Annotated in this window: 71 protein-coding genes and 3 pseudogenes (1 of these 74 cut by a window edge); 4 read left to right on the top strand and 70 right to left on the bottom strand. The window is 38.7% G+C overall.

Annotated features, from left to right (window positions below):
* The 40 genes and pseudogenes from HT719_RS04490 to HT719_RS04295 form a co-directional block, all read right to left on the bottom strand.
* A protein-coding gene (locus HT719_RS04490; protein WP_172928379.1) for a phage tail spike protein crosses the window boundary here: on the bottom strand, window positions 1–3,612 show its 5' portion. It extends 975 nt beyond the left edge of the window; only the first 3,612 of its 4,587 coding nucleotides appear in the window; it begins with the start codon at window positions 3,610–3,612; its stop codon lies off the left edge, out of view.
* Window positions 3,609–4,307: a phage tail protein gene (locus HT719_RS04485; RefSeq protein WP_172928378.1), complete on the bottom strand. Its 699-nt coding sequence runs from the start codon at window positions 4,305–4,307 to the stop codon at window positions 3,609–3,611. The genes HT719_RS04490 and HT719_RS04485 overlap by 4 nt, the downstream gene beginning before the upstream one ends.
* Window positions 4,307–8,482: a phage tail tape measure protein gene (locus tag HT719_RS04480; protein WP_172928377.1), complete on the bottom strand. Its 4,176-nt coding sequence runs from the start codon at window positions 8,480–8,482 to the stop codon at window positions 4,307–4,309. The genes HT719_RS04485 and HT719_RS04480 overlap by 1 nt, the downstream gene beginning before the upstream one ends.
* Before the next feature lie 55 nt (window positions 8,483–8,537).
* On the bottom strand, window positions 8,538–8,768 hold the full coding sequence (locus tag HT719_RS04475) for a hypothetical protein (RefSeq protein WP_138702237.1): 231 nt from the start codon (window positions 8,766–8,768) through the stop codon (window positions 8,538–8,540).
* 249 nt (window positions 8,769–9,017) lie between these two features.
* Window positions 9,018–9,311, bottom strand: coding sequence for a hypothetical protein (locus HT719_RS04470; RefSeq protein WP_001151571.1), 294 nt, complete (start codon window positions 9,309–9,311; stop codon window positions 9,018–9,020).
* 45 nt (window positions 9,312–9,356) lie between these two features.
* The gene (locus HT719_RS04465; RefSeq protein WP_000216339.1) at window positions 9,357–9,953 is read right to left on the bottom strand and encodes a major tail protein; all 597 of its coding nucleotides are present in this window, start codon (window positions 9,951–9,953) and stop codon (window positions 9,357–9,359) included.
* 16 nt (window positions 9,954–9,969) lie between these two features.
* Window positions 9,970–10,350 (bottom strand): hypothetical protein, encoded by a 381-nt coding sequence (locus HT719_RS04460; protein WP_000588569.1) that lies wholly within the window; start codon window positions 10,348–10,350, stop codon window positions 9,970–9,972.
* A complete protein-coding gene (locus HT719_RS04455) occupies window positions 10,350–10,748 on the bottom strand; it encodes a hypothetical protein (RefSeq protein ID WP_000094295.1) in 399 nt (132 codons plus the stop codon). The genes HT719_RS04460 and HT719_RS04455 overlap by 1 nt, the downstream gene beginning before the upstream one ends.
* Window positions 10,741–11,130: a hypothetical protein gene (locus tag HT719_RS04450; RefSeq protein ID WP_000830391.1), complete on the bottom strand. Its 390-nt coding sequence runs from the start codon at window positions 11,128–11,130 to the stop codon at window positions 10,741–10,743. The genes HT719_RS04455 and HT719_RS04450 overlap by 8 nt, the downstream gene beginning before the upstream one ends.
* Complete coding sequence (locus tag HT719_RS04445) at window positions 11,117–11,305, bottom strand: hypothetical protein (protein ID WP_000598693.1); 189 nt, start codon at window positions 11,303–11,305, stop codon at window positions 11,117–11,119. Before HT719_RS04445 ends, HT719_RS04450 begins: the two co-directional genes overlap by 14 nt.
* Window positions 11,298–11,588 (bottom strand): hypothetical protein, encoded by a 291-nt coding sequence (locus tag HT719_RS04440; protein ID WP_000401888.1) that lies wholly within the window; start codon window positions 11,586–11,588, stop codon window positions 11,298–11,300. Before HT719_RS04440 ends, HT719_RS04445 begins: the two co-directional genes overlap by 8 nt.
* Before the next feature lie 13 nt (window positions 11,589–11,601).
* Window positions 11,602–12,717, bottom strand: a pseudogene (locus HT719_RS04435) (phage major capsid protein).
* Window positions 12,718–12,735: 18 nt separating this feature from the next.
* Window positions 12,736–13,458, bottom strand: coding sequence for a head maturation protease, ClpP-related (locus tag HT719_RS04430; RefSeq protein WP_000152604.1), 723 nt, complete (start codon window positions 13,456–13,458; stop codon window positions 12,736–12,738).
* Window positions 13,439–14,587: a phage portal protein gene (locus HT719_RS04425; protein ID WP_000506468.1), complete on the bottom strand. Its 1,149-nt coding sequence runs from the start codon at window positions 14,585–14,587 to the stop codon at window positions 13,439–13,441. Before HT719_RS04425 ends, HT719_RS04430 begins: the two co-directional genes overlap by 20 nt.
* A 55-nt stretch (window positions 14,588–14,642) precedes the next feature.
* The gene (locus tag HT719_RS04420; RefSeq protein WP_166730729.1) at window positions 14,643–16,283 is read right to left on the bottom strand and encodes a terminase TerL endonuclease subunit; all 1,641 of its coding nucleotides are present in this window, start codon (window positions 16,281–16,283) and stop codon (window positions 14,643–14,645) included.
* Entirely contained in the window at window positions 16,280–16,618 is a 339-nt protein-coding gene (locus HT719_RS04415; protein ID WP_000393459.1) for a hypothetical protein, read from the bottom strand. The genes HT719_RS04420 and HT719_RS04415 overlap by 4 nt, the downstream gene beginning before the upstream one ends.
* Window positions 16,619–16,737: 119 nt before the next feature.
* Window positions 16,738–17,034, bottom strand: coding sequence for an HNH endonuclease (locus HT719_RS04410; protein ID WP_000573817.1), 297 nt, complete (start codon window positions 17,032–17,034; stop codon window positions 16,738–16,740).
* Window positions 17,035–17,247: 213 nt separating this feature from the next.
* The gene (locus HT719_RS04405) at window positions 17,248–17,790 is read right to left on the bottom strand and encodes a site-specific integrase (RefSeq protein ID WP_001028145.1); all 543 of its coding nucleotides are present in this window, start codon (window positions 17,788–17,790) and stop codon (window positions 17,248–17,250) included.
* A gap of 299 nt (window positions 17,791–18,089) precedes the next feature.
* Entirely contained in the window at window positions 18,090–18,518 is a 429-nt protein-coding gene (locus tag HT719_RS04400) for an ArpU family phage packaging/lysis transcriptional regulator (protein ID WP_023940104.1), read from the bottom strand.
* A 70-nt stretch (window positions 18,519–18,588) separates the two neighbouring features.
* Window positions 18,589–18,819, bottom strand: coding sequence for a helix-turn-helix transcriptional regulator (locus HT719_RS04395; protein WP_000653363.1), 231 nt, complete (start codon window positions 18,817–18,819; stop codon window positions 18,589–18,591).
* Window positions 18,809–18,988 carry a hypothetical protein gene (locus HT719_RS04390; protein WP_050207556.1) on the bottom strand — a complete coding sequence of 60 codons (180 nt, stop codon included), beginning with the start codon at window positions 18,986–18,988 and terminating at the stop codon, window positions 18,809–18,811. The genes HT719_RS04395 and HT719_RS04390 overlap by 11 nt, the downstream gene beginning before the upstream one ends.
* Window positions 18,989–19,095: 107 nt before the next feature.
* The gene (locus HT719_RS04385; RefSeq protein WP_172928376.1) at window positions 19,096–19,656 is read right to left on the bottom strand and encodes an Lrp/AsnC family transcriptional regulator; all 561 of its coding nucleotides are present in this window, start codon (window positions 19,654–19,656) and stop codon (window positions 19,096–19,098) included.
* A complete protein-coding gene (locus HT719_RS04380; RefSeq protein WP_172928375.1) occupies window positions 19,607–19,786 on the bottom strand; it encodes a hypothetical protein in 180 nt (59 codons plus the stop codon). Before HT719_RS04380 ends, HT719_RS04385 begins: the two co-directional genes overlap by 50 nt.
* Window positions 19,779–20,144 carry a YopX family protein gene (locus HT719_RS04375; RefSeq protein ID WP_230558124.1) on the bottom strand — a complete coding sequence of 122 codons (366 nt, stop codon included), beginning with the start codon at window positions 20,142–20,144 and terminating at the stop codon, window positions 19,779–19,781. Before HT719_RS04375 ends, HT719_RS04380 begins: the two co-directional genes overlap by 8 nt.
* A 38-nt stretch (window positions 20,145–20,182) precedes the next feature.
* Window positions 20,183–20,443 carry a DUF1372 family protein gene (locus HT719_RS04370; RefSeq protein WP_000819332.1) on the bottom strand — a complete coding sequence of 87 codons (261 nt, stop codon included), beginning with the start codon at window positions 20,441–20,443 and terminating at the stop codon, window positions 20,183–20,185.
* Window positions 20,440–20,916 (bottom strand): class I SAM-dependent methyltransferase, encoded by a 477-nt coding sequence (locus HT719_RS04365; RefSeq protein WP_000502463.1) that lies wholly within the window; start codon window positions 20,914–20,916, stop codon window positions 20,440–20,442. Before HT719_RS04365 ends, HT719_RS04370 begins: the two co-directional genes overlap by 4 nt.
* Complete coding sequence (locus tag HT719_RS04360; RefSeq protein WP_172928374.1) at window positions 20,916–21,203, bottom strand: hypothetical protein; 288 nt, start codon at window positions 21,201–21,203, stop codon at window positions 20,916–20,918. Before HT719_RS04360 ends, HT719_RS04365 begins: the two co-directional genes overlap by 1 nt.
* Window positions 21,203–21,688, bottom strand: coding sequence for a DUF1642 domain-containing protein (locus HT719_RS04355; protein WP_172928373.1), 486 nt, complete (start codon window positions 21,686–21,688; stop codon window positions 21,203–21,205). Before HT719_RS04355 ends, HT719_RS04360 begins: the two co-directional genes overlap by 1 nt.
* Window position 21,689: 1 nt before the next feature.
* On the bottom strand, window positions 21,690–22,007 hold the full coding sequence (locus HT719_RS04350) for a hypothetical protein (RefSeq protein ID WP_172928372.1): 318 nt from the start codon (window positions 22,005–22,007) through the stop codon (window positions 21,690–21,692).
* Window positions 21,979–22,311 (bottom strand): hypothetical protein, encoded by a 333-nt coding sequence (locus HT719_RS04345; protein WP_166731639.1) that lies wholly within the window; start codon window positions 22,309–22,311, stop codon window positions 21,979–21,981. Before HT719_RS04345 ends, HT719_RS04350 begins: the two co-directional genes overlap by 29 nt.
* The gene (locus HT719_RS04340) at window positions 22,301–22,492 is read right to left on the bottom strand and encodes a hypothetical protein (protein ID WP_001105094.1); all 192 of its coding nucleotides are present in this window, start codon (window positions 22,490–22,492) and stop codon (window positions 22,301–22,303) included. The genes HT719_RS04345 and HT719_RS04340 overlap by 11 nt, the downstream gene beginning before the upstream one ends.
* Complete coding sequence (locus HT719_RS04335; RefSeq protein ID WP_000233205.1) at window positions 22,479–22,646, bottom strand: hypothetical protein; 168 nt, start codon at window positions 22,644–22,646, stop codon at window positions 22,479–22,481. Before HT719_RS04335 ends, HT719_RS04340 begins: the two co-directional genes overlap by 14 nt.
* Window positions 22,647–22,661: 15 nt before the next feature.
* Entirely contained in the window at window positions 22,662–23,057 is a 396-nt protein-coding gene (ssb, locus tag HT719_RS04330; RefSeq protein WP_000609556.1) for a single-stranded DNA-binding protein, read from the bottom strand.
* A 314-nt stretch (window positions 23,058–23,371) separates the two neighbouring features.
* The gene (locus tag HT719_RS04325; RefSeq protein WP_138700461.1) at window positions 23,372–23,566 is read right to left on the bottom strand and encodes a hypothetical protein; all 195 of its coding nucleotides are present in this window, start codon (window positions 23,564–23,566) and stop codon (window positions 23,372–23,374) included.
* Window positions 23,567–23,580: 14 nt separating this feature from the next.
* Window positions 23,581–24,351: an ATP-binding protein gene (locus HT719_RS04320; protein ID WP_000228207.1), complete on the bottom strand. Its 771-nt coding sequence runs from the start codon at window positions 24,349–24,351 to the stop codon at window positions 23,581–23,583.
* On the bottom strand, window positions 24,345–24,503 hold the full coding sequence (locus HT719_RS04315; protein WP_172928370.1) for a hypothetical protein: 159 nt from the start codon (window positions 24,501–24,503) through the stop codon (window positions 24,345–24,347). The genes HT719_RS04320 and HT719_RS04315 overlap by 7 nt, the downstream gene beginning before the upstream one ends.
* On the bottom strand, window positions 24,491–25,303 hold the full coding sequence (locus HT719_RS04310; protein ID WP_001289775.1) for a phage replisome organizer N-terminal domain-containing protein: 813 nt from the start codon (window positions 25,301–25,303) through the stop codon (window positions 24,491–24,493). The genes HT719_RS04315 and HT719_RS04310 overlap by 13 nt, the downstream gene beginning before the upstream one ends.
* Window positions 25,296–25,592, bottom strand: a complete 297-nt coding sequence (locus HT719_RS04305; RefSeq protein ID WP_000391808.1) for a hypothetical protein — start codon at window positions 25,590–25,592, stop codon at window positions 25,296–25,298. Before HT719_RS04305 ends, HT719_RS04310 begins: the two co-directional genes overlap by 8 nt.
* A 15-nt stretch (window positions 25,593–25,607) precedes the next feature.
* Window positions 25,608–25,928, bottom strand: a complete 321-nt coding sequence (locus tag HT719_RS04300) for a hypothetical protein (protein WP_138700464.1) — start codon at window positions 25,926–25,928, stop codon at window positions 25,608–25,610.
* A gap of 10 nt (window positions 25,929–25,938) precedes the next feature.
* Window positions 25,939–26,229, bottom strand: a complete 291-nt coding sequence (locus HT719_RS04295) for a hypothetical protein (protein WP_023937079.1) — start codon at window positions 26,227–26,229, stop codon at window positions 25,939–25,941.
* A gap of 306 nt (window positions 26,230–26,535) precedes the next feature.
* Between HT719_RS04295 and HT719_RS04290 the strand changes: the two genes are divergently transcribed.
* Window positions 26,536–27,066, top strand: a complete 531-nt coding sequence (locus tag HT719_RS04290) for a hypothetical protein (RefSeq protein ID WP_001135683.1) — start codon at window positions 26,536–26,538, stop codon at window positions 27,064–27,066.
* A gap of 25 nt (window positions 27,067–27,091) precedes the next feature.
* Here HT719_RS04290 and HT719_RS04285 read toward each other — a convergent pair whose 3' ends face one another.
* The 5 genes from HT719_RS04285 to HT719_RS11885 all read right to left on the bottom strand — a co-directional run bounded on the left by HT719_RS04285 (window position 27,092) and on the right by HT719_RS11885 (window position 28,269).
* Complete coding sequence (locus HT719_RS04285) at window positions 27,092–27,232, bottom strand: hypothetical protein (RefSeq protein WP_000993373.1); 141 nt, start codon at window positions 27,230–27,232, stop codon at window positions 27,092–27,094.
* 11 nt (window positions 27,233–27,243) lie between these two features.
* A complete protein-coding gene (locus tag HT719_RS04280; protein WP_001057655.1) occupies window positions 27,244–27,441 on the bottom strand; it encodes a hypothetical protein in 198 nt (65 codons plus the stop codon).
* 11 nt (window positions 27,442–27,452) lie between these two features.
* Entirely contained in the window at window positions 27,453–27,638 is a 186-nt protein-coding gene (locus HT719_RS04275; RefSeq protein ID WP_000274131.1) for a helix-turn-helix transcriptional regulator, read from the bottom strand.
* Between the two features lie 108 nt (window positions 27,639–27,746).
* The gene (locus tag HT719_RS04270) at window positions 27,747–27,956 is read right to left on the bottom strand and encodes a helix-turn-helix transcriptional regulator (RefSeq protein WP_345790025.1); all 210 of its coding nucleotides are present in this window, start codon (window positions 27,954–27,956) and stop codon (window positions 27,747–27,749) included.
* 187 nt (window positions 27,957–28,143) lie between these two features.
* Window positions 28,144–28,269, bottom strand: coding sequence for a hypothetical protein (locus HT719_RS11885; protein ID WP_263850217.1), 126 nt, complete (start codon window positions 28,267–28,269; stop codon window positions 28,144–28,146).
* A gap of 163 nt (window positions 28,270–28,432) precedes the next feature.
* On the opposite strand from HT719_RS11885, the gene HT719_RS04265 reads away from it, so the two are divergent.
* From HT719_RS04265 to HT719_RS04255, 3 genes are all read left to right on the top strand, one after another.
* Window positions 28,433–29,257, top strand: coding sequence for a S24 family peptidase (locus HT719_RS04265; protein ID WP_172928368.1), 825 nt, complete (start codon window positions 28,433–28,435; stop codon window positions 29,255–29,257).
* Window positions 29,254–30,144, top strand: a complete 891-nt coding sequence (locus tag HT719_RS04260; RefSeq protein ID WP_172928366.1) for an Abi family protein — start codon at window positions 29,254–29,256, stop codon at window positions 30,142–30,144. Before HT719_RS04265 ends, HT719_RS04260 begins: the two co-directional genes overlap by 4 nt.
* Window positions 30,145–30,643: 499 nt before the next feature.
* A complete protein-coding gene (locus HT719_RS04255; RefSeq protein ID WP_172928364.1) occupies window positions 30,644–31,789 on the top strand; it encodes a site-specific integrase in 1,146 nt (381 codons plus the stop codon).
* Window positions 31,790–31,850: 61 nt separating this feature from the next.
* On the opposite strand, the gene HT719_RS04250 is transcribed toward HT719_RS04255, so the two are convergent.
* The 25 genes and pseudogenes from HT719_RS04250 to HT719_RS04130 form a co-directional block, all read right to left on the bottom strand.
* Window positions 31,851–32,318, bottom strand: coding sequence for a hypothetical protein (locus HT719_RS04250; RefSeq protein ID WP_240156548.1), 468 nt, complete (start codon window positions 32,316–32,318; stop codon window positions 31,851–31,853).
* A gap of 346 nt (window positions 32,319–32,664) precedes the next feature.
* Window positions 32,665–33,432 (bottom strand): annotated as a pseudogene (locus HT719_RS04245) (Fic family protein); the annotation flags it as partial.
* 42 nt (window positions 33,433–33,474) lie between these two features.
* Complete coding sequence (locus tag HT719_RS04240) at window positions 33,475–33,699, bottom strand: hypothetical protein (RefSeq protein ID WP_050262561.1); 225 nt, start codon at window positions 33,697–33,699, stop codon at window positions 33,475–33,477.
* A 52-nt stretch (window positions 33,700–33,751) separates the two neighbouring features.
* Window positions 33,752–34,558: a ParA family protein gene (locus HT719_RS04235; protein ID WP_050262562.1), complete on the bottom strand. Its 807-nt coding sequence runs from the start codon at window positions 34,556–34,558 to the stop codon at window positions 33,752–33,754.
* Window positions 34,559–34,647: 89 nt separating this feature from the next.
* Window positions 34,648–36,324, bottom strand: a pseudogene (locus HT719_RS04230) (relaxase/mobilization nuclease domain-containing protein).
* A complete protein-coding gene (mobC, locus tag HT719_RS04225) occupies window positions 36,315–36,683 on the bottom strand; it encodes a plasmid mobilization relaxosome protein MobC (protein WP_172928363.1) in 369 nt (122 codons plus the stop codon). The pseudogene HT719_RS04230 and the gene mobC overlap by 10 nt, the downstream one beginning before the upstream one ends.
* Window positions 36,684–36,904: 221 nt before the next feature.
* On the bottom strand, window positions 36,905–37,213 hold the full coding sequence (locus HT719_RS04220) for a hypothetical protein (RefSeq protein ID WP_050223043.1): 309 nt from the start codon (window positions 37,211–37,213) through the stop codon (window positions 36,905–36,907).
* A gap of 48 nt (window positions 37,214–37,261) precedes the next feature.
* On the bottom strand, window positions 37,262–41,428 hold the full coding sequence (locus HT719_RS04215; protein ID WP_172928361.1) for a PBECR4 domain-containing protein: 4,167 nt from the start codon (window positions 41,426–41,428) through the stop codon (window positions 37,262–37,264).
* A gap of 11 nt (window positions 41,429–41,439) precedes the next feature.
* Window positions 41,440–42,789 (bottom strand): hypothetical protein, encoded by a 1,350-nt coding sequence (locus HT719_RS04210; protein ID WP_138703168.1) that lies wholly within the window; start codon window positions 42,787–42,789, stop codon window positions 41,440–41,442.
* Window positions 42,786–43,013 (bottom strand): hypothetical protein, encoded by a 228-nt coding sequence (locus HT719_RS04205; protein ID WP_172928360.1) that lies wholly within the window; start codon window positions 43,011–43,013, stop codon window positions 42,786–42,788. Before HT719_RS04205 ends, HT719_RS04210 begins: the two co-directional genes overlap by 4 nt.
* A gap of 47 nt (window positions 43,014–43,060) precedes the next feature.
* Complete coding sequence (locus tag HT719_RS04200; RefSeq protein WP_138703166.1) at window positions 43,061–43,534, bottom strand: hypothetical protein; 474 nt, start codon at window positions 43,532–43,534, stop codon at window positions 43,061–43,063.
* A gap of 15 nt (window positions 43,535–43,549) precedes the next feature.
* Entirely contained in the window at window positions 43,550–43,957 is a 408-nt protein-coding gene (locus HT719_RS04195) for a hypothetical protein (RefSeq protein ID WP_138703165.1), read from the bottom strand.
* A gap of 77 nt (window positions 43,958–44,034) precedes the next feature.
* Window positions 44,035–44,280, bottom strand: coding sequence for a hypothetical protein (locus tag HT719_RS04190; RefSeq protein ID WP_172926298.1), 246 nt, complete (start codon window positions 44,278–44,280; stop codon window positions 44,035–44,037).
* Between the two features lie 17 nt (window positions 44,281–44,297).
* Entirely contained in the window at window positions 44,298–46,133 is a 1,836-nt protein-coding gene (locus HT719_RS04185; RefSeq protein ID WP_172928359.1) for a type IV secretory system conjugative DNA transfer family protein, read from the bottom strand.
* Window positions 46,130–46,678: a DUF3801 domain-containing protein gene (locus HT719_RS04180; RefSeq protein WP_172928358.1), complete on the bottom strand. Its 549-nt coding sequence runs from the start codon at window positions 46,676–46,678 to the stop codon at window positions 46,130–46,132. Before HT719_RS04180 ends, HT719_RS04185 begins: the two co-directional genes overlap by 4 nt.
* Before the next feature lies 1 nt (window position 46,679).
* Window positions 46,680–47,567: a hypothetical protein gene (locus HT719_RS04175; protein WP_172928357.1), complete on the bottom strand. Its 888-nt coding sequence runs from the start codon at window positions 47,565–47,567 to the stop codon at window positions 46,680–46,682.
* Entirely contained in the window at window positions 47,560–47,799 is a 240-nt protein-coding gene (locus HT719_RS04170; protein ID WP_172928356.1) for a hypothetical protein, read from the bottom strand. The genes HT719_RS04175 and HT719_RS04170 overlap by 8 nt, the downstream gene beginning before the upstream one ends.
* A 10-nt stretch (window positions 47,800–47,809) precedes the next feature.
* A complete protein-coding gene (locus HT719_RS04165) occupies window positions 47,810–48,490 on the bottom strand; it encodes a hypothetical protein (RefSeq protein ID WP_050223049.1) in 681 nt (226 codons plus the stop codon).
* A gap of 12 nt (window positions 48,491–48,502) precedes the next feature.
* Entirely contained in the window at window positions 48,503–51,229 is a 2,727-nt protein-coding gene (locus HT719_RS04160) for a phage tail tip lysozyme (protein ID WP_172928355.1), read from the bottom strand.
* 10 nt (window positions 51,230–51,239) lie between these two features.
* A complete protein-coding gene (locus tag HT719_RS04155) occupies window positions 51,240–53,603 on the bottom strand; it encodes a DUF87 domain-containing protein (protein ID WP_172928353.1) in 2,364 nt (787 codons plus the stop codon).
* Window positions 53,545–53,919, bottom strand: a complete 375-nt coding sequence (locus tag HT719_RS04150; protein ID WP_172928351.1) for a hypothetical protein — start codon at window positions 53,917–53,919, stop codon at window positions 53,545–53,547. The genes HT719_RS04155 and HT719_RS04150 overlap by 59 nt, the downstream gene beginning before the upstream one ends.
* Window positions 53,920–54,021: 102 nt before the next feature.
* Window positions 54,022–54,519, bottom strand: coding sequence for a hypothetical protein (locus tag HT719_RS04145; RefSeq protein ID WP_172928349.1), 498 nt, complete (start codon window positions 54,517–54,519; stop codon window positions 54,022–54,024).
* Between the two features lie 75 nt (window positions 54,520–54,594).
* Window positions 54,595–55,344 (bottom strand): conjugal transfer protein TrbL, encoded by a 750-nt coding sequence (locus tag HT719_RS04140; RefSeq protein WP_172928348.1) that lies wholly within the window; start codon window positions 55,342–55,344, stop codon window positions 54,595–54,597.
* Between the two features lie 9 nt (window positions 55,345–55,353).
* Window positions 55,354–55,581 carry a hypothetical protein gene (locus HT719_RS04135; protein WP_050971565.1) on the bottom strand — a complete coding sequence of 76 codons (228 nt, stop codon included), beginning with the start codon at window positions 55,579–55,581 and terminating at the stop codon, window positions 55,354–55,356.
* An 80-nt stretch (window positions 55,582–55,661) separates the two neighbouring features.
* Window positions 55,662–56,081, bottom strand: coding sequence for a hypothetical protein (locus HT719_RS04130; protein WP_172928347.1), 420 nt, complete (start codon window positions 56,079–56,081; stop codon window positions 55,662–55,664).
* Between the last annotated feature and the right edge of the window lie 86 nt (window positions 56,082–56,167).

Here is a 56,167-nt window from a genome sequence, read left to right as displayed (position 1 = left end):
GGTCTCGCCTGTTATATGGGTTAATTTCCCAGAAAGACGATTATGACCATTGGCTCCTAGATTGATACCCGAAATCAAATCACCTGCACTGTTGATGTTTTGAACCAACCAGGAGCCAGCTAGTTGAGTCATTTTTGTTTGCGTGGCTTCAAGCTTCTTATTCGCATCTGCGACTGCATCTTCTGGATGTGGTTGCCATGTTCTAGGTTTATAACCTTTGTACAAGTCAACTTCTGTAATATACAAATCAGCTGTTCCTGATGATGAGCCATTGTTCTCAAAACGAATGTAAGCATTATCCATTTCTCCGGAATTAAAAGTTACTGAGACATCTTCGCATCTAGAGGTAGATAGTTTCTTGCTGCTAACAACTTTCTTAAAGATTGTGAATCCATCGCTCTCGCCTGCTCTTCGTCCCAAAATATAAACATCATAGCTTGCTAGAGCACTGTTGTTAAATCCTCTAAAATTCAGTACATAGTCAGTATTTCGTTCAAGATTAAAACGGTGACTAGACAAAAAGTTTTTGTTTTTAGTTGCATTGCTTAAACGCATAAGGTCTTTCTGCCCGTTGTGATAAAAGCTATGCTTAACCAATCTTCCTAAATTTTGAGTTGAGCCCCATTTATTCGTATCATTTTTAAAATCACTATTCTTAATGAGGTTAGGGCCGCTTACACTATATTTCCCAACCTCAACCTGAAACAGTTGATTGGTCATAGCCATGCGAGCAACCTTATCCGCAATTCCATTTTCAGTATTGCCCAAAATCCGCTCGTAAAGTTCACTGGTTTCCTTAACACGCTGGAAGTCAGTAGTCTCTACCTTACCTGCCAGTTGATGGGATAGGTTCGCAATGTTCCTGGTCATATCCTGCTTATAAGTTGTTATTTGGCTTGAAATATCCCTAAATGTCCCGTCGGCAGATTGACGATAGCTAGCTATTTGGCTAGTTATTTCTCTATTCGCACTCGTTTTAACTCCTTCAATTCTCCGATGAATCCCCTCCACGTCTTCTTGATAGCTTGATTTCCCTACATAATCTCTGGATATCTGCTCACGAACTGCTCTTGCTTGTCTCGCGCTCTCCTCACGAGTATAGCGCTGTAAGCTTTCCTGTCTTTGACCATCTTGAGCAACATAGGCCTGAACAGCCGACAAATCCGTTCGCAATTCCTGCGCTGTTCGCTCAAAGCTAGCCTTAGCTTGTGTGATGAGACCATTGGTGTCTTCAAGCGCTGGACTCCAGTCTGTCGCTAGGGTACCTTTTTCAAGTTTAATCCTACGAATGAAAATAGTTCCTCCGTATCCTAAATCTGAATTGAATAGGATCATCTGTAGCTTGGATTCAGAGGGCGCATCCTCTTTAAAAAATACCGGACCTGTAAGCCTAAATCGCTGCCACTCCCTAGTCGCAGTGGACTTTGTTTGTCCCTCTATACCAAAGCCATTCCCACCATTATGCATCATGTGGAAAGGAAAAGAACCATCAACTTCATCGAGTTTACAATCAAACGAGAGAGTCCAAGTTGTCCCAATATCGGACTTTGAAAGATAGGGATCTAGATTATCAAACACAAAACCAAAACTAAAAGGAGACTGTTGAATTTTCTCGGAATCACGATAATAGTTCCGACCACCAACTTGCATATTTGAAAATTCTTCTCGCAATTTTCCAGCTTCAGCCACAACTAAGGTCTTATCTGCCTTGTCCTTGGTTGCGTTCAGGATTTCCTGACGGATAGAGCCAGCCTGCACCTCAAATTCAGCCTGACTCAACTTCTGATTTAGTTTGTTCTGCGTGTCTGTCTCAAGACTCTTCACAGATTGCCGGATATTCTCAGCAGTCACGTTGAGGGAGCTGATATCCGCTTTGGTTCTGAGACCTTCAGTCAAACGCCTCACTCCAGCATCAAGCGCATCAGCGCGCTGATTAAAACGAGAGGTCATTGTTGAAATACGAGTAGAGCTCTCTTCTTGTATACGGTCTATCTGACTCGTCAGAGTCTCTGCTGTTTGCCTGACTTCTGATTTGTTAGCTTTCCCTTCCATTCTGTTCGTCAGTGCAGTTAGCCTGCCTTTAGTCGTCTCTTCATATCTTGCCTGAGAGCTTCTGACTCCAGCCAAGTCATTCTTTATCTGACCGAGAGCTTGAACTTGTTTGGAAATGTCAGTTTTAAGTTGCCTTTGCTTGGAGCTTATATCATTGGTAACTGTCTGCTTTAGAAGATTCAAATCACCCGACAAAGCCGTCTGAGCACTCCTAGTCTGCGACTTAAACGCTTCAAGTCTAGCAACAGAATCCAGCCCAATCCGCTTGGCTTCCTGAGCAAGAGAGCTACTTGCGCCAGCTTGTCTCAAAGCTTCCTCAGCCTTGCGCCTTGATTCTCGTAAAGGTTCATCATGAAAGCTATTGAAACGCTGATTGATAGTGTCAGACACTTCTTGCTTGACTTCTTCTGCCTTAGCCTTGGCAAGTTCGATGGCATCCGTGATAGCTTTCTCACGCTTGTCAAACTCAGCGTCAAAAGCACGGTCAGCGTTGGCGATTTCCTTTTTCAAACGTTCTTCAAAAATCTGATGCAGATTTCGGCTTTCATTCAAAACGGCATCATTTACAATCCCACCGATCGCATTTGCAAGACTGGACTGGAAGGTCCCAAAACCTATTGATTTTAGGCGTTTTGCCATTGGCGAATAGGTATATTTGGTGATTTTCTTACGAACATCAAGACCGTACCACTCATGGTAGATACTGACCACATCAAACATCTGCACCGCAACATCACTCTGACCGACAACCGAGATTTCAAGGTTATCTTCTAACATGTCGCACATACTTGTCCGAAAATACTGCTTACCATATGCAATCAAGCTAGCCTCATCTGTCACGTCTTGGTCATTGACCTCCACGACATCTTCATAGATTTGGCTGTAGTTCCCAAGTAAGGGGCTGTCAATCACCACCATATAATCATGGTCAACCGCATTTTCTCCCTCGCCCTTAACAGTCGTTTTAAAGGTTATCCGAGTTTTTAAAGACTTCGTTGAGGTCTTGTGCTGGTAGCTGGACAAGTTTTTCTTGTACATAAAAAGCGATTCATTTTCAGAACCGCCATTTTTTAACAAGCGTAAGTTGTAACCGTTTCGCACCATATCTCCGCCCCACTGACCAAGGATAGAATGCTTGTCTTTGGCCAAGACCTCCATGGCATTCTTGTCCTTGATATTGAGCGTATGCCTATCATCAATATCAGAGAAGAAAGAAAAAGGATTGGCTCTGGTAATACTACCAGCAAAAGCACTCAACACCCTTGTCCCACTGACACGGTCAACCTCGATAGAGCTGACGATGTAGTTATTTAACAGGCTGATAACCTGATTGGCATAGACTTGAATATATCCTTGTTGCTTTTCAACCTCAAAAATATAAAAATCCTGCTCACCATGTAGGTCATCTGCAGTCAGAAAAGTTTCCTCTTTCAGCAATTCCCACTTGGGATCCGATGTAGGAAAACGAAAGGTCAGTTGATAGGTATTGTTCCCAAAATGGACAATTTCATCATTGTAGGCCTCGTTTAAAGGCCTATTTCCCTCTGTAAGATAAATCATAAAATATACCTCCAATTCGGCCGAACTGTGACCTTACGAACCGCACCAGTAAAGACCAGACCGTTACTACCGACTGCCAACTCAAAGAAGCCTCCACGTTTTCGTAGCGTATTTTGAACCGCGCCATCTGCATTGTAAATATTCTGTTTCTTATGCCTACAATCAATGGTCACTTTTCGTCTAACGGTCAAGTGCATGGTTGTCCGTCCGATAGTCAAAGAAATATCGCCATCCCCTTCAATCTCAATCACAGGCTCACTATAGACAGAGCCTGGATTGTTGATATTTCCACTTGCGGTAAAGATCAGAGGTTCAACAGATTTCTGATAACGGAATGGTTGCATACTCAGCTTAAGCTCTAGCTTCCAGGCATGCATCCCATGAGGGCTATAGGTTGCACCAATAAAATCCGCATAAAAGACAGAACCCAACTGGTAGCTAAACTCCAGCACATTGTCCTTAGGCTGAAATTTCTCCACGATAGTCGAAACATCCAGTAACTTAGGAATGTAGAACGAAAAAGTCCGTTCATAACTCTCATAGCCACCATCCAGCACCCGATAACTTCCGTTGGCTCCGTAGAGGTTAGCATCTTCAGCCACCCTAGGTTTAGCTGCCTCCACCTGACCAAAATCCGTCACCACGCAGTGAGGGATAGTTGATGTATTGAAACCATTGATAATCATGTAAAACATTACATTCCCTCCCTAGCATAAATCGCACCTTGACGTTGGTAGACGCTCATTGAAATTTTATCAGCGTCCAGGTAAGTATCTGACGGCTTTTCAAGGATAGCGGTAAGGATCTTCTCCATACTTGCTCTCAGAATCGCTATCTCAGACACGACTTTATCGCTGTCTTTACTATTTGTATCTCCTTTTGTTTGCACCACTATTTTAGCTTGTGCTTCTTCCATCTCACGAAGGAATTTAGCATCACTCGGAATGCCAACTCCTGCAGCATATTTAGGGACCCCCATCTCACGCATCAAGCGTTTGGTCTTATCCGCCCGCAAAACTTTAGCCCCTTTAGGAAGAGGAAGAAGAACATCCCTCCCCTCAGGAATGAAGCTCCTACCATCTGGAAGAGTAACCAATTCCTTGTAGGTACTATTGCGTTGGTCATTGACCATAGCAAGACCACCAGGGTGATAGTTGGTACCGTGGGCATGCCGACTAGCAAAAACATTGGTAAAGAAATCACCAGTTACCCTAGTAATCCAAGACCTAATGCCTGCAAGCACGCCAGAAGCATTATCTCGAGCGCTGATTGTAACCGTTTTGTCTTGAATGCTATTAACGACGCTTTTGACCTCGCTGACAGTACTGGAAGTGCTATTTTTAGCAAGGATATCTACTGGATTATGTTGCTTAATCGCATTAATAGCCGCACTCGTCTCATTTCTAACGCCTGCAGTCTGATCTTTCGCAAGTAAATCAATTGGTTTTTCCTGTTTCGGAGAGTTCACACTCGCTTTTGCACTAGCAACTGCTTCACTAGTATTGTCAATAGCATTTAATGACTTATTCTCTGGATTAGATAGATTCCAAGCCATGATTTTATCGATTGACAATTGCCCGTTGTTCAAAACATTTGTAGGATCTAGTTTCAAATCTTTTGTAAATGGAGTAGTTGCATTCCAAGTTGTTAGCGTGTCAGTCGAACGAGCAACAGCCTTTCTGAAATTCTCATCCGTAGCCAGCAACTCTTTCTGCTTAGGAGTCAAGGCATCATAGTTATAGAGCGCTTTGGAAGCTTCCTCAGCCTTATTCATCACATCTGTATTTTCCAAAAGCAGTTGCTTGACTTCAGCAGGCATACTGTTCCAGATTCTAAGATGGTTTTCACTATCAAAGATAGCTTGCAGTCCTGCTTGATTTTGGACAATCAACTGTTTTTCTTCCAGTGTCATGGTTGACCACTTACCAGACTCAACGAGAGCTTCAGCAATCGTTACCCGAGCATTTGAGTTGATATTCGCATTTTTAACAATAAATTGCAATTGCTCCCAACCCTCAGCAGATTTAGTCGCTTCCCCAATCACTTCTTTTACGTTTGATTTAATGACAAAATTGTTGTTTTCATCAATGTTTCCGACGAGCAAAGACCAAGCATCATTCGCTTCTCTCGTTTCCTTGCTCATATCACTAGTATACTTAGCAAGAATGCTATGGGAATCACCCATTTTTTGAGAAGCTTCTGCTGCCTTTTGACCGATTACTTCATAAGACAAACCATATTCTTCCAGAACCTTTTTAGCTTCTTCCCAGTAGTTCCAGCTTTGTCCAGTTCGAGCTTTTACCTTAGCGTCAAGGTTTTGCATAACCTGGTAATACTTAGTACCTAAGGCTTCCATGGTTTGCTGGTGGTTTGTTTCAAGTTCTTGAATTTTTTTATTGTAAGTTTCTTGATCGATACGTTTGGCATCTAAGAGTTGTTTCAATCCATCTTTTGAGGTTTTGTATAACTGATTTTCTTCATCCAGAGCCTTCTTCAAAACATCTCTTGTGTGCTTTAATTGCGTTTCATTTAAACTACCAATCTCTCCATTCAGAGCCTGAAGCGCAGCCTTTTGTTGTTCGCCAGATAATTCCATCATTTCGATTCTAGCTTTGATCATCTCTCTTTGGTTGTTTAAGACGATTTCTTTTTCTTCTTGAGAAAACTTGCTAGCGTCTCCATTATGACGTTTGTAGATTTCACTGACCTGATTAGCCATTGCATCGGTATTTGAAACAACTTGGTCATTTTTTACTTTCATTTTAGCGATTTCTTCATCGCTAAACCCCAACTTTTTAGCTAATTCTTCCATACGTTGATTAGCTTTTTCAGCACCTGCTGCTACCTCTTCATGAAGTTTTCGAAAAGCTTCAGAAACTTTTTCAGCATCGCCAGCGTGGGTTCCAAAGTTGGCTACTGCTGTACTGGTATCATCTACCTTACTTTGGAAATCTCTTAACTCTTTCCTTGCAGTATCACTCAACTGAGACCCAAATTCCTCCGCCTTAATGCGAGCCTCGTCTTTCTTATATCCTAGATAGACCAATCCTCCAGCTAGTAAAGCAGCACCACCCACCAGCAAACCAATAGGATTTGTCAAAGCCCCAATGGCTCCAGACAAGAGACTAGAACTAGATGCAGCAGCGCCAGCTCCTTCCGCTAAAACAGTGGCTTCGCTTCCTACCTTAGCAAGACCGAGACCACCTTGTAAAAGTCCTTTTAATTTACCAGCACGCTCTGTCAATTTAGCAAGACCGAGACCGCCCTTTAATAGTCCTTCTAATTTACCGGCATGTTTTATCAAAATACTAAGAGCCGTCGCCCCATTGCCAAGAAAGTTCAATAGAGGGTAGCCCAGAGCCAAAAAACCACCAATACCAACCGCCAAGCTCTGTACGGCTGGAGGAGCCTTACTTAGCCAGTCGATAAATTGGTTCACCTTATCAATCACAGGAGTTAGTAATGGTAATAATTTCTGACCAATGTTAATCTGTAAAACTTCCAAACTAGATTTAAAACGTTCCACACCATTTTTAGAAGACTTAGATAATTCATTTGCTAAATCCTTGGTATAAGTTGTCGCCCCCTTGGTTTCATTAGCAAGATTACGCAACGCATCTCCACCTTGGTCAACCAAGATATTCATCGCTGTCTGAGCTTCTGTACCAAAGGCTGTAGCAATCAAGGCCGATTTCTGAGCATCTGTCATCCCTTCCGTATTCTTTTTGATACGATCCAAAATATCAGGTAGCTTAATCGCGCCGCTACGAAATTCTTCTGCAGAAAAACCAAGCTTCTCCATTGCATTTGCATTTTGCTCTGATGGTTTCAGTAGCCTTGTTAAAGCTCCACGCAGAGCCGTACCAGCCTTTTCACCAGCAATACCATTGTTGGACAAAAGACCAACAGCAGCGGCAGTCTCTTCCAAGTTCATACCAACGTTTTTAGCAACGGGACCAACATACTCCATTGCAGCCCCCATATCAGCAAAACCAGCAGCCGTTTTATTGGCGACAAAGGTTAAGCTATTGGTTACTCGCTCTGTATCCTGAGTAGATAGCCCAAATTGTTGCAAAATATTCGTAGTGGCGTTCATAACCGTATTGAAGTCCTCACCAGATGCCTTTGCAGCGTCTAGGATAGCAGGCATGGCTTCGATTGTCTGATTGGCATCAAAACCTTTCTTGATAATTTCTTGCATCCCTTCATTGATAGATGCAGTAGAAATCCCATACTGCTTCGCCCAATTTTTTGAACTTTCCCCCAGCTTTTGTGTGGTACTATTCAGTTCATCCGCTGTTGGAATAGTATCTGCTAACAGAGATTTAGTTGTATTCATCTGACTCTCAAAGTCAATCGCCTTCTTAGTAGAAAGCGTAAAACCAGCTAATAAAGCAGCAGATACAGGCTTCATTGCATCGCCCATAGCCCGCAATTTTTCTCCACCTTTTGCAAATTTTTCACTCCAGGCATCCATCTTACCAGACCAACTATTTTCACGCCCCACATCTTGCAAAGCTTTTTCAACACCGCGTAGCTGACCTTCCATTACTGCCAACTTAGCATTCTCACGCTGAATATCAGCAGCAGCCTTGTCAAACTTAGCTGTCCCAGGATCAAGTTTGTCAAAACTTTTCTTCATCTCATCCAAAACTTTACGTTGTGAATCAATAGCTTGTCCCAAAGTCTTGTATTTCGCTTGAAGTAAGCTAGCGTTTTTTTCATTCCCCTTTAAAGTACTATCCAAAGAACGGACATTATTTTGAAAGTACTTTACAGCGTTTTTTGCACCAGTTAGAGTAGGACTGAACTTTGACACGTCCAACCCTAGCTCAATATACATCTGACCTAACGGCGTACCGCTTGCCATCTTGTTCTCCTTCCTAACTCCTCAGAGCAAAGAAAAAGCCCTCACGGACTTTTCATCATTCTTTATAAAAATCATCCATTGCCAGGCTCATAAAAGACCAGATAAACATACCAAGATATAGATAAGCATAGAGTGGCAAGGAAGCAAAGATAAAGGGTGATAGCAAGAGCATACCAAAGATATCTACAAAATTTGTACAAATACAATACAAGCCAAAAGCAAGATAAAGGATAAAAATGGTAAACCAAAACCAATATCTTCTACGTGCTTTTTCTTTTCGAGACATTTCTTCCACCTCCTCGCTTATACCTCTATTATATTCCTAAGCCTTTGATTTGTAAAGTCTTGACCTAGAGACTTTCTAAAAAATCTGCCAAGTCAAGCACTTCTTCTTGTTCACTCGTTTCCAGACTTCCCAAGACCCCCATCAAGTCCTCCCAACTCGTATCCATCACATCGCGAATGCTCATTCCATAAGGACCCTCTGTAACTTGCTTGACAAAACCATAAAAACGTTTGATCGCTTGCCCAGGTGCTAGCTCTTTTCCTTTGGGTCTACATCACCTACCAGATGAGCATAAATTGCTGTAAAAATAGAAATCACTTTCGCAAAATCTGTGTATTCTAGTAATTGTTCTACTGTCACATCATCAAACAAACTAGCAATAAATCCCAACTGCTTATCAAGCTTCTCTACCTCAGATAAATCACTTGTCAAGGATTCGTTCATGACCAAATAGTCACGATAATCACGAGTTGTGATTTCTTTGCTCTTTTTTAGGACATCTTCTCCCTTGTCATTTTTAATTGTAAATTGAACCTTAGCCATATACTTTCCTTTCTAAAAAAGTAAAAGAGAGCTTTCGCCCTCCTTCTACCCCGCAGCGGTTATGTTTAGTTGACCTTTCAATTTCTTCAACTTTTCAGCATCTGAACCATAAACAATAGCACCATAACGCCCCTTAGTTGCAACGTCTGAACTAGCTGTCGCAGTGAAATTCACACTAGTAGTAGCTAACTCATTCGCCTTATCCTTGAGCGTTTCAAAATCAATAGCATCCATAGAAAGCTGACCTTTATAAAAACCATAGTAAACAGGTTCCCCATCAGCAGTATTACTTTCAATGAGAATGGAAACATTCTTGGCAACTGTGTCTGCACCGAAGTAATAGATACCATCATCATCGCCATACCCCAAAGCATTCGTATATAAAGCTAATGGGACATCAAGCAAGCCCATCTCTACCTTAACATCACCGACTCCTCGATTGGAGACGTGATAAGCCACATTACTACCATAAGTCTTTACAGGGTCACTAGATAATCCAGTTACTCTAGCGGTCTGTGTAGCCCCTTCATTATCTTTACCTTCTAGCGTGAAGAGGTTCTGTCCAACCGTTGGAGTCTGTCCATCATGCACACGAATGGTGACTGATTTAAGTCCGATAAGTGCAGTTCCTTTTACTGTCATTTCTTTTTCCTTCTTTCTAGTATTTCTCATATAGAGCGCTCATACCACGATAAGTCCGAACGTCTACATAGCGCTTAATATCAGGAATCCATTGTTCCAAACCACCTTCAGTCTGATAAAATCCCTGTTCTTCCATTATTTTTTCAATTCTTCCTTGGAGTTCTTTACACTCCACTCGATTAGTAGACTCTACATTGATTTGATAGAGAAAAGTCTTAGCCAAACTAGTATTACTACCGTGAGCCGTCTGCATTGGAGGCCCTACAGGGATAATGACAATACTGGTCTCGCCATCTCCCAAGCTCTCAGGACGCTCAAAAGACTTGATACTAATACCAGATAAAGACTCATCCTCTTCCAAAGCATCGTAGAGTTCAGTTAATTTGTCTTTAATCATTACAAAAACTCCTGTTTTAACTTCATGCCGACTTTAGACTTAAAGACCGGCTTACTCGCTTCAAAAAAGCGGCGCATGACTCCGAAACCACGAGGATGCCCATTCTTTGCATATCCAAATTCATTTAAGTGAATAATAGTCCAACGAGGACTTTTAAAACCTAATTTAACCATTGGAACTCCGCTGGATGTACCAGTCACATTCCCATGAACGACCGCACCAACCGTCTTCCCAGTGTCAGCGTACACCGCCATAGCCCGTTTGAAAGTTGGCTCAAACTCCTCAACCGTCTCCTTCAAGGCTCTGTTGACCTTTCTACGAACTACCGGCTCTCCTAGTCGAGCCTCAATATTCCTCAAAATATCATCAAATCCTTTTAGATTAGCTCCACTAGACATCACGACCACCTCCGATAAGGACAATCAAAAAATCCCGATTAGCAAAATCAGGACGGACATCAATGATTTGCCATTTCTTACCAACTAGACGGATATCCCCCACTTCGACAAAATGCCGATTTTCAGGCTGATAATCTGTCAGAGGGTCACGAATCTTCAAAGTCATCTTAGCTTTCATCGCTTTTCCAGTTGCAATCTCAACGTCTTTCATACTTGGAGAATAAGTTTGCCCCATCGTATAAAAAGCCTTCTCGTAACTCACATCACGACCATCAACCCCTTTTTTTATTTTAGAGGTATAGAAAGTCAGGGGAGTTCTCAGGTCTCCATTTTGAGACTCAGGCTTTTTGTAACGATAGCTTGGTCCCTCACTCCTCTTCATTTACACTCACTACTTCCTTAGAGCTACGACTTCTGGACGACTTTTCCAACTCGACATAGTCAGGTAAATGTTCCTTTAGCTCAGCAAATCGTTCTTCTGTCGCTTCAAACCTTTCTCCGACTTGCCTAAGGACTCCCTCCTTGAGGTCATAAAACTCTTTTAATACCTTAATCATCACTATCCTCCATTTCTATCTTATCTAACGATAATGCTAAAATATCCGCTTTGAAATTTTCGTAAAAAAATTCAACTTGGTCATTATAGACATAGCGAGCACGTTCTAAGATAAGTTCCCTTATTTGATGATCGTGTATATTCCCACTTCCTACCAAGCGGGTAATAACCATTTGAGAACTTTCTAACATCCGTGAGAGATTCGCATCTTCTCCGCTATGAAAAATTCTCATCCGCTCCTTAAAAGGATCAAGGAGGGAATGAAGTTTAGCTTCAATCTCCATCCTTCGTCACCTTTTATTTTCCAATATTCAGTGTCCACACAGCAGCAGTCTTTTCATCATGCGCTTTACCATAAGCAAATTGCTTAGCAGTGTAGAGATTCAAGTCTTCTAAAGCATAGGTTTCGGTAAATCGTCCAAATTCAATCCCCCCACCTACAAAGGCATCGTAGCGACCTTTGACAAATGTAGTCACCTTACCAGACGCTTGAGCAACCGACTCAACCAAGATGAGGTTATAAGGCATAGCTGTTACATATACACCCTGAGCATTGAGAGACGTATATTGCTTCTTCACATCCCAGGCATCTACAGGGTTCACTACCATAACCAAATTACCTTCTACTGCAACAGGAGTGGTATTGTCAGCTTTTGTAGAATGGTATTTATAAACCTCCGTCAACTCTTTTACCACGGTAGCAGAGTCTGCGAAAGTCAATGGTTTTTTCTGAGCTTGTTTCTCAGCATAAGTTACTTTTTCACTTTCTGCAGTCCCTGTAAGAGTACGAGACAACCCGATAGGCTTGTTGTCCCCATCACCATTTAAATAACCAGCTTCAAGAGCAGCTGCAAAGGCCTCTGTAATTTGAATGGATACGTAAGACTGTAGCCAAGCAGGACCAAACTTTTCAGAGTCTTTAGGGATTACAACAAAAGCAGTCAATTTAGACTGAATCGCTTCTTCTTCAGCAAATTCTTGTTTCAATTGTCCTTGAATTTCAGCATTGATTTTACCCCAAACCGCTTGACCTGTACGACTAGACTTGAGGAATTTCAAACGAATACCAGCATTACGCAAGCCGATGTGTTGAAGAAGTGGACGGGCTGCCACCATATCCTCAAAAATACGGTCAATTGTTTCCTGAGGGAACAATTTCTCAATTCCTTTGGGAGGAAGTTTCTCAATGTTGTTGAAAAATTCGCGAGCTTCAGCAGTCAACTGTGCATCGTATGGATTCATAGTTGCGATTTCTTTACGAGCAGCTTCTCGAGCATCATCTTGCAACTTATCTGTCAATGCCTCAATCATCTCGTTATAGAGCTTATTTTACTCCTCCATAGGAGCACCAGTTTCTACTGCATTCATAAAGTTCTGACGAGCAGTTGTAAATTCATTACCAAGTTTCATCATTGTTTTTTATTTCCTTTCTTAAAATGGGAAACGACCCAACCCCACAGGTTCAGCCGTCTTGTCTTCTTTTTTCTTATCTTCTGGGATAGGTAAACTGTTATTCAACCTATCACGAACCAAGTCCGCCAATAACTCCACATCTGGGGTCATCGCAGATCGGATTTTTTCGATAAAATCACGAGGAATCACAGGTGTCTGACTAGCTACCAAGACAGGAGCTTCCTGACTTTCAAACATGACCTTATCTGCGAAGCCATGATTAACAGCAGAACGAGCATCAAACCACGTTTCACCCTCCATTAGATCCAGTAAATCATCTAATGCCTTACCAGTCTTATCAATATAGGCATATGCGATGGACTTATTAAACCCTTCTAACACACCAGCCTCATGCAAGAGCGCCTTATGGTCACCACGTACACCAGCAGATACATTATGGATCATGATCTGCGCTGTAGGACTAATTTCCACCTGATCACCAGCCATAGCGATAACACTCGCAGCACTAGCAGCAATCCCCACGATTTTCACCGTCACATGCCCCTGATAAGCACGCAATGCTGTATAGATTTCACTACCAGCATACACATCACCACCACCAGAATTGATGTGCACCTCCACATCTTCTCCCGTCGTCGGCAATACAATATCCTTAGGAGCGGTTGCATCCATGTCTAGCCAATCATAAAACCAGCGGTCATCATTGGATACAATCGCTCCCTTAATCTGAATGATTGTCATCCTCATTTCCTCCTTTCTCTATTTCGTTTTCACCCTGATAGTTCTTAGTGATAAGGAAAGAATCCCCACCAGGAACAGCCTCAAGACCAAGTTCCAATCTCACCTCATTTCGAGTCATAGCCCCAGATGAGATGAGTTTATCTATGTTCTCAGCCAGAGCAAACTTATCCAGTCCCCCCTCACCAAAAATCACAAATTTTTTCTGATTAGCGTATCCAGCCGAACTCACCATAGCATGGTTTAGAGCGTCACCCACTTTTTTAACCAGCGATTCATAACAATAACTGTTAAACATCTTCTGGCTATTAGACAAATCAGCCATATCTCCATGCATCAAAGCCGTCGGCAAACCTAATATATCCGCAACCTCGTCATCAAATTGACGTCTCAGTTTCTTCAACTCTTCAACTGATAGATTTGTAGTTCCTACCGTATTGGTCAACTCCGAATACTCCACACCATCCATTGTCGGTACAATGGCAACCGTCTTAGACGTAAAGGACTTAAAAAGATTGTCCGCATATCTCTGCAGTTTCTTTCTCTTATCCTCATCAAAAGTTCCATTCGCTTTTGTAGCCAGAACCCCACGGATCTGATTATTTCTAGCTAAGGCTTCCACCAGACGAGTATGTAGTTTTTCATAATCAGAAAACAAGTCAGATACATATTCTTGCAAGCGATTGTTATTATACTGAAGAAAGATGACATCACTCATAGCAAACTTCCTCTGAAATGTATAATCCCCGACAGACACCATCTCAAAGGTGTCATCATACAGAGCATAACGCCTACGAGTAAAAGCATCAGCTACCAGTAACTGCTTATCATCAGACAAAACAATGAGTACTTCGTTTTTCGTCAATAAGCGATAAATGACCTTCTGCCAGAACTCCGAGGCCGACTCATTCTTATTGGGACGCACATTTAAAATATAATCCCAGTCTGACGTCACATGATGATTCTCCACCATATACCGAAATTCCGACTTAGCAAAGATACGAGCCACAAACTCCGCCGACTTATCAATCGCTAAACTCTTTAACTGCAAACACCCCAACATTCGTTCCAACTCTTCAAAATCAAAACCAACATCAGGCGCATCACGCTTAAATAAATTTAAGAACCCCATGCTTCCCCTCCTTCCTATCCAATTACCAACCTACCACCCAAAATTTATTCTTAGATTAAAACTCCCAATCCTCTAACATATCGAGGAATTCCCCAACGTTCGACTCATGTACAAGCTCACGTTTGTATAGAGCAGCAATCAAGGCATGGAAACCATCCGTCTTTCTTCTGACGGGCTCTTTCTTCAAGAAACGCTTATTGCCATCCTTGTCCTCTTTGACGTAGGTATTATCCGTATACCAAATCATAGAATTATCATTCTCAAAGATAAATCGTTCATTAGCAAATCCATCTTCGATGATTGGCGCAACCTTGGATTGAATCGCCCCAGGATTTCTCAAGAACTCATATTCAAAACCAGCCTCTTCCAAAAGAGGTTTTAACAAGTCCATTCTGAAACCATCTGCACATACAAGCTCAATCTGATAAAACTTACTCCATTCATTCAATTTTTCGACCAATAAACGAGGGTCAATACTAGGGCCGTCCACAATTGTAAATAAGCCTCTATCTGCCCATTCCTGAATAGGAGCTTTAAGTTTAAAAGCTTTCAAAAATGCTTTACGAGCAAATGAATGTTGCTTCCAGATAAACTCATCTCCGTTCTTAAACAACAAACCAACACTCGCAAAATCTCGAATGCTAGCATAGTCAAATCCTGCGACACAGGACTTACCCAACAAGTCAATACCAGGCGAACGTAAACAAGCAAGTAATCTTTCACGAGTCGTCACATCTTTCTCAAGGTCTGCTTCAGGAAGATTCATCCGTTTAGTCATGAACTCCTGACGACCAGACGGCTCCAGCTCAAGGTCATCATAGTCAGCCTTAGTTCTAGCAAGCAACCTCTTAGCGTAAGGCGTGCTTTCATCCAACATCGGATTTGCTTTCGGCCAATTCTTCATGTCATCCACCTCATCCGCACTATCAAGCTTGCAGATAAAAGGGAAGAGTCTGAAATCATCAACCTCTCCATTCAAGATTTGCATAGACTTCTCTATCAGCTTGTCATAGAACCCCTCGCGCACATACCCATTCGTACCGTTGTAGAAAGTCCTGACATGAGCAATCTTACCAAGACCAGACCTTTGAACCTTCACAGCCTTATCATTTTCAAATTGGTGAATCTCATCAAACTCAAGACAACCATCACGAGCAGAGTCCATAGTCTTCGGATTATTCGTCCGAAAAGAAAAGACCGAGTTGTTCGCTCGACCTGTGATAGACATTTTAGTCAGATAGAAATGGTTCTCAAGACCACGCCTTTGGATAGTCTCATAAACTTCCTCAAACGAAACCTTACCCTGTTTCTCAGAGTTAGCAGTGATAGTCACATCGTAATCTCTGATAGGGTAGATAGGGCTGATAAAAAACGATGACCTTGCTGACATAAAACCATTCTTACCACCCCCACGAGCAAGTGTGTATAGATACTCGTCAAAGTGTGGTTCCTCGTCTACCTTCCGAAAAAGAAAAATGAACGGTGTCAAGAAAAGTTGATACTTAGCCAGAGGGAAAAAATTCTTTTCCGCAAACCGAATGAACTTATCAATCAAGTCATTATCAAAATACAAATCATCACGAGGATAGATTTTCTCCTTGATGATTTTAAACAGCAACTTCCTTTCCTTGTTGACAACAACTTCTCCATTCTCGGCCATTTTGATGTAGTCATCAACCAGCGGATGAGAAATCATAACAGATCACTTCCAGACGTAGCTTTCTCGACAGGAGAATTTTCAACATCAAAATCAAACGACCGCTCAATAGCCAAAAGCTGATTACTGGTTGTGTTGATTTCCTTGATGAGAGAATTCGCTTTTTGGAATCTTTGTTGTCCATTGTGAACAGTGATGACCAGTCCGTCTTCATGAAGTTTAGCTTTCAGCTCATAAAGCAGCCGGACAAGATAAAGATAGCGATTGACTTTTTCATACTGAATCGCATCCTTTTTTCTAGGACTGAAATAGCCAATTTTAGAAAGTAGCTGATTTTCTAATTCTTTTATATTTTTTTCCGAGTATTCTTCCATTACCCCCCACCCCCTTTAATTTTTTGTTAAAAATTTGGACAGTCGAGTGCAGACCGCTTACTGGTTCCTTTGAAATTTCCTGATTTTTTTGACCGGGGGGGTGTTTAAGATTCGTTCACCTAACCCCACCATTCATCTTTTCGGAAATTTCTGTCATTCTTATCAAAACGATCATGCCTTTTATTATGACATGCTTTGCACAATGTTCGTAGGTTATCGATATCAAGCGCGAACTCTGGATAGAACTCTAGCTCCTTGATATGGTCAACTTCTAAATTAGTAGTCGTGACCTTGCCTTCATCCCTGCACCATACACATTCGTAATGATCTCGTTTAAGTGCTTGCCTTCTTATCGTTCTCCACTCGCTGGAATTGTAAAACTGGTTTCGTTCTTCTCGAGTTGAAACTTCAATCATTGTTTAATATTCTTTGTCCATTACATCTTTCGTCAATAATTATCTTAAAGATACTTATTTTAAATTGCTGTTACTCTATATTTTCTAGCGTTCAATTAGACATATCTTATATTCTGTCTAATTCAAACAGTCGCCAAAAAGCCTAACACAATAAGGATATACAGTAATCCACTAAATGAATTAGCGTTTGACTCGTTATGTCTAATTGGTTAACTACAATCCAAAATTTGACATCGCTTTGTCCTGTTGATCTTGACGAATACCTATATATCTTAAGGTAATAGCTGGTGATGAATGATTAAACAAACTCATCAACATTGCTATATCTTTTGTCTTTTTATAATAATGATATCCAAATGTCTTCCTCATTGAATGAGTTCCTATATTTTCAATACCACACTCAGATGCAGCAACTTTTAAAATCCAATCCACAGTCCTACGATCAAGTGGTTTATTTTTTCCGACTCTACTTTGAAATAAAAAATGATGATGAGGTTTATTTTGTATATACTCTCTAACCTCACGTTTGAGAGTTTTAGTCATTTTAATCTTTTTCTTCTTCCCAGTCTTTTGTTCTTTCAGTTTGATATACCAACCTTGAACATCCTTTACTCGAATTTTTAAAATGTCACCAACTCGCAAACCTGAATTGATACCAAAAAGAAATAAAATATAATTACGCTCATTCCATTCTCTCAGATAATCTTTCATAGCCTGTATATCATCTTTATCCCTGATTGGTTCTACAATATTCAAAACAAGTATCACCACCTTTCAAATAATCAAAAAAAGCCACTGGTCGTGGCATTGAATATGACAGTAGCTGGAATTGAACCAGCTGGTCTAGCAGTAAAACGCACGCTTGGTAAAAGTTTCAAGGAGACCCAAACAACCTGCTAACCTGTCCTTACTGTCTAAGAGGCCGAAACCTCTGTATTTTTAGGAGTCCTCATGACTGTTCGTTACCCAATCATTGGATAATACTATTTTAGCACCTTTTTTCGTTCCAATTCTCCCAAGATTTTCCCAGATTTTTCCCAAGATTTTCCCAGAAATCACTTGTAAACCAAAAGGTTGCTTGCTTGATAGGACTCCGCGAACTCTAGTAGAGCTTTGTTTAATATCCGATAATACTCACTAGATGAGTAGCCTAGTTCTGAGTAGATGCTGTAGTCTTCCCTCCTTTTCTTCCTGCAATATCGTTCGATTAGGATACGTGTATATTCCATATCGGAAAGATTGTTGATTGCTTTAGCGATTAGTTCTAAATCCTGCTGAGCTGATACTCTACGCAAGACCATGCTTTCTACCTGCTTACTTGTCTGACCACTTGATGATTTTGGTTCAAGCGAGTAGGATATTGTTATTTTGGGGGCGTATTCTTCTCCAGCAATCCGTCTCAGACGACTGTATTTTTTTAGGACTTTGATAGCTTCCTTTCTGGTTTTCTTTTCATCGATGATATCCAATAACTCTATTTGCACACGAACTCCTCCTCATGATATAATAGTTATGCGAAACCATACCATGAGGAGTCAGCTGTGCTGGCTTTTTTCATGCCCTACTCCCGAGAATAATATCAGCAGGAAAAGCAAAGTAAGTACAGATATCTTCTACATTATAAATATTCGGTACACTTTCCTCCTTCTCCCATTTAGCAATCAGGTAGCGACTATAGCCTAGTTTAGCTGCTAACTTTTCTTGTGACAACTTCCTTTCCTTACGTTTTTGCTTTAGCAAGAAAGCAAACCTACTTGCTTGTCTTGGATTTAATTTATCCTTCATCATCCACCTCAATCTTTATGACTGCCCTACCATTCGGATGGCGTTTTTGTGTAGATGCAAAAGTGTAATACTTCAACATCCTCTCGGCAATTCCTGTTTCTTTGCTGATTTCAGCAAGAGTGCCCATGGTAATGAAGGTGTCGCCATCATACAAAGCGTATTCACTCATGCTCCATCTCCTCAATCAGCCAATCAAGGTTCTTTCTGGCTTTCTTCAGGTCTTCCAGACCGTTTGCGCCTTGGTAGTGGCTTGGTTTGTTTATGTTGTCTGTCATGTTAAGTCCTCCTCATAAAAATCATATCATTCAAATTCCTCCAAGCGAGATTGTTACTTTGATTTCTAAACTCTCGCTTTTTGTAAGGAATCTGATGTTTATTCAAGCAGTAATATACCTGATTGTAATGTAGTCCTAATTTTTGTGCGATATCTTTTACAGCTATACCTTGATTGGCTAGCGAAACTACATCTTTGTGAAATATAGTCAAGTCTAAAATTTTTCGTTTCCCTAATTTTCGGATGCGGTCTCGAATGGCTTTCTCACTACGTCCTAAGATACGAGCCAAGGTCTTGTACGAAAAGCGTTGGTAGTATTTCAGGATATAGCTATCATCTGCGTCTGACCATTTGGGCTTAAATTGCAAGTTAGGATTGTATTTCTGAAGTTTGGCTAATTTTGACCGAACTGCGTTGTAACTTCTATCCAAAAACTTGCAAGCCTGTGTTAAATCATGCTCTTCTCTGGACAAGACGTACCACTCCAGATAATCAACCTCATCTTCTGTCCATCTACGTCCTGCCATAATGTTTATACGATCCATGTAAATAATAAGTGCCATCTTTACGCTTGTTTACGTAATACGTATATTGCCCATCTGGACTAGCGTAGGAAATCTGCTTCTCTCCTGCCCAGATACCATTGTCACGCATCATATGGCAATTCTCCATAATCCATTCTACGTCAGGCATCTAGTAACTCCTTGTTTTCGTAGATGTTGCCAACGACTCTATAAGAGTAACTTTCATCGCTAAGAATTTCATGAAAGGGCGCAATATCATCTACACTTATTGCTTCTATCATAAAGACAGCTTGCTCATTATCCCAAGTCAATTTTGCATTCCCAAGGACTTCTCCTTCATCTTGAATTTCAAGAACATCCCCCTCAAAGATTTCCTTGCCGTTCTTATCCTTGAGTCCTGTTGATTGCATGATACATTCATAATCATCAAAATGTAACCAATCTTTTTTCTCTTCAATCCAAATGATAGGACAAGTCCAGTTTTCATCACTTAGATCACAATTGCCTACCATGACTTTGTAATTCATTTCTTTTCGCAGTCTATCCCACGCTCTAAATTTTGGTATCATAACATCACCTCATCCCCAACTTTCACTTTCTCATACACGTCCTTCGTAACCACAAACACCCCGTAGTCACGAATCGTAAGCGTGTATAATTTGCCATGTCGTCCTTTCTCGACGACCTTACCAAATATCTCAGCGCCTGCGTTATCCGCCTTGTAGATAACCATCGGCTTTTTCTTTTCTAGTTCTGCAATCCTGTCCATCTGCCAGATGTTTAGTCCAGCAGATACCAGAATCCAGATAGCTATGAATCGTTTCAATCTGTGACCTCCTCAAATTTCATAAACGTCATCCAATGCGTAGTACCTCTTTGTTGTCCAAACAATGGTTTAAAAGGTACAGATTTAAGAACCTCTTTAACGTTGATTTGACAATCAGACCATTTAAAAACTAGAGTACCTCCAACTTTTAGAACTCTCATGCATTCTTCAAAACCCTTGGCTAAATCTTCCGGCCAGGTAACTTTATCCAGCTCGCCATATTGTGATCTCATAATTGAGTTTTGACCTGCCCATTTCAAATGTGGCGGATCGAATACTACTAGATTAAATGTTTCATCATCGAATGGCATATCACGAAAATCTCCGACAACGTCAGGGTTTACGTTTACCTTTTTCCCATGTATTTCAAATTTTTCTTGTCTGATGTCCATGAAAGTTGTATGACTCTCATTTTTATCAAACCAAAACATACGACTGCCACAACAAGCGTCTAGTATTCGTATATCTCCCATTATTCCACCTCCTCAAAATAACTATGAAATTTACTTAAATTGACAATAGCGACCTCTTCAACAAAATGCTTTTCAATGTCAAAGTCTGGGTCATTTTTACTAAACTCTTTCTTTATCGCTTTTTCGGCCAGCGAAGGTAAAGCGAATATGCTTGCTCCGTTTTTTAGGGTCAGCGCTTGACCGTGTTTATTTACTATTCGATAACCAACATCAAACGGTCTAATTTCCATTGGGATTTTTATGCGTTTACTTTGATTCTTCATTCCTTCTTCAAGCGTTTGTATCATCACTCCACCTCCTCAACTTCAACACCCTCACAATCGAACACCCAGCCGAAACCAGCTTCTTCAAGTTCTTTGCGGGTGAATTTATAATTTCCAGTAATTATATTTTGGTTAAAATAAAGAACCTTCCCTGATTGCGTTTTAGTCAAAGGTTGCCCATTATTCAGACTAACAAAATACCGCTTCTCTTTTTCGACCTCGTAGCCGTCAAGCCATGCACGAGCAACTAAATCAAATGGTCTTTCTTGCATAAACCATTTCCTAACTTCATCGTTCGTGAAATCAAATTCGAATAATTCTGCCACGTCTTTACAAGCTTTTCTAGCTTCCTCAATCCATTCAGCCACAAACTGCGGAACTTTGACTTTCTGCGGTTCGTCTAGTTGTTCCAAGTCTCTTAGAACGGTTTTTAGAATAGTTTTTCCGCTAACAATACCTACAACACATTCAACCGCTTCGTACTTCTTAATCAATGACTTAATATTCATCTTAGTTTCCTCCATAAATCAAATAAACTGCAATAACTACCTGAGCCATGCTTGGCGAATAGCCAATCCAATCATCAAACTCCTTAGATTTTGGCAACCAACCCTTAGTAGCTCCCAATTCATAGTCTGTAGGCTTTTCATCAGCAAAGATGCATTCCATCGCTCCCATAAACGTCATACCATCTTCTGCCATTTCCCAAAAATAGTCCGCCCGGTCTTTCACCGCTTGTGGTAAATCTTGCTTGGGAGGTTGCGGCTTCCCGTCTTCTACCGTCCAGTTGTATACTGCATTAACTTTTTTCTTTAAATCTTCCATCATCTTCCAACTCCTCATTATATTTTTCTACCAATTCATGCAACCACGACCAACGTTCGGTTTCTTCAACGATTTGGTCAACTTCCCTTTCTTGCAACCAAGCTGAGAAATTAACCACATTATCAATGTAGATTGTGTCGTAATCGCCCCAATCCCAAACAGTTAAATAAATTTCTGTTTCAGTTCCATTTTCATCTTCAACCGTTATTGAACCATTTTCAACCCACGCTGTACCAAAACACAATTCGCAAGTGCCAGTCTGTTCTTCTTGAAAATCTGAATGGTATTCTGTCACTTTATATTTCATCTTCCAACTCCTCCACTTTTTTCCTCAATTCTTTATTCTTTTTCTTCAACAAATCGCGCTCCAGCGCTCTAATCCGTCTCTTGCGTGCATCGCACGGTTTCGAATACTCGATTATCTTCTCTTCATTTTGCTCAATTGTACGTTTCAGTCCTTCGATTACTACCTGTTTATCGTAATTCATCGTCTAAAAATCTTTCAATAGCTTCTCTATAGGAGACTTCCGCCATACCGTCTAAGTCGTTCAGGGCTTCAATATAGTCTGGACGCCCTTGCCCATACTGCTTTTTCAAAAACTCAACAAAGAGATGAATTTCCTGATAGGTTACTCCAACCATATTTCTTACCTCCCACTAAAACGGAAAATCATCTTCCTCAAGGGCGTATCCTGGCATCTGTTCCTCAATATTCGAACGGTTAGCAGTATCATCACGCTTTTCAAGTCGCTCAAAACCATCTGCGACCACCTCAGTCAGATAGACCCTGCGCCCCTCCTGATTCTCGTAGTTCCTTGTCTGGATGCGACCCGTCACACCGACCAGATTACCCTTCTTGCACCATTCTGCGAATAGCTCCGCCTGCTTGCGCCACATCATACAGTTGATAAAGTCTGCCTCTCGCTCGCCGTTGGCTCCCTTGAAATTCCGATTGACCGCCAGAGTAAAGGTAGCAACCGCCACATTCGACGGTGTATGTTTTAATTCAGGGTCTTTCGTCAAGCGCCCCACTAACGTAACATTATTAATCATCTTTCTTTTCCTTTCCTGTCGCACATTCCACAACTGAGTAACCGATAAAAAAGCACAGAAAAGTTATTCCAAATTCTTTAATAAATTCAATCATTTTCTTCTCCTCCTGAAAAAAGTTGCTAAATAGTAACAATCCTTCGCACCATAGTCAAACCGTGTCGTCCGCTGACCAATGTGCTTCTGAAACCTTGGCTGAGTGATAGCCGAGAAAGCCCACTGATGGTCTTCCATCTGCTCAATGAGATCATCGACATTGTCAAACATCCCAAGGTAAAACTTGCAGTGCCCGTTGTAGACGAATTAAAGCTCTAACATCACTCCACCTCAACAGGGTAAAAGTTCCCAAAGGAACCCCTCAATGCCTTTCCTACCTGTAGGGCTGCCCCCCGAGAAACAAACTGCATGGCTTTCTTCTCCTCAGAATATGAAATGTCCAAGCCGGTCACTCCGATAACCACGGATTTCAGAAAGGGCTTATCCTCTCTTGTTCCATGTCTTAAAATAAACATCAGCCACCTCCATTCTAAAAATAGTGCTTCCGCTTGTTTGTCAAGTCGTTGAAAACCATCAAATGGTCTTTATCCACACCCTTCATCAGTCTGGACATAAAGGGTCTGCCATATCTTTTCTGAATATCAGCAGAAGTCAAATTGGTGGTAATGATTGTATTTGAACGCTTATTCAGGATATTGTAGAGGATAGTAAACGACCACTCACTATCCTTTTCCATGCCCAAATCATCCAAAACCAAGAACTTAGCACTGGCAATTTTATTGACCAGAAACTCTTCCTGACTAAAATCAGCTTTAATCTTCATCAACAAGTCCGTCACATTGATAAAAATCGCAATCTCTTTCGTGTACTCAGATAGAGCCTTAACCATCGCAAAGGCCAAATGGCTCTTACCAGTTCCAGCTTCTCCTTGTAACACGATGTTGTTCCTAGCCCCCTCAGACCACTCACGACAAATCCTCTTTGCAAAAGCTAGCTTTTCTGCTTCTTTTTCAGTGGGTGTCTCAAAGTTGTCCAAAGTCGCATTTTTCAAAACCTCATCATAAAGAGAAAACTTCTCAAGATAGTATTTCCTCTCTCGCTCATTCTCAGCGTCGGCCAGTTCATTCACTCTTGCTTGATTCTCCTCATGGATCCGCTCAGATTCACACATGCGGCATACAACACTCTCAGTCCGCAATATCTTTATCAAAGGAATGTTATGCTTTTCGCAAAACTCATCTTGTTGTTCTGTATTCCTGTGATAAGATAAGGCAATCTCCTCAAACACATTGTCTACCATGACAGACGACCTCCACATTTATGCCAGCTAGCCATTTCAGACAAGCAGGCAACCACTTGATGAATTGGTTGGTCTGCTAAAAGAGTTTTCTTCTCGTAGCTTAACGGATAATAGTCAATCTCGAATTGTTCAATTAGTTCTAGTACCCCCATTCGTCCTTGGCCTCCTGTTCTTCTTTCTTATCCTTGTTCTTCTTTTCCGATTGACGAACCTGTTCAACAGTGGTAACATTGTTCATCTGCCAATTTCTTAAAATCCCACCAATATATTTGATGTTCGGCTTTCCTGAGTTAATAGCAGTCTTCAATGCTTCTTTCACCAAATCCACATCATTCTCATTTAGGAGATGGTTGATTTCTTCAATTTCAAATCCAGATAAGAGCCTACGAAATTCAGATTGAAAAAGTTCTAAGATATTTTCTTGACCACCACTACTAGTAGTAGTAGTAGTTATTCTTTTCTTATTCTTATCTTTATCTAATCTATTCTTATTCTTATCTTTATCTTCTTCTAGTGCGTTACCGTCCGTTACTGTAACGTTACCTGTAACGTTACCAAGAGCAAGATTTTTCTGTTTTTTACGGTATTTGGCTACACGGTTGCGTGTCTGTTCCTTTATTTTCTCCATTCCGTCAACGTTTTGATGTTTTTCCCAATTTGGCAAGCTAATAATACCATCGATAATCTCAATCATCCCAAACTGTTCAAAAACTCCAATAGCCATTCTTACTGTATTCAATGGTCTACGAAAAATAGTAGCTAACATTTCATCTGTATAGTGAACCTTATCAGTCATCATCAACAAACCATTACTGTTATGTTTTCCAGCAAGTGTCAAAATCTTGAACCATATCACTAAGATGGCATCAGGATCAGGCAAGGCATCAATCAGGCAAATCTTTTCATCGTCAAAAATATCGGTTGTGATTTTTATCCACTTAATTTCAGACATACCTAGCACCCCACTTCCTACGGTTAGCGCGATACTTCATTCGCATATCCTCATAGATGTACCTGCCTTCCAGCTCCATTTTTTCAATCTTTAGCAGCTTATTTTTAAGCTCCACATCACGATAGTCCTTAGCTAGTTTTTTATAGTCTGTTAGGTATTCTTTGACTAGTAATAGATTTTTATAATCGTTTTCCCATGTCGTAATAAAATGTCTTGAAGTTGATTCCCTTCCTTCCAGTTCTTTAACAATCATAATCAGGTTATCCAGCGATTCAATCAATTCTTCCATTTCCTGCCCTCATCATTACAAAAGTCTGATTGCAGACTGTTTCGGCTCTGGCAAGGCTAGAGGCTCAGGGCGCAATCCTACAGGCGGTTCGTTGTCGTAGGTGAAACCCTTGAACTCTCTACGAATATTCTTACGAATTTCTTGCCATTTGTCCTCTCTACCACGTTCGTATGCATGATTACGCACTTGGATAATCATAGACGCAAATTCTTGCTCTTCTCGTCTTTCTTTTTCCTTACGCTCCTCTTGCAATTTGATGTGACGATAAGCCCCTGCAAATCCAATCAGCAAAGCTCCAACACCCATAAGCTGGTCTAAAATCGGTGGTTCAAACATTTTTATCTCCTTATGCTCTTAATTTTCGTACTTCTTTCTCTAATTCCAAAATTTCATAAACATCATTGACATCGTACATAATATCTTTTCCTTGCTTACGAAATCTTAACCCTTTACGTTCTAATTTCTTAATATAGGCATGAGTAAAGCCAAACTTCTTCATCAAAGCCTGTTGATTGATTGGCATACGATCATTCTCTAACTGCTCCTTGACCTGCTTTTCAGCAAAAGCCAGTAATTGATTGGTGAACAATTCAGCACTTTCGCCGTCCAATCGTAATTGTAACGTTATACCTTCCATTTTTTACATCCTCTCAACTATGCGGGCAAGCATTTTTGTGATATAATGATTTTGATTATTTTAGTAAGCGCCTGACTCCTGTTAGGTGCTTTTTTGCGTTCTTGTCAAACTGTATTACTTTCCAGCGCTCTGAGTTCTATCTCATGGCTGACTTGTCTAAATAGCTTCTCACACGCTATTTTAGCTTCTCTGTACGTTGTAGATTCACTGAGTAACTATTTTTAAATTCCTTATTTGCCATCTCTTCCTCTCCTTTCTATTTTTCTCTCCTTTTTGCTATAATAAAAGCAGAAAGGAAGTGATCTAATGCCACAAATCACCAATGATAATGTCCAGATTTGGACACTCTATATCACAGTAATAATTGCAGTTATCGGTTTTGTTTTTAATACCATTTCACTCTGGCAAACAAAGAAAGCTACAGAGGATATGGCAAAGCCTTATATTAATGTTTATGTAGATGTCTATGCAGTTAAAAATCAACAACGTACCTTTGTTTTTAAAAACTTTGGCCAAACTCCAGCATATATAGATAATATTCAGATAGATGGCGAATTGGATCCATTGAATTCTGTACACCGCTTCAACTCACTTATCGGAAATATGATTGCCCCAGGACAAAAATTTACATCATCAATAGACCCAGATTATAAAGGTCGAATTACACTGACAATTACTTACTCCGATAGCAAGAAACACAAATATATAGACAAGTTTGTACTTGATGCTACATTGGCATCTGCAATGTTCTACACTGTAAACGAGAGCAATAAAAGCGATTCTCCAGCTACAGCTATCAGACAATCGACCATGGCTCTATTACGCGATCTACGATAGAACCATCTCCGAGCGATTTTACAGTTCAAACATCACGTAAGAATTCAATTTTTATCTCAACAGTTTCATCGTCAAGTGTATTGGCGATGATTTTATTTTTTGCGTCAATCGCTTCGTTCAAGTCTTTACAAGTTAATTCATAAAATACATTTACATTTGCATTCATCTCTTCCCCTCCTACTCCAGCACCTTACTGCCGACTACCAACCGTTTAACGACAACGTCCATCTCCTTAAACTCGGCATTCTCTGCACAGTAGCGGACGCTCTCACTGATGATGTGACAAATAGATACGCCGTACTCGTTCGCCAGCTCCGTAGCGATCTCCCAGGCATCTCTGTCAATCCGTGTTACTTTTTGCGCTGCGTTGTTCATAGTATTTCCTCCTACAACATATCTTCTACCCTACACCCTAGCGCCTTGGCGATGACCACCGCCTGCGACAGCGTCACTGCCTTCAGGTCGTTCTCGATCCGTGACAAGGTCGTGTAGTCTATCAAGGTTCGCTTGGCAAGCTCACGCAAGCCCAGCTTTTGAGCCATTCTCAGCTCCCTCATTTTCGCTCCATACATTGACTTTTTCCTTTCTACTAATAGGTCTTTTCAAAACTGTTGGTACTTGTCAACAGTTTTGATAGAATTATTCTATCGATTTTTGAAAAAGTTTGACCTTTTTGACGTTTATTGCTTGTCTACGTTTCGTGGACAAAGAGGTGTAAATATATCGCCGATATCCTTGTTAAAGTAATCAGCGATAGTAAACATTTCATGAATATCAAATTTTCTATTATCAAGTTCCTTTTGACCGTAATTATTGGTAGAAATACCAAGAACACCTGCCAAATCTGATTGATTCAAACCCCTTTCTTTGCGTAATTGGATTAGCTTCATTTGCAAACCATAATCACCTCCTATTCATTTTAAAAAAACCATTTCCAGATGAAGTACACCCAGATAAAGCCAGTTAGCGTCCAGCAAACCACATTCCAAAATTTCTTCTTGTCTTTCATGACAAATCTTTCGAGATATGCTATACTAATAGTGAGCTTTGGGGCTTTCGCCCCGCTCACCCCACTTCTTACTTGAAGAAGTGTTTGATTAGTTCAACGCTCGCGGTAACAACCGTCGAGATAACTAGAGCCTTAGGACCGTCAAGCCATGGCTCTTTTTTTGTTGCCTTTTCAGGCTTTTTGCGTCTCCGCATATCTCTTTTCCTCCTGTATTTATTTGATTGATTACCTCAACCATGATTTAATTATACCACTTTTCGTGGACTTCGTCAACACTTTTTTTACAATTTTACAAAAAAAGTTACAAAAAGTGGACTTTTGTGATATAATCTTATGTAAGAAAAGGAGTGAAATACTATGAATAAAGAAGAACTAGCTCTCTACATCGGAAACAAAATTAAAGAATACAGGAAAATAAACAATTGGACACAAACAGACCTTGCTGAAAAAATAGGAATCGGAAAAACAACTATTGGGAATTACGAAAAAGGTTATCGTTCTCCCAAAAAAGATACTATGTTTGACATCGCTAACGTTTTTGGAGTATCTATTGACGATTTATTTCCGTCTATTCGTAAAGCAGACACCCCCACAGCGTCCCCAGATTCGCTCACACAGCAGATAAATGATAAGTTGGTACAATTAACCCCAGATAATAAAAAAATCGTGCTACGGACTTCTGAGGAGCTTCTGGAGAGACAAAAAGCAAACGGCGAGATGTACACAGAGCAAAATGAAGAAGAAACGAAGATAAACGAAGTGTCGGAAGTTCTCAGCTTGTACCAAGTTGAGGTTGTATCTGAGACGGCTGCAGCTTGTGGATTTAACTATGGATTCGGTTACGACGATACAGACAGAGAGACTATAGAGGTTGACGAGCAACCACCACGTCACGACATTGCGACTAAGGTCAGCGGAGACTCCATGCTGCCTGACTACCAAGACGGAGACATTCTCTATTTAGTAGACAAAGGACTGACCACCTACAACGGAGACCTAGCAGTTATCGCATACGGAGACCGTTCTTACTTTAAGAAGATCTATACCGAAAACGGACGCTTACGCCTCGTATCACTCAATGACAAGTACGAAGACATCATCCTAGACTTCCCACCAGCCGAAGACACGCACATCAAGATTTATGCAGTTATCGGGGTGTATAGAGGAGGTGCTACCTATTGAGTCGTCAACCAAAATGGAATAATAGAAAACTTATCAATCACCTAGCTTCTAAAGATGTTACCTTCAATAATATTTCTATAGGTCAAGCAATAACTTTCTTGGATAAGAATAACTACTACTACAAACTCGCTGCCTTTAGGAAAAACTTTAAAAAGAAAGATGGTAAATATGTGGATTTAGATTTCTCGTATTTACAGGATCTTGCATCTCTTGATATGAAAATCAGAGCTATACTTTTAAACATAGCAATCGATGTGGAACATTTTATTAAGGTTGAACTTTCTCGCCAAATAAACAATAATCCGCAAGAAGATGGATATAGCATTCTGACTGAGTTCAAAAACTCGCAATACAATAAATATTACGAGTTTACAAAGAAGAAATTCAGAGAGTCACGTTATCAAAACGCTATGTTTAATAAAAGAAAACATGATTATCCATATTGGGCATTGCTAGAACATATGGACTATGGTTGTCTCATCAAATTCGTAACATTCTACTACCAAAAACACGGATGTAAATCATTAAAAAAAGCTTCAGAATTAGGTGATGGAGCTAGACATATAAGAAATGCCTGTGCCCATAATAGCGTTTTACTACTTAATGTGTTTGAAAAGAATGATAAATTATCAAACGTTAACGCTGTTATTACTACTTTTGCAAAACAAGTCGATGTAATCAAATACAAAAACTATAAGAAAGTAAACGATTTAATTTCACTTCTAGTATTGGCTAAAGCTTATTGCTCTCCTGCAGTACTAGACTACCAAAAACAAGCTATAGATAATTTTATAGTGCGCTGCCAGAGGAATCAATCAGCTTATGCTAAAAATGTGGAATTAACAAAAATGATGGTTGTATTCAAAAGAATCGTTGACATCTTATAAATAATTTGATACTATGGATACAGTGTAAGACTGATTTAGTTCAGCGCCCTATAATAAATGCGTGCATTTACAAGGGAGTCCATATCATAGAAAAAGTCGACTAGTTCCTAGCCGGCTTTTACTGTTTTTAGAAAATATATTCTATAAAGGCAGTAACTGTTTCCAAAATGGAAATAGTTGGCAATAATAAAAATAAAATTAACAAAAAACTTGACAAAAAACAACAAAAGACTCTATAATGAAATTAATCTAAGTGAATACTCCCCCCTGGGAGCCTAGAAGAGTCTTTGTATCTATACAGAGGCTCTTTTTGATTTACGGATTCCTATCGTCTAAACAAAAATCCCCACACTCTCCATCGCCAAACTTTGAGTGTGAGGATTTAACTTTCCATCTAGCAAGCAATGGAAAGGATGATAAAAAAATACACCTATAGTTTATCATAAGTTCTGCACCTTTTCAACTATGCGGGCAAGCAATCGAAAAGAAAGGACTTTTTATGATAAAAAAATATATTACCAAAAAAGGAGAAACTAGATATCTCTTTCAAACCTATCTGGGTATAGACCCTGCTACTGGAAAAGAAAAACGCACAACACGCCGTGGTTTTAAAACCATAAAAGAGGCAAAGACTGCCGAACGTGACCTTCTCTTAGATGTTGAAGAAAATGGTTATTCAAACAATGAAGATTTCCAGAATCCTACTTTCGCCGAAGTCGCTGAGTTGTGGCTTGATAGCTATAAGAGTACTGTAAAACCGACAACCTATCAGAACGTTAAGAAAAAACTTGATGTTATGATTGACTTGTATTTTACTGATATGAGAATCCAGCAGATCAGTGTAGCTTATTGTCAAAAGGTTGCTATCAAGTTAAGTAATCGCTACATCCTCTATGCCAATTACTACTCTGTCATCAGCCGTATTTTCAAGTATGCCACTTCTATTGACATTATTAAGTCAAATCCCTTAGACAAGATTATCAAGCCTAAAAATAGGCCATTAAAGGGCAAAGAAAACTACTATACAAAACAGGAGCTAACGGAGTTTCTTAAAGTTTGCAGAGTAGATTGTCAGCCTGTAGAGTATACCTTTTATCACTTACTAGCTTTTACTGGTTTGAGATGTGGTGAGGCTCTTGGGCTCATGTGGTCAGATGTTGACTTTGAAAATAAACTGTTGGATGTTTCGCGGACAGCTGTTGTAGTTGGTAAAAAACAAACTGTTCAAGACCCTAAAACCAAAAGGAGTAAGAGGGTTATCACTTTAGATGATGAAACTCTGAATGTATTGAAACTCTGGAAACGTCAGCAAATAAAAGAATATTTTAAGTCTGGTGTGCCTTACAAATATGATTCAAATTATATCTTTACGAATAGTTTCGGAGGATGGATTTCGCCTTCAGCTGTTAAAGAGAGACTTAGAAGATTCTTTTGTGAACATAAGGATGTCAAAAAAATCACTCCTCACGGTTTCAGGCACACACACGCTTCTCTCCTCTTTGAAGCAGGTGTTACAGCCAAAATCATTTCAGACAGATTAGGTCATAACAATGTTCAAACCACCCTTGATATGTATACCCACATCAATGATAATCAACGTTTTGAAGTCGTTGAGCAGCTCATGGATTTCATCCGCTCCAGCTAAAAGTAGAGTCGTATTCAATCTCGTATTCACTTTTGGTTGACATGCTTGAAACCCACTGATTTCAAGGAACTGGGAAACCGTGAGCAATTTTACCATAATTCGCTTTATCATTATCTACAGTAATCTTAGGTTTTGATGGTACTGAGGATGAGGAACTGGAACTACTTTCCTTTAAGGAAGATGAAGAGGTAGAGCTACTTTTTTTGGATGATGAAATTTGTTTTGATGTTGAACTTGAAGTTGTTTGATTGTTTGAAATTTGTTCTTTAATATTTATAAAACTTATAACAATAATTACAAACAGTAATAGTAGAGTGACTATAATTCCTATTTTTTTATATTGGTTCTTTTTCTCTATGTTGTTCTTGTTGATGTCGACTTTTATGATAATACCTTCATAAACTTCTACATAATCCCCTATACTAGGTTCAAAGTCACAAGATTCAATAGGAATTTCCTTTAAACTTCCATCTTCATAACCTATATAAGCAGTATATTCAGTTATTTTAATTATTTTCCCTATGTTCATTAGTGTTCTCCTACTTTAATATTCCAGAAAACTTAACTTCATCAGGTGCCATTACATAACGATTCACAGCTACTTCTTCCCCACTGAGAGTGTAGTAGAATCTAGGGCTATTTACTCCGTGGGATTTGGCAATTTTATATAAAGATTTGTTTAATGCACTGATAATTGCTCTAAGTTCTTTGTTTGAATACGAAGCATTATTTTCTGTGAGAATGATTCTGATGCCAGGTGTTACAGATGTTTTTTCCATTTCAAGCATATTTGCTCCTAATTGCGTATTTACTTTATCTACACCTTCTTGAATTGCATTATAGAAAGCATCTAAGTCTACTTTTCTGTTTTCTTCACTGAACTTTTTTATGAAGTCTCCCTCTTTCTCATCATTAATAGCTCCTTCAAACCCTTTATTTTTAAGATAATTCATATAAAAAAGTTGCTCAGATCGGAAATAATCAAATAATAGCTGTCTGTTATCATGAACCTGAAAGGCTTCAAGTGCTGAATAATAAGTTGCCTTATTCGTATCGTCCACAATAAAGGGGGTAAGCCCTTCTTTTAAGCATTGTTTATACAAGAGCAATCGACCTATTCGACCATTACCATCTGCGAAAGGATGAATCCTTTCAAATTGTGCATGAAAGCTTGTTAAGTAATTCAAATCTTTTTGTTTTTTCAAATCATAGCCAATCAGTAAAGAAAGCATCTCATCTTCAGTCTGTTCAACAGAAGCTGTCGCAATTTTTCCTACCTCATTTTGCAACACTTTATAACGACCAACTGGAGCTATCGGGTTATGCTCAGAACTGGTGCCACTTTTTAGAATACGATGCAGTGTTTTAATATAGTCCTCTGTCAGTGGCTCGTTAACGGTATCTAAAATATAATCAAAACATTTAAAATGATTATTCATTTCTACCAAATCATCAATTTTGATTCCTTTTGCATCAATATTTGCGATCGTCTTTGTCTCATAAATTAAGCTAGTCTGCTCTTCTGTCAGACGACTTCCTTCAATTCGGTTAGAATTATAAGCAAAGCGTTTCTGTGTGATATCATAAATACCACCATGTACTTTTCCTTCTCTCTCTGCTAAGAGTCTCGTGATTAAATCCATAATTTCTCCTCGTAGCAATCAGATATAGTTATATCTGTTTTTTTATTGTAAACTTTCTAGCCACCTATCAAGATAATCTGATGCAGACTTTGCTCCGGCTGCTTTAGCAATTTCATCTAATTTTTTCCGATTGCTTGGTTTCAAAGTAAACTGGAATTGCTTTTTGCGTTCAAAACTTTCAAAGTTGGCTACCTCTGAAACCTGCTCAGGTTGGTGGGTTGCTTCGATAATCTGCGAAATCTCTTTTTCTTTTGGTGTGAATGCCATAACAATCTCCTTCTAATTATATTTATAATTGTATTTGTATTTATAAATATAATTATATTGTATCATAAATTTTTGAAAAAGTCTGCTCCAGCTCAGTGAAAAACTTTTTGTGTTTTTGATAAAGTTCAGGATTCTCCTCCATATCTGCAATAGAGATCTTATCAATCGTGGAATGATTGAATAACTCTTTTGCTGGTACAATTCCTAAAAGGTTATCTGTTCCCTTTTCTTTGGCTTCAAGTCCCAGGGCTTCCAGTAATTCTCTCGATGATCCGTAGTTTGGTCGAATCATATTTGCTAAGAAATATAACTCAGCAGTAATGTATGATTCTCTTGTACGATAGTCAATTACATCCTTTCTGAATGCTTCTAACCGAGTTGATAGATTGAATTTAGCATTATAACCAAACTCTGAAGGAGTCAATGGACTAATAATAGCGTGACTGACCGCAACAGCATTTTTAGTAGCTGTCGCAAAATCTGGTCTACAATCAATCAAGATATAGTCAAACTGATCCAACTTCTTCTTTTCGTAGTTATCCTCTAGCCAAAGATAAAGTAGCATATTTTTCTTATCGCTGTTCTCCAGATCTCGTTCTACAGTATCAAGTTGAACCGATCCTGGAATTAGACTGATATTTTCCTTGAGTGGCTTAATATCTACGTCACCTCCTTTGAAGGCATTCGCAATCGTATTCTTGCTTTCGTAAATATTGTAGCACTGAGTCAAATTACATTGATGGTCTAAATCTATAAAGAGAATTTTATGACCTTTGCGAGCCAACCATTCTCCATAATTAAATGTCAAAGTTGTTTTTCCAACACCGCCTTTGATAGCGGCAAATGTGATAATCTTCATTCTATTTCTCCATCCTTTTTCTATATTTCTATTATACCATTATAATTATATTCGTCAACATATTTATAATTATATTTATAATTATTTTTTTACAATGAAGTTTCTCTTTCCTTACGCTGCTCCACATTTTTCTCAATGTCTTGATGTAGCTTATAATCTTTTGTAATTGCTTCTACCCGTTGATACAAAGCCTGGCGCTCAAAGGTTGCCTCTTTAACAAGTTTATCAATCTCAGATTTGCGAGTGCTAGGATCTACTCTCAAGTCTTTCATAATAGCAATAGCTAGTTTCACTTCCTGAGGATCGCTTGATTCCAATGCAAGAAATGCAGACTGAATTTTATTAAGCTCACCCAAGCGTTGATCTAGTTTATCAAGCAAGTTATCTACTTCTTCCAGTTCCTCTTCAAAACGATTTAACAATTCATCAAATTGCTGTCCTTCTGTTACTCCATGAGCAGATAGATAATTATATTCACGAACAAGCTGATCCAAACTAGAGATTTTCGGATGTTTCCGAACAATCATTTCTCCATTATCATACGACAACTGGGAAGCGACTGTTTCTCCCTTCATATACCGATTCTTATCAGCGTGTTCAGGATTAACAAAATAGTAGAAATCATTTTTTCTGATAAAAATTTCATAAGAGCCATCTTCTGCTTTTTCAATCTGATGAGCTGGAATAAGAATTGTTCCCTTATTTCTAATCCCAAATTCCATTTCAAGATAGATCCCATTTTTTGTTTCTTCCATCACCTGCCATTCTTCAACTGTGATTCTCATTTCAAAATCATCTTCTCGTTCCGCAACCATTTTTTCATATTCAGATTTAATTTCATCGACAGAGAAGGTCACCTCGTTACCAACTACTCTCTCAGAAATTTTCTCCAAAGAATAATTTCCTTTTTTGGATAAAGTACGATCCCGAACATTTCTTGTTTGTTCTTGGTCAGTTAAACGATATTTTATTTCCTTCCCTGAAGTATCAACAACAAGATCTAAAGCTTTGGCCTTAGATTTAAAATCTTCTAAGGAGCTTGAATGTTTTAAAAGGAAATCTAAACGAGATTTGATCTCATAGCGAAAAGAATTTTTTTTGCGATAGGCATGATAGGTTTTTCAATTAGTCCATAATCTCTCTCTGAGAATTTTAGCTCCAGCTAAATCCGCATACTTATCTGAAATATTCTCTAAACTTTTTTTCGTTCCTTTCTGCCAACGAAACTTTTTTAATGTAACAGAATTAGTGGAATTGAAAATAATGTGATTATGAATGTGCCCCTTATCCATGTGAGTCGCTATGACAAATTCATGTTGTCCACCAGTTAATTCTAAAATTGTTTTTCGACCAATCTCATGAATTTCTTGTGGAGTCAAATCATCTTCAGGAGAAAATGATTGGATGATGTGGTGAGCCAAAACCCGATTCGGATTGTGAATGTCAGATCGTTCTTTTGTCCCTGCTCGTTGAGCAGCGTTCTTTTTTGTCAAAAGAAATTCTTCTGTCGCTGTGCTAGCGTCTGTAATTCCATAAGTAGATACAAGTTGCTTGACTACTCGGCCATCTTTAACCACTGCTGGAAATTCAAACTGTTCATCTTGTTCTAAGAAACTCGTTTTAGTTGGATTCTCGATATAGCGTAAAGCATTATCTAAACTTTTTGTATCAGTCAGCTCGACCGTCTTTGCTTCATCCTCAATATATTTTGTAGATTGTCCTAAAGAAGCAACTCCTTTTATCTGCAAAACTTTTGTTACAACCATCTGTCCTGTCCCTTGGTTTGCTTTTCCTGTTTTTGGATAAATTGGCTGACTGTATCTTTCAAATGTTTCTGCAATTCAAGAATCTGACTCAATTCATTTAGACTAGCCTGATTATCTTCGTTTACTTTTTTTGCGACCTGATTAATATTGACCCCTATCCGATTTATTTCCTTACGTAACTCTTTCAATTCTTCAAATTTTAAAATATTGACTTCTCCCATAATCAATAGGATTCGGGCAAAGGTATTAAAATTTGGCATTCCAGATTCTGCAACCTTTGTTGAAATAAACCGTGCCTCTTCTTCCGTTAAACGAATTTTTTTCTGAATCATTCGTTTTCGTTTTTCTCTATTTTTCAAAAAATCTTCACCTCTCTTCTGCTATTTTCTCTTGAGGGTCTCAGCCCCCTTTTCTTCTGGCAAGCATAGCACTTGGGTACCCAAATGCTGTTTTTAAAAAGGTCAAAGTTAGTCAGGGTGTCATCCCTGACTATTCTTGACTTTTTAAATCTTTGGGGAAATCCCCAATCCCCTAATCCCTGCAAGCAGGAATCTTGTTCTATAACGAGGGAAAAGTTTGATTAAACTTTTAAGTCTTCCAGTAGAAGCTCCATTGTATCAACCATCTCCATTTTAAGAATTTCGTCTTTGAGTTGCTCAAATCTCTCATCACTCATCCCTTCAATTTCTTTAAGTGCAATGGGATACATTTCTACTTCTTCTAGCTCATAGTTTGTTTTAATTCGCATATCTCTACGAAGAATGTAGAGACATTCTTTACGTGAAATGTGCTGGTTAACTTCATTCACTTTTGGCGAATCTGTAGCCTCCTCCTCAAAAAATATCTCCATTAAAAGATCAAAAGTTTCTTGTTTTAGATGTTCAATCATCTTCCGTTTCTCCTTTTTTGTTTTTCTTCCTACGGACCAATGCCTCCATTATCGAGGGCTGCTCAGGGACTTTTTTTCTTCCACCTGCTTTACAGCCTCCGCCTTTTGATTCCCCAACTGCTCAGATTTTTCTTTTGCCTGTTGGAGTTTATCAGCAAACTTATCTTTCGTCACAGTTTTATTTTTCACTAATTCTAACTTAGCATCCATCCGATCAATCAAACTTTTTGCTTCTTTCTGAACAACCTGCAGTTGTTCTACCATATCTTCAAAACCATTTTTATCCTTCGCCCAGATAGCTAAATAGCCAAAACTGTAGCTACTCGTATCAAAACCAAAATGATTAGCCACGACATAAGCGACACTTTCAGCTTGTAATTCTTGCTTACGATATTGGTCGTCCCCATATTGGGCATTGCTTCCTCTATGTAAATCTGCATGAGCCATTTCATGAAAAATGGTTTTTAAAATCTGTTCTTGACCCTTTAATCCTTTTGAAATAACAATTCGATTTTCATCTGGAGAGTAATAACCATTTGTGCTCTCTCTTTTAATTTCTTCAAAACTGATCGAAACCTGATTATCCATTGAAACAGCTTTGGCTGCTCGGTACAAATCTTCATAATCTTTAACGTCTCCAGTCAATTCATGAATTGCTTTTGGCAATTCTTTTCCTTCTGTTTGAGATACATCAAAGACATTCCCTAACTTAAATCGAGTAACAGTGACTGCCTTCTCTTCTGTTTCATTCTCAGACGGAGAAAAACTCAACTCTTTTTGATTAACAGGAATGCTTGTTTTCACTTGGTAAGGAACCCAAATCTTCAGAGCTTTTGAACCCTTTTTAACTGTTCTGTCAAAATCCGTTTTCCATTTATTAAAACTTGCAACACGGGAAACATTAGGATTTTGCATCTTCAGCAAATGAATATTGTTGAGTGAGTAGTTGTGAAACTTACTCATGGTATCCAAGAATGATTTAAACTGTTCTGAATCCAAGTAGTTCTTCATTCCCTCTTTCAAGTGTTCAGCTAAAGCTTTTGTATCTTTATTTGCGACTAACTGGGAAATGGTTTGTTCTGAACTTTTAGTAGCAATTGCATCGGTTATAATAGCTCCAGTTTCAGCTTCAACATCTGTCCTTCTTTCTCTATCTTCCTGTTTTTTATGAAGGTTAGAAGCACTATTGTATGGATCTGTTCCCTGCAACATCTCATCAGAATTGGAAATACCATCACCATCCAAATCACGATCCCTCTCATCTTTTCGGTTATACTGATAAATTTTTTCGTATGGATTATCTGGTGTATTTTGCGAATTCTTGACTTGTGTTTTTTCAAATTCATCCCGAATGTTTTCGATGGTTTGTTCAACTTTTTCTGATAAATCTTTAATTTCTTTTTGCCATTTTTCTACAAGAGCTACTTGTTCTTGAGGCGAATCTCTAACTCCCAACTTCTCAAACCAAGCAGATAAATTTTCAACTTCAACTCTATCCCTTCCATCAAAAGAGATAAAACCAAGACGGCTATCGTAACTACTATCTGTAAATCCGATGGGACTGTTTTTTAAATCTCCATAAGGGAGTTGAGATAATAGTTGATCTGCATAAGGAGTATCTTCCAAAGCGTAACTGAACTGAGAAATATCTAGTTCACTCACTAATCTCTCCAGATGATATTGATTAAATAATGACCCATCTATCTTCATCAGTTCTGGATGCTCTCTCATTTCTCGTGTACCAAGTCTTTCTTTATGAGCGATTGGATTAATCTCCTCACCAATATTGTAACGGATGCTATCCTGAATCAGTTCACCGTCAGGACTGTATAAAGCAAATTGAACCTTTGTAATAGGTGTATAAGAAGCACCTTCTACCTGGTTCATTCGATCACTTACACTCTCATGATGTTTGTCGTAATAGATATTATTCTGCTTATATAGCTCTGTTGCAAAAGACTGATAATCAACCAGCTCGGTTTCGCTAAAAGGTAAAATTGGCCCATCTTTATGCTTTTCTGCCCATTGAAGGCGGACATTGTAGTTATTTTTGTCAATCTCATTTGGTTGAATTGCCTCAAACAAGCCATTTTCCATAATGGATTGCAATTCTTTGCCCCCATCTTTAATATAGTCCTCATTGATTGATAGCTGTTCAATGTGGCCATTACGTTCACGGAAGATACCTAGAATAACTTTTCCATCGGTTTTCTCTACATCAACTTTTAAATCTTTCTTAATTTTCATAAGAGATGCAGGGACACGTTCTTCTCCTATATCTTTGAAAAGAAGTAGGAAGTCTTCATCTTTACTCTTAATAGCTTCTGAAAAATTAAGCCGTTGTGCTATTCTTACCTCATCTAAGTTATCCAATACAAACGATTTAGAATCAAGAATATCTTCCAACATGGGAATGACTTGTAATTTTTCTTTTAGACTATTACTAACCATTATTTGGTTATAGTTTCCTCTTCCTTCTGCAAAATCAACTACAAAATCTGAAGCTTTTTTCCCTTCCACAATAGGTCTGATTCCTGTTAAGTGTAAAAAGTTTTCTTGTTTAAAACTAACATCTAACAAATTTACTTCTCCATTATTTGAGTAAAAATAATAGACTTTACTATTTGCTAACTCTTCTAAATACCATTGAGAAGACCTCTGAATAGAGCCTGCATACTGATTCATTTTTTTTAAATCATCTTGCGTAATTGGATGATATTTTGAATATCTTCGTTGCACTTCTTCAAAGTTTGTGCTAAACTGTAAGTAACGATAGGGTGATGTCGGGTGACTGGTAACAGTTTGCTCAAAGGTTGCTGATGGTTCAGCTTCAGGTTCGGCACTGCCCACAGCATCAGGCTGTGAATAGCCCTCTCCACCACTGGCCCTATCATTCATTTGCTCCTGAGTACTCTCAGGAGTTTTTTCTGTGCTCTGAATTTGTTCCTGCGCTTCATACTCAGCCCCTGCTTCATGTACTTCCGACATAGTATGTTTCCTTTCTTTTTCTTGATTGACAATCCTTGTATATTCCTGATGGACTTCTTCCTTCGTCAGCTGCCTAGCTGAGACAAAGGCTTTTACATCATCTGCAGTTAGCTCTTGCGCTTTTGCAAGAGCTAGTTCCTTCTCAAAAAAGCCCTGGTAATACCAAGACTTTTCATCTACCGTATAAACATGTGCTAACTCTTTAGGAGTGTTATTCCTTCCCTTCAGGAAATCATTCCAATCTTCCTTCTCCTGGTCTCTCTGAAGGATAGGTGGAATCGCAATCTGTACTGGGATCCCCTTTTCCTGAAGACTAGTTATAAATTTATGTCCAGCCATATCATTATCTACAGCTAAGGTAATCATATCCTGATGCTGACCATCTTTAAAATAGTTTGTTGTTCTGGCTACTAATTCTAGAGCTTTCCCTGTATTCTGATTGATTTGATAGGATTTATCATTTATCTCTGCATACAATTCCATAAACCGTCTACTAATAATCCCATCTTTTACTCCATCCATAGCTACTAAGCGAACATCCTGAAGCCTATCTTTATGGAGCTCATAGTAGCTCATAAGATCGATTGGAGCTTCCGCAAATACCAAACGTTTAGGAGTTCCAATATCAATTGAGAAACCTAGTTGTCCGTCTGAATTTCTCATAATTTGTTTTAAACGCCCACGTTCAGGATAGTGCTCTCGATTCTCTACTATTCCCTGAAGACCCGCTCCAGCTAAAAAGCCTGTATTGTCTTTATATTTAAAGACGATCACAGGCTCAAAATAGTCTCCTTTTTTTCGGATTGCTTCCGCTATACTGCCTTGGCTAATAAAAAAGTTAATCGTATCATCTGAAAGGCCTCTCTGTGCCTTCAAATAGCGTCTAGAGGCGCTGAAATCCTGACGCTCATATCTTTCCAAGTGATAGCTAAAAGGCTCTTTTGAGGCCGTCTGAGCTTCTACATCGACTGCCTTAAATTCTCCAGTTTCTAAAAAATGCATCGCCTCCTTGTAAGAAACACCTCGTATGGTTTGAACTAACTGAATGACATCTCCAAATTCAGTTCTTGAGTTCCAGTAAAATTCATTTTTCTTTGCATCTATTACAAAGGAATCATGTTCTACCCAGTTATAGCTATAGCTACCTGTACGCTTTAACTCCATGCCTAGTTGCTCTGCAACAGAAATAATAGATAATCTTTTGGCTTCTTCTTTGCTTAACACCATCTGTTGTCCCCCTACAATGAAAATTCTGGCTCTTCTTTTTCTGCTGCTATATCTTGTCTCTGTTCTTTCTCAAGTTCTTCCGCTTCTACAAAGCGTTTTAAATCAGGAAAATGGAGTTGGGCTTGTTTTAGCTTATCCTGAACTAACAAGTTCTCATCGATATGATAGACTGCTTCCTGATGGCCATTAAATCCTTTCTCTAAATCAATATCATCAAAGCGGATAACAGCCAACTCTGTCAAACTTCCCTTATACCAAGCTCCAATCTCACTTTCAAGATAAAACCGAACGGATTCTCTATCTTCCGTCTTTGTATCCCGTAAATAAGCTAGTTCCCAGCTTTCACCCTGAGAATAACCAATAACTTCTTGAACGATTAACTCCTGATTATTCGTTCCTAAAATCTGGTTAATATCTCCTAAACGTGGTACTAGAATTTCCTGAGCTAATGAAACGACTTCTGTACGATAGTTGAAAAACTCATATTGTTCTCTATCTTCTACATAGTTCCTAACAAAATCTGAATAATGAGGGAAATGTTCCTGAAAACTAGGTGAAATCATTCCATAGATATAGGCTTGTTTTACTGTTTCAAACTGGGCTATTTGATAATATGAGGGATCAAGCTTGCCCTCTTGATTCAATAGTTCCTTGATATTTTCTGGAAGTTGAATTGGTTCTGATTCTGGCCAAGTTTTCTTAGAATAGTTGATTACTTCTTCATAGAGAATCGTATCAATCTCTGGATTCTCCATTTCAAGTAAAGTATCTACAATTTGAGCATATTCTGAAAGATTGGAACGATAATCAGTAATCAAGCCATCTTTACGAACCTCCCACTCCTCAACCTGAGCATTTTCTGGAGTTCGTAGCAACAATACCTCCTCAGCTTTTAAATCCACTCCAATAACTTGATCGCCATTTGGTAATTGATCCATCTCCAATTCCTGGATCTTAGCATCTAATTGATTATTAACCTGAAGCAAGTCTTGTTTCAAGTGAAATAATTCTTCTGCATTGGCCTTTAATTCTTCAAAATACTCTCTGGAGATTTTCACTGGTTGAACCAATAAATCTTTCTCTCTTTGTTCTAGAGGGTAGGAAAACAAGTAGGGAGCAACTTCTTTGAAGTCCTGGTAGTTCATCCATTTTATAGATTCAGTAACAATCATATTCTGGACATCGATAACATCTGTATGAGGTGTAATCCAACCAGCTAAAGCCAACTCTTTTACTGCTTCAGATAAGGGGTAAGAAGGGATATGTTCTAAAATCCCCTCAAAATAACCAATCCCTCGTGCAGTTTCCTCCTCAACTTCACGCTTCATTCGTTTAAATTGTTTTTGTGGTAGTATATTCATTCTATTTCGTTTCCTTTCTTTCCGTTATCTGGGCCGTAAAAGGTGTCTACGATACCTGCGGAACGTAAAGCCGATTCCAATGCTAATCTAGCCAACTCAGAAGCCGCAATTGTTCTCACTTTCACTTCCCATAACTCTTCTTCCTTCTCCTTAATTAAGTTATCCATAAACTCATTATCTTTAATCAGCTCATCTCGCCGTTGCTTAAGTTGTTCTAAATTCATTTGATTCTCCTCACCAAAAAAACAGCCATTACGGCTGCCTTGTACTTTTAGGTATTAGAAATTGCAAGAGATCCCAATGTTGCTCCTAACGCACACACTATTAAAGTTGCTATAATGATTGGACTCAAAAGAACTCTTGATATTGAAATAATTAAAAAGAAATTAACCACTATGACTATGGCAATAATAAACCAAATGGCATTTTTTATTTCTTCTCTCTTATAACTAGACTTATTTATCATTGAAAATAATATAGGTATTATAAAACCAATGATAATTAACAAGATTCCAAAAAACAAAAAGTGCCATGAAATATTATTTTCATATGACATGACATTAGATGCAATTGACACATCTTTCTGATTTATCATTTTATCAATATCAAAATGATGTGTTAGTTGCTTATTTAAATTTCCCAGATTAAGATTAAAGCAAATGACAACTATTGCATAAATTAATTCTATTGCCACATAAGGCGTATAAGGGCTTTCTAATACTTCAAAAAATCGATCTCTATACAAATTTATCTCCTATATTCAAGTATAATGTTCTTCTATATAGCGTTTTAAAATGAGATATCGTCTCAGTAGCAACGAATAGCTAAAGTTATAGATTAAAATAGTCAAAAATAACAAAACTATAAATAGTGCAATACTGATGCTCAGTAACACACTTTCATGCAATTTATTGGTAGGTACACCTGTTAAAGGTGAAAATAAAATTGCTAAAAGTCGTTTTAAATCATCTGAAAAAATAATGGTTAATACAAGACCTACCAATAATTTCCAGTTGCGAGAACTCCTTTCCTTTTTTATCTCTAGCTCTGTCAATTCTGCTAATAATGCCTCTTTAGACTGCTGGTTATAGTAACCCAAGGCTTCTCTGTATCGACGTTCATGCCGTTTCGTCCACATTTCATAATAATTTTTTATGGTAGATTTCATAGGATTATTACACTCCTCTCAATCATCGCTTATTCTCCATTCATTATATCACAAAATACTAAAACACATTGTGCTATCTAGTTCTTAATTTCTATATAGCCAAGTTCATCTGTAGAAAAACCAACAATCTTATAGAAACCTATGGCTCCAAAAGTTTCTAATAAATGAGTTTCCGCTACCCTTTTAGCTGTATTAAAATCACGGAAAAAACCTGCATGAGCAAAATTTTCATGCCAGGTTATTTTTTCGCCTTCCTGATGCAGCCACACATACTGATCCCAATTTATAGCAATTAAAACGCAATAAGAGTCATAAAATTCCATTGGATTTCCTTTCTTTCCTAACTCACTTTGAGAGGAACTTCCTCAACTTCCTTAATCCCAATATGAATAACATTTTCTTCCCCAACCTGGGCTTTCCACTCATCAATATCGCTTAGATAGCGCTTGTATCGATACCAGTTCTCATCGGTCGGGCCATTACTTAAGAGGTAAGCTCTTGGATGCGTGTCCAGGTTAAATTTTTGATCTCGAAAAACATTTTGTTTGGATAGGAAGAGTAGGGCTTCTGTTGTTCCAATCGTAGCCACCTCATGCGGTGTCAACAGTTCTCGACCAATTTTAGAGTTCTGCTTAGAGCTGCTGGCATTTCTTCCTCTGCTCTCACTATAATTCTGATCATTCAGAGTTTGCTTCCCTGATCGCTCAGATAGGTACTTAAGCGTGTCTAAGTCATTGGATCCTAAATAAAGAATAGCACCACAGTTATTGATAATCGTCTTCGTATTTTCTTTACCATATAACACTTCAATCTGACTTTGAGATTGCACCATCATCTTGATAGAAATCTCTCGAGAACGAATAACTGAGATAATTGGTGGTAAATTAGGAATCTTCCCAATCTGACCAAACTCATCTGCCCACACCTGTAGATGCAATAAGTCTTCCTTGATTTTTGTTGGATGCTCACCTAATATAACTGCATCTGCAGTTTTTATTAGCACATCAAAAATGGTACTAAAAAGAAGGGCAGATAAGAACTGATAAGCTGGATTCACTTCTGGAATATGAATAAAAACTGCTATTTTCTCAATATTCCATTTTTCAATCTCCAGTGTATCCTTTTCAATAATCTTTCTTAGTTGCTCATGATCAAATACTGAGAAAGTTGTTGCAAAAATGGCATAAACAGAAGCTCGTGTCTGACCATCAAAGTTTTTATTAAATAGCTCCCACTGCCTGCAGGCATAATTCCCTGGTCTCCTTCTCTCCAGATCTTCAAACATCAATTCAACCGGACTTTCCGCTTCTGGATGATTCCGTCTCAATTCTCGAATCATATCTGTAACCTGCCCTAAATTAGGTAGATAGTGATCGAGCTGACCATCAAAATAAAGATAGCCAATTAGAGAACGCATGAGTAGTTTATTAGCTGCAGGCCAAAAAGGATCACTTTCATGACCATTTCTGTTGAGAGACTCTGTAATTGCCTCTGCCACTCGGTCTATATCCATTTCATTATGAATATATCTAAAAACGTTGAAGCCATCTGAATTCAGGAAAGTAATCAAATCAAAAATCTTCATCTTATAGCCTTTTTCTACAAGTGATTTCCCTGTTTCATGAATCAAAATCCCTTTAGTATCTGTAGTTACAAAACTAGAGTTAGCTTGTAATATATTCGGTTTTACAGCACTACGTGTCTTTGAATCCCCTGTACCTCCATACACCAGAATATTTTTATTAATCTGATTTTCAAAGCTCAAGCGGTTATTAAATAGTCCCATCTGACTGTTCTGGGTAAAAATCATATTTTTTTCAGGTTCTTCGTCTCGGAATCTCATCAACTCTTCTCTCGTCGCAAAACGAGCTGATCCATGTTCTTCTCCATAACGGTAAATCCCTGTATCCGATACTCTCAAATACAGCAGAAAAGCAATCAAAAATCCGCCCATACCAATTAATAAAGAAGCTGGAGTAAATTGAAAATCAAACCAAGATTTATCGTTTAGATGGTCATTCATCCAGTTAAGCTTTCCAAATCCAAATACATCCGTTACTGAATCAGTATCTGGTGCCAACAGCCATAGTTTAAAGAACCAATGAAAGAGGTAGAATAGACCAATTCCTAACAACAAATACGGTCTAAGTCTCCGTTTCTTCTTTTCTGTAATCACTTCATTTTTCCTCCAATCTGTGGTTCGATATTTTCTGGAATAACAAACTCCTTCGTATGAATGTTTACCTGGAGGGAAGAAATTTTCTTTTGCTCCACTGCTTTGAAATGTTGCAATTTCTCCTCAAAAGAAGTCGTTTTCCCATTTTTAAGGTTCCGCTCATTGAATCCTCTCGGATCTCTTATGATGCCTTCTAGGACATCCTTAAAGGCTTGTTCGACAACTCCTTTATCTTTTGCATTGAAAGCAAGAGTTGTCTTACCATCAGGGTGTGTATAAAAAGAAAAGCCAATCCCGTATTGGCCAAGTTCTTTTCGAACTGCCTCGAGATTGACTTCATTATTTAGTAATTGCTGGACTTCTTTCGCATCTGCCGTTGCCATGAATTTATTCCAGTCTGTCTCACCAGTAAAGAGGACATTTTCCCCTCTGGCTTGATACATTTCAACTGCCTTAGAGCTCACCAGAAAGAGTCCTTTTAAGATGATTTCTCCTGTCACAAGAGTTGCCCGTCCTAATTGGGCTACCACTTGTTCTTGTTCCATTTTAGCTCACCTCTTCAATTTTAAAATAAAGATCCTTCAGTTGACTAGCTTGTTTCTCTTTGGCAAGAATCTGTTGTCGCAACTCATTGATTTTGTTTTGGCACTCATTAATTTCCTCGTTTGCTTCCTTAATAAACTCTTCGTTAGACTGAATTTTATGTTTAATAGATTGCTTATAAGTAACCGTCTGAGCCTCAAAGCTATCAATAACCTCTGAAGGTAAATTTACTGAAGTCACATTAGAAAGGGAGAAGGAAGGCTCAACATTCCCCTTATCTTCTTTAACAGAAAGAGGGCTTTTCTCTTCCTGCGTTGATTTTTCAACAATAGAAACTACTTCTTGTGTGGGCATATCTTGTGAAGCTTCTACTAGTTCTTCCTCTTTTTCATCCAATCTACTGAAGTCTTCTGTAGTCCATTCACTGGAAGAATAGGTATTTTTATCTTCCAAATGTACTTCCTCTCCAACCTCATCTTGAGGCTTCTGAGAAACTAGCTCAGCAATTCTTTGACGAGCTAAATTCGCCTCTTTCTTTACCGTTAGATCTTCTAGTTCAGGAGCTGGTTCTGGTTGGGGTTGAGATCCTGGTGTGCCTAGTGAAGAGTTCTTTTCTTTATGTTTTTCTAAAAAATGAAGAAAACCTCTCTTTTTCTTTCCAGCACTCATACCAAAATTTTCCAACAACTGATCAATGATACCAACAAAAGGTATTTCAAGACTTTCTTCTTGTAGGATTTCACCTTCAGAATTGAGAGAATAAAGTCGATAGATTCCATTTATTTTATTACTCTTCATTCTCTCGTTTATGATTTCTAACTTTGAAAACAAATCATCTCGGTTCTCAAATGTTTCCTCTTGATTAGTCAATTGATTAATAATTTTATACATGGTTCACTCCTTGGTTACTTGATTGTGCTGTAAGGATTAGTTCCTTCATTTCCTGATAGGATAAGCCACTTTCTTCTGATAGAGCAACAAAAAGCTGTGCTTCCAAATCTTTTTCTTGATTTATGTAATTCTTGATTTTTTGATCTGCTTCTTCTTTTTGTCGTTGCGCTTTTTTCTTATCTTTCCTCACTTTCTCAAGCTTACCTTCAAGTTGTTCTATTTTTTTATTCATTCCATTCTCCTTATTGGTTACTACTAGTTGCGGTTGTTGGTTCAGAAGATGTAGGTGTTGCCGTCGATGTAGAGGAAACTGGAGTCGCGCTTGAACTGCTAGTATCTGTATAGGTTCCTATACTTTGTCCTCTCGCTTCAGTCAATACAATAGGCTCTATTTTATTGATCAATAGTTTCCCTGATTTTTCTACATAGGTCAACCGAATTGTAGCCTTAGTACTACCAGTAAGCCCCTTAGAAGCCCTATTATCTTTCTCTGTTAGGGTGGTACTAGTATATTGAACCTGAGCTAAAGCAATTTTATGTTGTTTATCAATGTAGATAGATCCTGATTCAAAAGCTTGGTCAACCACATACCCCTTATAGGTCTGATTAACTGGTTTCTGTTCTTCTTGAATAGTTTCCTGATACATGGAATCTGTCATAAAAGGCTTATAACGTGGGCGATTCTCTTCTAAATCCTTCTTCGTATAGTAAGCAATCAAAAAATCTTCAACCTGTTGCTCAGAAAGAGAAAGTTGTTCCTGCTGTTTCTCTTCTTTATCTTGCCTCACCTCTTCCTGTCTTTGACTAGTCTGTCTCAAATTCTGTTGTACTTGAGCAATAGAATAACCCAATACAATACATAAAACAGCAATGAATCCCATAAAGAATCCCTTTACCATTTTGATTAATTTTTGATTATACATTCTTTTCCTTTCTTATTTAGGGGTAACAAAATAGATACCTGATTGTGGTTTCAAAGTACGCCAACTCGACACATATAAACCACCAAAGTTCATTTCTGAAACCAAGAAACTACCATCGCTATTAACGTACTCACAAAAAGCAACGTGACCATAGATTGGCGATGCCCCAGCTACACCATTCATGAATACAGCTGCAGAACCTGGTTTAGGAGTCGTTGAAATGTCATATCCTTGCGCTTGGCCACTATCAACCCACTGATTGGCATTGCCTAGATAGGGATGAATGCCAACTCCAATTTGAGCAAAGCGATTATAGACATACCAAGTACAATTCCCTAGTGCATAAGCGTTACCTGAATAGCCTTGTCCTTCTAAAAGTGCTTGATCGGTAGGTAGTCCATAAGGTAGCTTATCTTTATATTCTGCTGGAACTTGCTTGCTAGAAACACCTGTTGAACCTCCTCCTTTATTTTTTAAGAAATTTAGCCATTGACGGGCTGCAGATTGCCTTTCTAAGAGTTTGTTTCCTGGAACTCCTAACCAAGCATTCAAGAAGTCCTCCGCAAGAGCTTCTACGGATCCAGTAGACGTTACAATTCTTCTGAATGCTGCACGCCTAGTTGGATCATCTTCCTCCAGAAGAAATTTTGTTTGGACTTCCGCAGACCAAATATCTCCATCCACAGATTTTGCAAAATTCCACAATGCAAGAGCACGAGGACCAGTAAATTGACCAATCCCAATCCCGATATAGTGCAAACCGTTGACTAGATAACCTCTTTCATTTAGAGGCAAGGTAGGGTACATAGCTTGAAAGGCTCCCCAATTACCAACTAGATTTTCTGCAGTTGGTTCTTTAGCAACTTTATCGAACTGATTATTGGTTAGAAAGTCTGTTTCATAGCGTTTAAAGGTAATGGAACTCTCAATATCAAATCCTCCCAAAACGGCTGCGATTCCTTCATCTATTGCTTCTGGTATATTTTTTTTGATTGTATCCGCAAAAGCTCTTGCACGTCTTCCTTTATCTCCAGATGTTTCAATATTACTGACAACAGACGTTGCTTGGGTATATTCTACACGCTGGAAGTAAAAACCGACATTGACATAAGTCCAGCTCTTCTTGATATTCCCATCTTTATCTTTCTTGTTTGATCGATCAGGTTCTAGCTTTTGATAATAAACAGTTTGATTCCCTTCAGGTGCTACTTTCCCGATGATCTCTCCAGATTTAACATGATCACCTGTTTTATAGCGAATCGTATCTACATTCTTATACAGAAACTTAGAATCCTGATCACTAATTTCTATGTCACTCCCCTTAACTTCAACTTTCCCATCTAAAACAGCTAACAGAGACTGACCTCCTGAAGCCTGCAAAACAGAGCCATTAAAAACTTCCGTCTTCGATTTATATCCAAAACGCTCAATAATCTGAAGAGGTGCTTGTGATTCAGGTTGTTCTTCTGTATAAAATGGATTATCTAGTTCTTGAAGCAACATATATTTTCCACTATCTCTAGCAATTTCTAAGAGTTGTTTATACTCCTCTAACTCGTCCTTGTCAAGCTTATAGAGATTATTTTTGGTATAAAGCTCTTCCATCGTTTTAAGATTGTCTTTATCCCCACTCAAATTCTTCCATAAGGTATCTAAGTAAAGTTTTCCACGATTCTGTTGTGAAAAATACTTATTCCCGTCTATACGAAGCTTATCTGAAATATCATCATACTTATAATTCAAGTACAAAAGCGGATTGTCAATTTTTGTCCAATAATCTACCTTGTCATTCGATTTTTCACGATCTAATTTTGAAAGATACAACCAAGTATCATTCAAATCAAATTCATCTTGACGGGTAATTCCTGAACTACCGATACCAAGTATAGCCAGAAACAAAAGCAGACCAAAAGCAATCAGATAAGCCTTTAAGCTAAATGGATTGTTGATAATAGCTTGAAGCGGTTTAGAACCTACACGATAAAACTTCCTCGCTTTCTTAGCCACTTTCCCTGTTTTAGAAGCAGCCAAGCGTTTCTTATAATCCTGAATACGACGAGAGAGTTTTCCTTCCCAAGAAAATTCTCTTGGAGTTCGAGTGAAACCTCTACCCTTAGCCTTATTGTAGGCTCTATTTCCAAGGCTATAGCTCGATTTAACCATTCCTTGGCCAAGTTTACCGCTATACTTCCCAATCGTTTTGATTCGTTTCCCTTGAATCTGAATATCCTGATACCGATATTTAGTTCGTGCTATATCTGACAGTGTATCATCCTGTTGCGCAACAGAGCTAGCCTGTTGATTAGCAACTCGTTCTACAGATTGTTTTGCCACACGAAGAAACTTCTTCTTGCGTGAACCACCATTAGCCTCTTGAGCGACTTTAAAAGTTCTTTTAGAAGTTTTTTTCTCCAGTTTCGCCTTATCCAATTCCTGCTTAAGGAAGACCTGCTTTTTAATTTCCTCTGGACGAAGTGCCTTTCCTTCTTTTCCAAGATTTCTTCCTTGTTTCTGGATATTCTTGTACTCTTTTTGTATTTTCTTGAGCTTGTTCTTAGAAGCTCGAAATTGGCTTCGACTCTTCTTTACCAACTGACGTTTAGAGTTGGTCTGAGATTGTAACTTCGTAAGTTGTTTTGCGCTATCTTGTTGAACCGTTCGGTAATTCTTACGAACTTTTTCTAGCTTTCGATCTAACCTATGACCGATTGTTTTTGGTCTGCCTTTCTCCTGATCCATAGTAAGACTCCTAAGCGTCTGTTGCGACTAAGTTATACAACTTAGTATTCTTTGGTATTGGATTTTCAAATGGCACCACAACTGGCCCAGCTACGATTAAGCCAGTACCTTTAGCTTTTGGCCGTGCTAAGTAGCGAATCTGTTTATCAGTCAGATTGACAATCTCTTTTAGGATAGCCAAATCTTGAGGTTTTTGTTTGAGTAAAATCATAAACTCACTATTTGAGAGCAATTTCCGACCTTCTTCAACAGCAGCTAGCGTTTCTACGTTCTGGGTGATTCCTGTTGGAATCGCACCATATTTCCGAATCCGTGAATACAACGTAGTAAAGAAGTCTGCTTGAGCCTTATTTTTAAATAGAATCTGCATCTCATCAAAGTAAACCCATGTAGTACATTTCCCTTGATTCTCTACAATTTGATTCCAGATATAATCCTGAATAACCATTAAAGCAAACGGCTTCAACTTATGAGACAACTTCTTCAGATTAAAGATAACAAAGCGATGATTGAGATCCACGTTGGTATTGTGAGCAAAAATGTCCTGAGAACCAGTTGTATAGGTTTCTACCGCTAAAGCTAAGTCTTGTGCTTCGGGTTCAGGTTGTTCTTTCAAGACCTGGTGCCACTCTTTTAAAGTTGGAGTATAATGATCTGTTAAATAGCGTTCATAAGTCACACCTGTCACTCGGTCAATAATCCCAATCTGTGCATCTGTCACCTCTGACAGAATCGATTCAAACAATCCCATCAACAAGTTTGCTTTATCCCCTATTGGATCGTCATCCTCATCATCCAAACGATCCAGATCTGGTAGATCCAAAAGATTGATATGTGTTTTAGAACCAATCGAAATATCCACCATCTGAGCACCGAAAGCACGGCCAATATCAGAATATTCATCTTCGGGATCCACGATGATAACTCGGTCTTCTGGATATTTCAGTAAAGTTGGAATAACTTCTCCACCCTTTATTGTTGTAGATTTACCAGATCCTGAAGAACCTAACACAACTCCTGAACCCGTGTTCAAATCACGTTTTCGATCTAGTGTAATGATATTGTTTGATAACTGATTTTGACCATAGTAGCGAGCGAGTGAGCTTTCAGACTTTAAGTCCACGTTGGTAAAAGGAACTTGCGTAGCAATATTAGCTGTCGTCATCTTTCTCATAAAATTCTTCTTCACATTCAAGAAGCACTCCCCGATAGGTAAAATCGTATTCAAAGCCTCTTCTTGATAATAATAAAGATCTTCAAACTCTACCCCTAATTTACGGCCAGCACGCTTAATCTTCTGTTCGTTACGTTGTAGTTCCTCTTGGCTCTCTGCCCTAAAATACACTGCAATCAAACCAGAAAAGATTTTCTGATCATACTCAGTAATCTCGTCTCGCCACTTCTTGGTAGCTTCTGAGATTTCTTGGTCACGACCAGCCACAACCGCATCATCAAAGATACCAGATTGAGCGGCCTTACGTTTAGAACGAAGTTTCCCAATTTCAGCATCCATTTCTGCATCGTTAATCTTTTCTAAGATTTCAACATTCTCATAAGGTTCTGCATGGATAGTAATAGCTAGTTCAAATCCTAGTGTTGTTAAATCCCGAATGAGACGATCAGACATCCAGTTTGGATAGCGGTGGGCATAAAGTACCTTGACCCAACTATCATCTATAATCATGCGTTTTTCTTGAAATTCAATCCTGTTTGGGGCAATAAATGATTTAGTGGATAAACCTGTCAAAGCAATTTCTTTATAATCAAAATTGACATATGGATTACCTCGTAGTAGCTCAGAAAAGACTTTTAGACGATCCAAACCATTCATATCCCTGAATGTAATATCAGATTCCTGGAACTGAGTCCCTAGGGAAACTCCTATATCTTGTAGGATCAACTGAGCCTGTTTTCGGTCATCCGCATTCGTTGAAATGGTCACATACTTATGTACCTCGAAGTTGTTAGCGTGTGTCGTAAATCTCTCCTTGATCATCTCATTTAGCTCTTCACGATAGTCATCGTAGCCATCGTTTGTTTCTTCAAACAAGATATTCTGTAAGGAGTTATCCGATACTCGACGGTTAATGACTAAGAGCTGATAGTTACTGCCCTCATCCAGTGAATTAAGAGCATCCATCGTTGTATCGATGATACTCTCTTTTTCATCTTGTTGAGCTGTCGAGTAAGAAGCATCTCCCAGCATAAAGCTACGAGAATACTTCTCACGAGCAATGTGCATCAATCCATCTTCGTGTAGATGTGTGTAATTGATCGTATTTTGCGTCGTAGGTTTCATCTGACGACGCAAGCGCTCAATTCTTTTCTTTTCTGCGTTTTCTAGTTTTTCTCTTTTGCTTTTGAATAAACTCATCTTTCGTATACATTCCTACCTTTCCAAATTCTGTCTCATAGGTTCTTTGTTGGATTCGGAAAAAGAAATTGATTTTTTCTTTAATCCGCATTCGCTTGGTCATTCCCGTACTATACATTCCTCCAGGAACGACAAATAGAGCATCCCAAAGATAAATGTACCAATCAGGTAAACCAAAGAAATAAATAGCAATTGTCCCTGAGACAGCTATTATCAAACACAGGTATAAAACAAGCATTCTAGTAGTTAGGCTAAATAGAATCGGCTTGTCCTCATTTTCAAATTCTCTTAAAAATTCTGATCCAATTTTTTTCAATTAGTTTCCTTCCCATCAAAAAAACAGTCCGTTTAGAACTGTTAGTGTTATGTCAGTTATTTATCATGTTCCTTTACAAGCATAACTACAGGAATCTCATATTCATAACCCCTCAGTATCGAATAGGCTTCTGTTAGCCGCTTTTTGTTCCTGAAAATAGCGTTCAAAGTTTTCATCTCCTTTGAAGACCATTTTACCACGAGCCATATATTTAATCCACTGTTCCAAACGGTAAACATACTCTGTTTGACTGATACTATCGGCTATAACACAGTGCTTTATATCTTCCTGAAGAAGGGTAAGAATTCTCATGCCATAAAAAGCATCTTGCTTAGCTTCTGCATAGCGCCAAGCATAAATATATAGTTCATTACCATAACTACTCATCCGAACAGCACGAGGGATTTCATCTATCTTAACCCTACCATCCAATATCCACTCCAATAAAGGCTCCGATAATAATTCATGTTCATAGGCAAACCAAGAAAGACGTGTTATTTCTTGTTCAAGAGAAGTTATTTTATCCTTCAACTCTCTTGTCCCATGTTGCTTTTGTAAATCATTAAATTGTTTATTTCCTATCTCCTTTAACGTTTCCATTGATAGTCACCTCTTTCTATAGAAAATCTCTAAACATAGGTAACATCGATTAATTCTAATTTTTCTACACATAGATTAAACTCCTATAAGTTGCTTGGCTTTTCGACTAGATCCAACCATGACAAAGATATAGATAACCCCCTTGGCAATTGAAGCAAAGGCCGTTCCCCAAGTACCATTGTCTGCAGTCGTAACCTTGAGGATATCTGCTGCAACAATCGAATCGTATACAACAGAAACAATAATTAGGATGACACCAATAAGGGCAGAGGCCGCAAAGTATTTCAGGAAGTTAATCGTAACAGATCGCAACGAATCCATCATAAAGAAGGCTACTAACAATGGAGCTAGGGCTTTAAGCATATACAAATCTAAGTAACGTAAGAAAACAATAATCCCTAGAATAACGTTAGAAACTTTACCGACAATAAAACCAACAAATTCAATAATATGTTTTTCAAACCAACTTTTTCCACCTGAAATATTTGAATCAATGGTTGTTTTAACAGTAGGTGCTACATGTGCAATTACCTTTACAACAATATTAAGCAATTCCAGAATGGCATCGCAAATTTGAGATGAAGCAGAGATCATGATTAAGGCAAATAAATATTTCATTAAAGCCTCTAACCAAATCTTCTGTGTTAACGCTCCCTCTCTGGACTTGACCATTTGTGACCATGATTCCATTTCAAACCAGAAAAAAAGACCTAAAAGGATATACCCAATAGGTCTGACTGCATCAGCCATCATATTTACAGCTTGGTTTGTCGCAGAGCTGTAACTGGAAAGAGAACTAGTTAGTTCTCTAATATCTAAATTCATAGGCTACTCCTAAAATTTTATCAGATTTAGTGCTGCAATAATTGCTGCTGAAATTCCCGCAGAAGATAGGGCCAGAAATGCACCATGAGTCATAGAATCAGAACCCTCATCTCGTCTTTGCTTATCATTATTCTTTCTTCCTTGGATAAAGTCATATGAACCATTCCAGATCCAAACAAGACCTGTAATTGTTCCAACACCGCCTAGACCAGCAAAAAGTTTTGTAAGAATTTCCATTTGTTTTACCTCTTTTAATTTCTTTTTTTATAACAAAAGGCACTGCAGAGATTTCTACAGTGCCAAACACAATACTATTTTTATAATTCATCAAATTCTTCACGATAAATCGTCCGAACAGTAGCTACTAGAAGAGTAAGTACAATCATTATCGGAACTTCAATATTTGGATATGGGAAGAAACTAACAGCCCCCTTGGGAGCTTCAAATATTTGACCGTCAGTCATCCATGGTTCAGGGGACCACCCCATAATATTAGAATAGTACCATCCAAGAATAGCTGATAAAAATTTTTCACTGGATTCTTTAAAAAAATAGTGTACACAACCTAACAACGCAATTAACACAAGTGTCAGACATATCTTTCCTATAATCCAGAATAAAAACATACCGACAGCTGATTTCACAACATTAATACACCAAAGAATGATATAAAAGGGAGCTGTAAAAATCCTAATAATAGCTACCCATAACCAAGAAAAATCACTCCCTAATTTCATAACTCTACTCCTCCACGATTTATCGTTATTATAGCATAAATCGACAACCTTAACAATATTTTTATATTCCCGACTTTATCACTTAA

Source organism: Streptococcus sp. k-378, assembly GCF_013277505.1.
In the GTDB taxonomy this organism is placed as follows: Bacteria; Bacillota; Bacilli; order Lactobacillales; family Streptococcaceae; genus Streptococcus; species Streptococcus pseudopneumoniae.
Note: the sequence above shows the minus strand (reverse complement) of the source record. Positions and strands in the feature narration are given on the sequence as shown.

Coding starts and splice junctions, on each gene's coding strand:
- HT719_RS04265 (WP_172928368.1), top strand. CDS start 28,433: ATGAATAAAGAAGAACTAGCTCTCTACATCGGAAACAAAATTAAAGAA.
- HT719_RS04300 (WP_138700464.1), bottom strand. CDS start 25,928: ATGTTTGAACCACCGATTTTAGACCAGCTTATGGGTGTTGGAGCTTTG.
- HT719_RS04365 (WP_000502463.1), bottom strand. CDS start 20,916: ATGGGAGATATACGAATACTAGACGCTTGTTGTGGCAGTCGTATGTTT.
- HT719_RS04295 (WP_023937079.1), bottom strand. CDS start 26,229: ATGGAAGGTATAACGTTACAATTACGATTGGACGGCGAAAGTGCTGAA.
- HT719_RS04175 (WP_172928357.1), bottom strand. CDS start 47,567: ATGTATAAAATTATTAATCAATTGACTAATCAAGAGGAAACATTTGAG.
- HT719_RS04170 (WP_172928356.1), bottom strand. CDS start 47,799: ATGAATAAAAAAATAGAACAACTTGAAGGTAAGCTTGAGAAAGTGAGG.
- HT719_RS04380 (WP_172928375.1), bottom strand. CDS start 19,786: ATGCCTGACGTAGAATGGATTATGGAGAATTGCCATATGATGCGTGAC.
- HT719_RS04350 (WP_172928372.1), bottom strand. CDS start 22,007: ATGATGGAAGATTTAAAGAAAAAAGTTAATGCAGTATACAACTGGACG.
- HT719_RS04440 (WP_000401888.1), bottom strand. CDS start 11,588: ATGGAGATTGAAGCTAAACTTCATTCCCTCCTTGATCCTTTTAAGGAG.
- HT719_RS04335 (WP_000233205.1), bottom strand. CDS start 22,646: ATGGTTGGAGTAACCTATCAGGAAATTCATCTCTTTGTTGAGTTTTTG.
- HT719_RS04190 (WP_172926298.1), bottom strand. CDS start 44,280: ATGGAATTTTATGACTCTTATTGCGTTTTAATTGCTATAAATTGGGAT.
- HT719_RS04480 (WP_172928377.1), bottom strand. CDS start 8,482: ATGGCAAGCGGTACGCCGTTAGGTCAGATGTATATTGAGCTAGGGTTG.
- HT719_RS04255 (WP_172928364.1), top strand. CDS start 30,644: ATGATAAAAAAATATATTACCAAAAAAGGAGAAACTAGATATCTCTTT.
- HT719_RS04445 (WP_000598693.1), bottom strand. CDS start 11,305: ATGATTAAGGTATTAAAAGAGTTTTATGACCTCAAGGAGGGAGTCCTT.
- HT719_RS04155 (WP_172928353.1), bottom strand. CDS start 53,603: ATGAGTTTATTCAAAAGCAAAAGAGAAAAACTAGAAAACGCAGAAAAG.
- HT719_RS04235 (WP_050262562.1), bottom strand. CDS start 34,558: ATGAAGATTATCACATTTGCCGCTATCAAAGGCGGTGTTGGAAAAACA.
- HT719_RS04375 (WP_230558124.1), bottom strand. CDS start 20,144: ATGAATTACAAAGTCATGGTAGGCAATTGTGATCTAAGTGATGAAAAC.
- HT719_RS04215 (WP_172928361.1), bottom strand. CDS start 41,428: ATGGTGTTAAGCAAAGAAGAAGCCAAAAGATTATCTATTATTTCTGTT.
- HT719_RS04130 (WP_172928347.1), bottom strand. CDS start 56,081: ATGAAATTAGGGAGTGATTTTTCTTGGTTATGGGTAGCTATTATTAGG.
- HT719_RS04145 (WP_172928349.1), bottom strand. CDS start 54,519: ATGGAAACGTTAAAGGAGATAGGAAATAAACAATTTAATGATTTACAA.
- HT719_RS04430 (WP_000152604.1), bottom strand. CDS start 13,458: ATGACAATCATTCAGATTAAGGGAGCGATTGTATCCAATGATGACCGC.
- HT719_RS04290 (WP_001135683.1), top strand. CDS start 26,536: ATGCCACAAATCACCAATGATAATGTCCAGATTTGGACACTCTATATC.
- HT719_RS04315 (WP_172928370.1), bottom strand. CDS start 24,503: ATGGGGGTACTAGAACTAATTGAACAATTCGAGATTGACTATTATCCG.
- HT719_RS04340 (WP_001105094.1), bottom strand. CDS start 22,492: ATGAATTACGATAAACAGGTAGTAATCGAAGGACTGAAACGTACAATT.
- HT719_RS04165 (WP_050223049.1), bottom strand. CDS start 48,490: ATGTATAATCAAAAATTAATCAAAATGGTAAAGGGATTCTTTATGGGA.
- HT719_RS04485 (WP_172928378.1), bottom strand. CDS start 4,307: ATGTTTTACATGATTATCAATGGTTTCAATACATCAACTATCCCTCAC.
- HT719_RS04390 (WP_050207556.1), bottom strand. CDS start 18,988: ATGAGTGAATACGCTTTGTATGATGGCGACACCTTCATTACCATGGGC.
- HT719_RS04135 (WP_050971565.1), bottom strand. CDS start 55,581: ATGGAAATTCTTACAAAACTTTTTGCTGGTCTAGGCGGTGTTGGAACA.
- HT719_RS04180 (WP_172928358.1), bottom strand. CDS start 46,678: ATGGAACAAGAACAAGTGGTAGCCCAATTAGGACGGGCAACTCTTGTG.
- HT719_RS04270 (WP_345790025.1), bottom strand. CDS start 27,956: ATGAAGCTAATCCAATTACGCAAAGAAAGGGGTTTGAATCAATCAGAT.
- HT719_RS04465 (WP_000216339.1), bottom strand. CDS start 9,953: ATGACAGTAAAAGGAACTGCACTTATCGGACTTAAATCAGTCACCATT.
- HT719_RS04475 (WP_138702237.1), bottom strand. CDS start 8,768: ATGTCTCGAAAAGAAAAAGCACGTAGAAGATATTGGTTTTGGTTTACC.
- HT719_RS04195 (WP_138703165.1), bottom strand. CDS start 43,957: ATGAAATCTACCATAAAAAATTATTATGAAATGTGGACGAAACGGCAT.
- HT719_RS04320 (WP_000228207.1), bottom strand. CDS start 24,351: ATGGTAGACAATGTGTTTGAGGAGATTGCCTTATCTTATCACAGGAAT.
- HT719_RS04355 (WP_172928373.1), bottom strand. CDS start 21,688: ATGAATATTAAGTCATTGATTAAGAAGTACGAAGCGGTTGAATGTGTT.
- HT719_RS04210 (WP_138703168.1), bottom strand. CDS start 42,789: ATGAATATACTACCACAAAAACAATTTAAACGAATGAAGCGTGAAGTT.
- HT719_RS04280 (WP_001057655.1), bottom strand. CDS start 27,441: ATGAACAACGCAGCGCAAAAAGTAACACGGATTGACAGAGATGCCTGG.
- HT719_RS04360 (WP_172928374.1), bottom strand. CDS start 21,203: ATGATACAAACGCTTGAAGAAGGAATGAAGAATCAAAGTAAACGCATA.
- HT719_RS04240 (WP_050262561.1), bottom strand. CDS start 33,699: ATGGCATTCACACCAAAAGAAAAAGAGATTTCGCAGATTATCGAAGCA.
- HT719_RS04460 (WP_000588569.1), bottom strand. CDS start 10,350: ATGATTAAAGACAAATTAACTGAACTCTACGATGCTTTGGAAGAGGAT.
- HT719_RS04450 (WP_000830391.1), bottom strand. CDS start 11,130: ATGAAGAGGAGTGAGGGACCAAGCTATCGTTACAAAAAGCCTGAGTCT.
- HT719_RS04410 (WP_000573817.1), bottom strand. CDS start 17,034: ATGATTGAAGTTTCAACTCGAGAAGAACGAAACCAGTTTTACAATTCC.
- HT719_RS04415 (WP_000393459.1), bottom strand. CDS start 16,618: ATGGAAGAATACTCGGAAAAAAATATAAAAGAATTAGAAAATCAGCTA.
- HT719_RS04305 (WP_000391808.1), bottom strand. CDS start 25,592: ATGGAAGAATTGATTGAATCGCTGGATAACCTGATTATGATTGTTAAA.
- HT719_RS04420 (WP_166730729.1), bottom strand. CDS start 16,283: ATGATTTCTCATCCGCTGGTTGATGACTACATCAAAATGGCCGAGAAT.
- HT719_RS04140 (WP_172928348.1), bottom strand. CDS start 55,344: ATGAATTTAGATATTAGAGAACTAACTAGTTCTCTTTCCAGTTACAGC.
- HT719_RS04425 (WP_000506468.1), bottom strand. CDS start 14,587: ATGGGGTTCTTAAATTTATTTAAGCGTGATGCGCCTGATGTTGGTTTT.
- HT719_RS04205 (WP_172928360.1), bottom strand. CDS start 43,013: ATGAATTTAGAACAACTTAAGCAACGGCGAGATGAGCTGATTAAAGAT.
- HT719_RS04395 (WP_000653363.1), bottom strand. CDS start 18,819: ATGAAGGATAAATTAAATCCAAGACAAGCAAGTAGGTTTGCTTTCTTG.
- HT719_RS04470 (WP_001151571.1), bottom strand. CDS start 9,311: ATGGCTAAGGTTCAATTTACAATTAAAAATGACAAGGGAGAAGATGTC.
- HT719_RS04455 (WP_000094295.1), bottom strand. CDS start 10,748: ATGTCTAGTGGAGCTAATCTAAAAGGATTTGATGATATTTTGAGGAAT.
- HT719_RS04220 (WP_050223043.1), bottom strand. CDS start 37,213: ATGATTGAACATCTAAAACAAGAAACTTTTGATCTTTTAATGGAGATA.
- HT719_RS11885 (WP_263850217.1), bottom strand. CDS start 28,269: ATGCGGAGACGCAAAAAGCCTGAAAAGGCAACAAAAAAAGAGCCATGG.
- HT719_RS04310 (WP_001289775.1), bottom strand. CDS start 25,303: ATGTCTGAAATTAAGTGGATAAAAATCACAACCGATATTTTTGACGAT.
- ssb (WP_000609556.1), bottom strand. CDS start 23,057: ATGATTAATAATGTTACGTTAGTGGGGCGCTTGACGAAAGACCCTGAA.
- HT719_RS04160 (WP_172928355.1), bottom strand. CDS start 51,229: ATGGATCAGGAGAAAGGCAGACCAAAAACAATCGGTCATAGGTTAGAT.
- HT719_RS04325 (WP_138700461.1), bottom strand. CDS start 23,566: ATGTTTATTTTAAGACATGGAACAAGAGAGGATAAGCCCTTTCTGAAA.
- HT719_RS04250 (WP_240156548.1), bottom strand. CDS start 32,318: ATGAACATAGGGAAAATAATTAAAATAACTGAATATACTGCTTATATA.
- HT719_RS04385 (WP_172928376.1), bottom strand. CDS start 19,656: ATGGCACTTATTATTTACATGGATCGTATAAACATTATGGCAGGACGT.
- HT719_RS04345 (WP_166731639.1), bottom strand. CDS start 22,311: ATGAAATATAAAGTGACAGAATACCATTCAGATTTTCAAGAAGAACAG.
- HT719_RS04285 (WP_000993373.1), bottom strand. CDS start 27,232: ATGAATGCAAATGTAAATGTATTTTATGAATTAACTTGTAAAGACTTG.
- HT719_RS04275 (WP_000274131.1), bottom strand. CDS start 27,638: ATGTATGGAGCGAAAATGAGGGAGCTGAGAATGGCTCAAAAGCTGGGC.